General features: G+C 71.6%; 45 protein-coding genes and 1 pseudogene (1 of these 46 only partly in view). 14 read left to right on the top strand and 32 right to left on the bottom strand.

All coding sequences use genetic code 11. The annotated features are described in order from the left end of the window. Positions 1-587 (top strand): annotated as a pseudogene (locus tag ACZ3KP_RS20240) (hypothetical protein); the annotation flags it as partial. 903 nt (positions 588-1,490) lie between these two features. Beyond that, on the top strand, positions 1,491-2,693 hold the full coding sequence (locus ACZ3KP_RS20235; protein ID WP_467501118.1) for an amino acid deaminase/aldolase: 1,203 nt from the start codon (positions 1,491-1,493) through the stop codon (positions 2,691-2,693). A 47-nt stretch (positions 2,694-2,740) separates the two neighbouring features. Here the strand turns inward: ACZ3KP_RS20235 and ACZ3KP_RS20230 are convergent, their stop codons facing one another. From ACZ3KP_RS20230 to ACZ3KP_RS20220, 3 genes are read right to left on the bottom strand one after another with little or no spacing between them, the layout of a single operon-like run. After that, positions 2,741-3,532 carry a 3-oxoacyl-ACP reductase gene (locus ACZ3KP_RS20230; RefSeq protein ID WP_358977638.1) on the bottom strand — a complete coding sequence of 264 codons (792 nt, stop codon included), beginning with the start codon at positions 3,530-3,532 and terminating at the stop codon, positions 2,741-2,743. Next, on the bottom strand, positions 3,529-4,926 hold the full coding sequence (locus ACZ3KP_RS20225) for an aldehyde dehydrogenase family protein (RefSeq protein WP_467501117.1): 1,398 nt from the start codon (positions 4,924-4,926) through the stop codon (positions 3,529-3,531). The genes ACZ3KP_RS20230 and ACZ3KP_RS20225 overlap by 4 nt, the downstream gene beginning before the upstream one ends. 8 nt (positions 4,927-4,934) lie before the next feature. Continuing rightward, on the bottom strand, positions 4,935-6,293 hold the full coding sequence (locus tag ACZ3KP_RS20220; RefSeq protein ID WP_467501116.1) for a glutamine synthetase family protein: 1,359 nt from the start codon (positions 6,291-6,293) through the stop codon (positions 4,935-4,937). A 108-nt stretch (positions 6,294-6,401) separates the two neighbouring features. Between ACZ3KP_RS20220 and ACZ3KP_RS20215 the strand changes: the two genes are divergently transcribed. After that, on the top strand, positions 6,402-7,136 hold the full coding sequence (locus tag ACZ3KP_RS20215) for a FadR/GntR family transcriptional regulator (protein WP_467501115.1): 735 nt from the start codon (positions 6,402-6,404) through the stop codon (positions 7,134-7,136). Between the two features lie 73 nt (positions 7,137-7,209). Further along, positions 7,210-7,899: a gamma-glutamyl-gamma-aminobutyrate hydrolase family protein gene (locus ACZ3KP_RS20210; protein WP_467501114.1), complete on the top strand. Its 690-nt coding sequence runs from the start codon at positions 7,210-7,212 to the stop codon at positions 7,897-7,899. Positions 7,900-8,002: 103 nt separating this feature from the next. Here ACZ3KP_RS20210 and ACZ3KP_RS20205 read toward each other — a convergent pair whose 3' ends face one another. Next, entirely contained in the window at positions 8,003-8,923 is a 921-nt protein-coding gene (locus ACZ3KP_RS20205; RefSeq protein WP_467501113.1) for a LysR family transcriptional regulator, read from the bottom strand. 70 nt (positions 8,924-8,993) lie between these two features. Here ACZ3KP_RS20205 and ACZ3KP_RS20200 point away from each other — a divergent pair, with 70 nt between their 5' ends. Further along, entirely contained in the window at positions 8,994-10,112 is a 1,119-nt protein-coding gene (locus tag ACZ3KP_RS20200) for a TDT family transporter (protein WP_467501112.1), read from the top strand. On the opposite strand, the gene ACZ3KP_RS20195 is transcribed toward ACZ3KP_RS20200, so the two are convergent. After that, a complete protein-coding gene (locus ACZ3KP_RS20195) occupies positions 10,024-10,764 on the bottom strand; it encodes a helical backbone metal receptor (protein WP_467501282.1) in 741 nt (246 codons plus the stop codon). The two genes, ACZ3KP_RS20200 and ACZ3KP_RS20195, sit on opposite strands and share 89 nt — an antisense overlap. After that, positions 10,751-11,320, bottom strand: a complete 570-nt coding sequence (locus ACZ3KP_RS20190; RefSeq protein WP_358977625.1) for a helix-turn-helix domain-containing protein — start codon at positions 11,318-11,320, stop codon at positions 10,751-10,753. Before ACZ3KP_RS20190 ends, ACZ3KP_RS20195 begins: the two co-directional genes overlap by 14 nt. 732 nt (positions 11,321-12,052) lie before the next feature. Between ACZ3KP_RS20190 and ACZ3KP_RS20185 the strand changes: the two genes are divergently transcribed. Further along, on the top strand, positions 12,053-12,982 hold the full coding sequence (locus ACZ3KP_RS20185) for a 5'-3' exonuclease (protein ID WP_467501281.1): 930 nt from the start codon (positions 12,053-12,055) through the stop codon (positions 12,980-12,982). A gap of 123 nt (positions 12,983-13,105) precedes the next feature. Further along, a complete protein-coding gene (locus ACZ3KP_RS20180; RefSeq protein WP_467501111.1) occupies positions 13,106-13,951 on the top strand; it encodes a siderophore-interacting protein in 846 nt (281 codons plus the stop codon). An 89-nt stretch (positions 13,952-14,040) separates the two neighbouring features. On the opposite strand, the gene ACZ3KP_RS20175 is transcribed toward ACZ3KP_RS20180, so the two are convergent. From ACZ3KP_RS20175 to ACZ3KP_RS20165, 3 genes are all read right to left on the bottom strand, one after another. Beyond that, positions 14,041-14,817 carry an ABC transporter permease gene (locus tag ACZ3KP_RS20175; RefSeq protein WP_467501110.1) on the bottom strand — a complete coding sequence of 259 codons (777 nt, stop codon included), beginning with the start codon at positions 14,815-14,817 and terminating at the stop codon, positions 14,041-14,043. Then, positions 14,814-15,824 carry an ATP-binding cassette domain-containing protein gene (locus ACZ3KP_RS20170; RefSeq protein ID WP_467501109.1) on the bottom strand — a complete coding sequence of 337 codons (1,011 nt, stop codon included), beginning with the start codon at positions 15,822-15,824 and terminating at the stop codon, positions 14,814-14,816. The genes ACZ3KP_RS20175 and ACZ3KP_RS20170 overlap by 4 nt, the downstream gene beginning before the upstream one ends. A gap of 173 nt (positions 15,825-15,997) precedes the next feature. Beyond that, positions 15,998-16,651 carry a PadR family transcriptional regulator gene (locus ACZ3KP_RS20165; protein ID WP_467501108.1) on the bottom strand — a complete coding sequence of 218 codons (654 nt, stop codon included), beginning with the start codon at positions 16,649-16,651 and terminating at the stop codon, positions 15,998-16,000. A 262-nt stretch (positions 16,652-16,913) separates the two neighbouring features. Between ACZ3KP_RS20165 and ACZ3KP_RS20160 the strand changes: the two genes are divergently transcribed. Next, a complete protein-coding gene (locus tag ACZ3KP_RS20160) occupies positions 16,914-18,443 on the top strand; it encodes an amino acid permease (protein ID WP_467501107.1) in 1,530 nt (509 codons plus the stop codon). 81 nt (positions 18,444-18,524) lie between these two features. Further along, positions 18,525-19,481 carry an RluA family pseudouridine synthase gene (locus ACZ3KP_RS20155; protein WP_467501106.1) on the top strand — a complete coding sequence of 319 codons (957 nt, stop codon included), beginning with the start codon at positions 18,525-18,527 and terminating at the stop codon, positions 19,479-19,481. 18 nt (positions 19,482-19,499) lie between these two features. Here ACZ3KP_RS20155 and ACZ3KP_RS20150 read toward each other — a convergent pair whose 3' ends face one another. The 6 genes from ACZ3KP_RS20150 to ACZ3KP_RS20125 all read right to left on the bottom strand — a co-directional run bounded on the left by ACZ3KP_RS20150 (position 19,500) and on the right by ACZ3KP_RS20125 (position 25,003). Further along, complete coding sequence (locus tag ACZ3KP_RS20150; protein WP_467501105.1) at positions 19,500-21,005, bottom strand: cytochrome P450; 1,506 nt, start codon at positions 21,003-21,005, stop codon at positions 19,500-19,502. Positions 21,006-21,027: 22 nt separating this feature from the next. Next, on the bottom strand, positions 21,028-21,648 hold the full coding sequence (locus tag ACZ3KP_RS20145) for a GTP-binding protein (RefSeq protein ID WP_467501104.1): 621 nt from the start codon (positions 21,646-21,648) through the stop codon (positions 21,028-21,030). After that, positions 21,629-22,057: a DUF742 domain-containing protein gene (locus ACZ3KP_RS20140; protein ID WP_467501103.1), complete on the bottom strand. Its 429-nt coding sequence runs from the start codon at positions 22,055-22,057 to the stop codon at positions 21,629-21,631. The genes ACZ3KP_RS20145 and ACZ3KP_RS20140 overlap by 20 nt, the downstream gene beginning before the upstream one ends. After that, on the bottom strand, positions 22,054-22,461 hold the full coding sequence (locus ACZ3KP_RS20135; protein WP_089103096.1) for a roadblock/LC7 domain-containing protein: 408 nt from the start codon (positions 22,459-22,461) through the stop codon (positions 22,054-22,056). Before ACZ3KP_RS20135 ends, ACZ3KP_RS20140 begins: the two co-directional genes overlap by 4 nt. Next, positions 22,458-24,074 (bottom strand): sensor histidine kinase, encoded by a 1,617-nt coding sequence (locus tag ACZ3KP_RS20130; protein WP_467501102.1) that lies wholly within the window; start codon positions 24,072-24,074, stop codon positions 22,458-22,460. Before ACZ3KP_RS20130 ends, ACZ3KP_RS20135 begins: the two co-directional genes overlap by 4 nt. 299 nt (positions 24,075-24,373) lie before the next feature. Continuing rightward, positions 24,374-25,003, bottom strand: a complete 630-nt coding sequence (locus ACZ3KP_RS20125; RefSeq protein WP_358977603.1) for a TetR/AcrR family transcriptional regulator — start codon at positions 25,001-25,003, stop codon at positions 24,374-24,376. Between the two features lie 264 nt (positions 25,004-25,267). On the opposite strand from ACZ3KP_RS20125, the gene ACZ3KP_RS20120 reads away from it, so the two are divergent. The 4 genes from ACZ3KP_RS20120 to atzF are packed head-to-tail and all read left to right on the top strand — an operon-like array spanning position 25,268 to position 31,901. Then, entirely contained in the window at positions 25,268-26,092 is an 825-nt protein-coding gene (locus tag ACZ3KP_RS20120) for an urea amidolyase associated protein UAAP1 (RefSeq protein ID WP_467501101.1), read from the top strand. Further along, on the top strand, positions 26,089-26,703 hold the full coding sequence (locus ACZ3KP_RS20115; RefSeq protein WP_467501100.1) for an urea amidolyase associated protein UAAP2: 615 nt from the start codon (positions 26,089-26,091) through the stop codon (positions 26,701-26,703). Before ACZ3KP_RS20120 ends, ACZ3KP_RS20115 begins: the two co-directional genes overlap by 4 nt. After that, entirely contained in the window at positions 26,700-30,227 is a 3,528-nt protein-coding gene (locus ACZ3KP_RS20110) for a 5-oxoprolinase/urea amidolyase family protein (RefSeq protein WP_467501099.1), read from the top strand. Before ACZ3KP_RS20115 ends, ACZ3KP_RS20110 begins: the two co-directional genes overlap by 4 nt. Before the next feature lie 18 nt (positions 30,228-30,245). After that, positions 30,246-31,901 (top strand): allophanate hydrolase, encoded by a 1,656-nt coding sequence (gene atzF / locus ACZ3KP_RS20105; protein WP_467501098.1) that lies wholly within the window; start codon positions 30,246-30,248, stop codon positions 31,899-31,901. 58 nt (positions 31,902-31,959) lie between these two features. Here the strand turns inward: atzF and ACZ3KP_RS20100 are convergent, their stop codons facing one another. The 11 genes from ACZ3KP_RS20100 to ACZ3KP_RS20050 form a co-directional block, all read right to left on the bottom strand. Beyond that, positions 31,960-34,770, bottom strand: a complete 2,811-nt coding sequence (locus ACZ3KP_RS20100) for a DEAD/DEAH box helicase (protein WP_467501097.1) — start codon at positions 34,768-34,770, stop codon at positions 31,960-31,962. A gap of 155 nt (positions 34,771-34,925) precedes the next feature. Continuing rightward, complete coding sequence (gene tatC / locus ACZ3KP_RS20095) at positions 34,926-35,873, bottom strand: twin-arginine translocase subunit TatC (RefSeq protein WP_467501096.1); 948 nt, start codon at positions 35,871-35,873, stop codon at positions 34,926-34,928. A 47-nt stretch (positions 35,874-35,920) separates the two neighbouring features. Further along, positions 35,921-36,205 (bottom strand): Sec-independent protein translocase subunit TatA, encoded by a 285-nt coding sequence (gene tatA / locus ACZ3KP_RS20090; protein ID WP_132889138.1) that lies wholly within the window; start codon positions 36,203-36,205, stop codon positions 35,921-35,923. 251 nt (positions 36,206-36,456) lie between these two features. Beyond that, positions 36,457-36,651: a hypothetical protein gene (locus ACZ3KP_RS20085; RefSeq protein WP_132889137.1), complete on the bottom strand. Its 195-nt coding sequence runs from the start codon at positions 36,649-36,651 to the stop codon at positions 36,457-36,459. 10 nt (positions 36,652-36,661) lie between these two features. Continuing rightward, positions 36,662-36,967 carry a hypothetical protein gene (locus ACZ3KP_RS20080; protein WP_467501095.1) on the bottom strand — a complete coding sequence of 102 codons (306 nt, stop codon included), beginning with the start codon at positions 36,965-36,967 and terminating at the stop codon, positions 36,662-36,664. A gap of 55 nt (positions 36,968-37,022) precedes the next feature. Continuing rightward, on the bottom strand, positions 37,023-38,033 hold the full coding sequence (locus tag ACZ3KP_RS20075; RefSeq protein ID WP_132889136.1) for a helix-turn-helix transcriptional regulator: 1,011 nt from the start codon (positions 38,031-38,033) through the stop codon (positions 37,023-37,025). A gap of 19 nt (positions 38,034-38,052) precedes the next feature. Then, positions 38,053-39,006 (bottom strand): helix-turn-helix transcriptional regulator, encoded by a 954-nt coding sequence (locus ACZ3KP_RS20070; RefSeq protein ID WP_358977587.1) that lies wholly within the window; start codon positions 39,004-39,006, stop codon positions 38,053-38,055. A gap of 177 nt (positions 39,007-39,183) precedes the next feature. Beyond that, positions 39,184-39,555 carry an FKBP-type peptidyl-prolyl cis-trans isomerase gene (locus ACZ3KP_RS20065; RefSeq protein ID WP_467501094.1) on the bottom strand — a complete coding sequence of 124 codons (372 nt, stop codon included), beginning with the start codon at positions 39,553-39,555 and terminating at the stop codon, positions 39,184-39,186. 74 nt (positions 39,556-39,629) lie between these two features. Beyond that, entirely contained in the window at positions 39,630-40,631 is a 1,002-nt protein-coding gene (locus tag ACZ3KP_RS20060) for an FKBP-type peptidyl-prolyl cis-trans isomerase (RefSeq protein ID WP_467501093.1), read from the bottom strand. A 114-nt stretch (positions 40,632-40,745) separates the two neighbouring features. After that, positions 40,746-42,107, bottom strand: coding sequence for a Pup--protein ligase (pafA, locus tag ACZ3KP_RS20055; protein WP_028801611.1), 1,362 nt, complete (start codon positions 42,105-42,107; stop codon positions 40,746-40,748). Positions 42,108-42,116: 9 nt separating this feature from the next. Beyond that, a complete protein-coding gene (locus tag ACZ3KP_RS20050; RefSeq protein WP_467501092.1) occupies positions 42,117-43,376 on the bottom strand; it encodes an MFS transporter in 1,260 nt (419 codons plus the stop codon). A gap of 87 nt (positions 43,377-43,463) precedes the next feature. On the opposite strand from ACZ3KP_RS20050, the gene ACZ3KP_RS20045 reads away from it, so the two are divergent. Next, on the top strand, positions 43,464-44,480 hold the full coding sequence (locus ACZ3KP_RS20045; RefSeq protein WP_467501091.1) for a LacI family DNA-binding transcriptional regulator: 1,017 nt from the start codon (positions 43,464-43,466) through the stop codon (positions 44,478-44,480). A gap of 87 nt (positions 44,481-44,567) precedes the next feature. On the opposite strand, the gene prcA is transcribed toward ACZ3KP_RS20045, so the two are convergent. From prcA to arc, 6 genes are all read right to left on the bottom strand, one after another. Further along, a complete protein-coding gene (prcA, locus tag ACZ3KP_RS20040) occupies positions 44,568-45,326 on the bottom strand; it encodes a proteasome subunit alpha (RefSeq protein ID WP_467501090.1) in 759 nt (252 codons plus the stop codon). 71 nt (positions 45,327-45,397) lie between these two features. After that, positions 45,398-46,243 (bottom strand): proteasome subunit beta, encoded by an 846-nt coding sequence (gene prcB, locus ACZ3KP_RS20035; protein WP_366893547.1) that lies wholly within the window; start codon positions 46,241-46,243, stop codon positions 45,398-45,400. Further along, positions 46,195-46,428, bottom strand: coding sequence for an endonuclease domain-containing protein (locus tag ACZ3KP_RS20030; RefSeq protein ID WP_467501280.1), 234 nt, complete (start codon positions 46,426-46,428; stop codon positions 46,195-46,197). The genes prcB and ACZ3KP_RS20030 overlap by 49 nt, the downstream gene beginning before the upstream one ends. A gap of 403 nt (positions 46,429-46,831) precedes the next feature. Then, entirely contained in the window at positions 46,832-47,050 is a 219-nt protein-coding gene (locus ACZ3KP_RS20025; protein WP_132889128.1) for a ubiquitin-like protein Pup, read from the bottom strand. Between the two features lie 187 nt (positions 47,051-47,237). Beyond that, positions 47,238-48,749 (bottom strand): depupylase/deamidase Dop, encoded by a 1,512-nt coding sequence (gene dop, locus ACZ3KP_RS20020; RefSeq protein ID WP_467501089.1) that lies wholly within the window; start codon positions 48,747-48,749, stop codon positions 47,238-47,240. Between the two features lie 244 nt (positions 48,750-48,993). Beyond that, a protein-coding gene (arc, locus tag ACZ3KP_RS20015; RefSeq protein ID WP_358977569.1) for a proteasome ATPase crosses the window boundary here: on the bottom strand, positions 48,994-50,691 show its 3' portion. Its footprint extends 69 nt past the window's final position; 1,698 of the gene's 1,767 nt are visible here — the last part of the coding sequence; its start codon lies off the right edge, out of view; its stop codon occupies positions 48,994-48,996.

Here is a 50,691-nt window from a genome sequence, read left to right as displayed (position 1 = left end):
CCGGTGCCGGGGTCGAGCCGGAAACCGGAGGGGGCGTCGGCCGCGCCGGGGCGCCCGCGGAACGCGACGCACCACCGGTCGCCGGAGGCTCGGACGGCCGGGGCGGGGTCCCCGGTGCCGGGGTCGAGCCGGAAACCGGAGGGGGCGTCGGCCGCGCCGGGGCGCCCGCGGAACGCGACGCACCACCGGTCGCCGGAGGCTCGGACGGGCGGGGCGGGGTCCCCGGTGCCGGGGTCGAGCCGGAAACCGGAGGGGGCGTCGGCCGCGCCGGGGCGCCCGCGGAACGCGACGCACCACCGGTCGCCGGAGGCTCGGACGGGCGGGATGGGGTGGCGCTCGTCGGGGGCTGCGCCGTGCGGGGCGGCGGGGGTGTGGTCTTCGGGGGTGTGGTGGGGCGGGGCGGGGCCGTAGGCACCGGGAACGTCCGCATGTGGGGGCTCCAGGCGCTGCCCGACACCGGCGCACCCAAGGTGGTCGGGAGGTCACTGCGGGGCCGCTCGGCCCGCGCGGCCCCGGTCGCGCCTGTGGAGCCTCGGGCCGCCTCACCGGACGACGGTCGCGCGTCGCGGGACGGCGGCGCCCCGTAGGACAACCGGAACGGCGCACCCCGCCCACCGGACTCGGACCGCGCACCCCTCCCGGCGTCCCGCCCGGCGGGCCCGGACGGCACGTCACGTCCCGCCTCCCGGCCGCCCGGCGCCGGCGGTACGGCTCCGCGGGCATCGGTTGCGCGACCGGAGGGCGTCGAACGCACGCCACGGTCACCCTCGGTCCCGAAGGACGAGGACGGCACGTTTCGGCCGGCCTCCCGCCCCGAAGGCTCCCTCGGCGCCCCACGGTCATCAGGCACACCCCGGGCGTCGTCCGTGCGGGGCGTGGGGCGGGGTGGGCGGAGGTTGGGGTAGCGGGGGCGAGTGATGCGTTCGGCGGTGGCCGCGCCGTCGGCCGGCCGGTCCCCCGCGCCCTGCTCGCCCTGTCCCACCGCACCCCCCCGACTCGTCCGGTCGTCACGACTCTGCTGTCCGCCGGGCCGACCCGGCAGCTGGTCCTGCCCGGTCCGCTCGGCACCGCCGGTGAATACGTCGGACCGGCGCGACCCATTCACCTGGTCGGGGCGCTCGAAGAAACCCGGCCCGTCCCCCCGCCCTCCGTCGCCTTCGGCGGCGGGCGTGGGTTCCCCGGGCGAAGGGTGTCGTGGGATCGGGGCGTGCTGCGCTTCCCTGCTCATGCGCCCCCCGTTTCCTCGCACCCGGGCCACCTTCTCGTACGGGCCGTCCCGCTCCCCGGCGTGGAGAGTCCGCTCCGGGCACACCTACCCCTGCCCGCGGATCCGCATCCCGGCGCGGGTCGGGCGACCAGGCCGGTTCCGCCGTACGTGCGCGTCACTCTACGGGTTGGACGAGCGCGAACGGGAACCAGTCCACGCCCCCGCGGCATCTGCCCGGATCGTCCCCCTACCCTGCGGTAATCCTGTCTGGCAGGCTTCGTTCATGACTGCGCGCGCCGCCGACCGGGCCCGTTACGACCGGGCCACCGCCCACCTCGACGCCCCTCTCGCGATCGTCGACCTGGAAGCCTTCGACGCCAACGCGGACGACATCCTGCGCCGGGCCGGCGGCAAGCCGGTACGGGTGGCCAGCAAGTCCGTGCGCTGCCGGCACCTGCTGGAACGGGTGCTGGCCAAGGACGGGTTCGCCGGGATCATGTCCTTCACGCTCGCGGAGTCCCTGTGGCTCGCGCGGTCCGGCTTCGACGACGTCCTCCTCGCCTACCCGTCCGCCGACCGGACCGGGTTCGCCGAGCTGGCCGCCGACCCCAAGCTCGCCGCCGCCGTGACGGTGATGATCGACGACACCGCCCAGCTCGACCTGATCGACGCGGCCCGCGACGGCGGCACCGAAGTCGTGCGGGTCTGCCTCGAGTTGGACACCTCGCTGAAGCTGCTGGGCGGCCGGGTACGGATCGGGGCCCGCCGCTCGCCGCTGCACTCCCCCGCCCAACTGGCCGACCTCGCACGGGTCGTGGCCCGCAGGCCGGGCTTCAAGCTGGTGGGGATCATGGGGTACGAGGGGCACATCGCCGGGGTCGGCGACTCCGTCGCCGGCCGGCCGCTGCGCTCCCGCGCGGTGCGGCTGATGCAGGCCACCGCCCGCCGCGAGCTGGCGGAGCGGCGCGCCGCGGTGGTGCGGGCGGTCCGGGCCGTCGCTCCTGACCTGGAGTTCGTCAACGGCGGCGGCACGGGCAGCGTGCAGTCCACGGCGGCGGAGGAGGCGGTCACCGAGATCGCGGCGGGCTCCGGCCTGTACGTGCCGCGCCTCTTCGACAACTACACGTCGTTCACCGGCCGTCCGGCCGCACTGTTCGCCATGCCGGTGGTGCGGCGGCCCGGGGTCGGCGTGGTCACCGTGCTCGGCGGCGGCTACCCGGCCTCGGGCGTCGCCGGCCGCGACCGGCTCCCGGTGCCGTACCTGCCGGAGGGACTGTCGTACGACCCGCAGGAGGGCCCCGGCGAGGTGCAGACCCCGTTGCTGGGCGCCGCGGCGGACGATCTCCTGATCGGCGACAAGGTGTGGTTCCGGCATGCCAAGGCGGGCGAGCTGTGCGAGCGGTTCGCCGCGTTGCAGCTGGTCGAGGGCGACCGGGTGACGGCGACCGTACCGACGTACCGGGGCGAGGGCCACACCTTCCTCTGACCTTGGGGCCGGGCGGCCCGCACCCGGCCCGGCCCGGCCCCGGACGCCTAGAGGGGCGTGACGTACGCCCCGGAGATCCCGCCGTCCACCAGGAAGTCGCTGGCGTTGACGAACGAGGAGTCGTCGCTGGCCAGGAAGGCGACGGCGGCGGCGATCTCCTCGGCCTCGGCGAACCGGCCCACGGGGATGTGCACCAGCCGGCGGGCGGCCCGCTCGGGGTCCTTGGCGAACAGCTCCTGCAGCAGCGGGGTGTTGACCGGTCCGGGGCACAGGGCGTTGACGCGGATGCCCTCGCGGGCGAACTGCACGCCCAGTTCACGGGACATGGCCAGCACCCCGCCCTTGGAGGCGGTGTACGAGATCTGCGAGGTGGCCGCGCCCATCCGGGCCACGAAGGACGCCGTGTTGATGATGGAGCCCTTGCCCTGCCGCCGCATGTAGGGGATGGCGGCCTTGCAGCAGAGGTAGACGGAGGTGAGGTTGACCTCCTGGACGCGCTTCCAGGCCTCCAGCCCGGTCTCCAGGATGGAGTCGTCGTCGGGTGGTGAGATCCCGGCGTTGTTGAAGGCGATGTCGACGCTGCCGTACGTCTCGTAGGCCGTCCGGAACAGGGTCTCGACCTGTTCGGGGTCGGTGACGTCGACCTTCACGAAGGTTCCGCCGACCTCCTCGGCCGCGGCCTTGCCGCGGGTCTCGTCGACGTCGCCGCAGACGACGTGGGCGCCCTCGGAGGCCAGCCGCCGGGCGGTGGCGAGGCCGATGCCGCTGCCTGCGCCGGTGATGACGGCGGTACGGCCGACGAGCCGGCGGCAGACGATCTCTTCGGTGGATGCGGTCACTGTGCGGGGCCCTCCGTGCTGATGAAGACGTTCTTGGTCTCGGTGAAGGCGGTGAGCGCGTCCGGGCCGAGTTCGCGGCCGATCCCCGACTGCTTGAAGCCGCCGAAGGGGGTCCAGTAGCGGACGCTGGAGTGGGAGTTGACGGACAGGTTGCCGGCCTTGACGGCTGCCGAGACGCGCAGCGCGCGGCCCACGTCCCGGGTCCAGATCGATCCGGAGAGGCCGTACTCGGTGTCGTTGGCGAGCCGGATCGCGTCGGCCTCGTCGTCGAACGGGATGACGACGGCGACCGGTCCGAAGACCTCCTCGACGGCCACCCGCGCGTGCGGGTCGACGCCGGTGAGGACGGTCGGCGGGAACCAGAAGCCGGGGCCCTCGGGGGTCTTGCCCCGGATGCCCGGCGCGTCCGCGTCGACGTAGGAACGGACGCGTTCCAACTGGGCCTTGGAGATCAGCGGGCCCATGTCGGTCCCCTCGTCCGCCGGGTCGCCCACGGTGACGGACTCGATCGCGGGGGCGAGCAGGGCCAGGAAGCGGTCGTGGACGGACCGTTGGACGAGGATGCGGGTGCGGGCGCAGCAGTCCTGCCCGGAATTGTCCAGGAAGGACATCGGGGCGGCGGCCGCGGCGGCCTCGATGTCGGCGTCGGCGAAGACGATGTTGGGGCTCTTGCCGCCGAGTTCGAGGGTGACGCGCTTCACCTGGTCGGCGCAGAGCGCCATGATGCGCCTGCCGACCCGGGTGGAACCGGTGAACACGATCTTGGCGACGCCGGGGTGGCGGACCAGGGCCTCGCCCGCGATGTCGCCGCGGCCGGGGAGCACCTGGAAGAGGTCTTCCGGGAGCCCTGCCGCCAGGGCGAGTTCGGCGAGGCGGAGGGCGGTGAGCGGAGTGGTCTCGGCGGGCTTGAGGAGCACCGCGTTGCCGGCAGCGAGGGCCGGGGCGGTGCCCCAGGCCGCGATGGGCATGGGGAAGTTCCAGGGGGCGATGACGCCGACGACCCCCAGGGGTTCGAGCAGCGTGACGTCGAGGCCGCCCGCGACCGGGATCTGCCGTCCGGTCAGCCGTTCCACTCCCCCGGCCGCGTAGTCGAGCAGGTCACGGACGTTGCCGGCCTCCCAGCGGGCGTTGCCGAGGGTGTGGCCGGCCTCCCGGACCTCCAGCCGGGCCAGTTCCTCGCGGTGTTCGTCCACCACGGCGGCGAACCGGCGCAGCAGCCGGGCCCGTTCGCCGGGGGCGAGCGCGGCCCAGCGCTCCTGGGCCCGCGCGGCCCGCCGTACGGCGGTGTCGATGTCCTCCGCCCCGGCTCCCGGGACGGTGGCGATCACCTCCTCGGTGGCCGGGTTGAGGACGTCGAGTTCGTACTGTTGCGAGGATGCGTACGGTTGCGACAAGTGGTGCCTCACATGCGTTCGAAGGAGCGGCGCAGCTCCCAGTCGGTCACCGCGGCGTCGAAGGCCTCCAGTTCGACGCGGGCCATGTTGCGGTAGTGCGCGACGACCTCGTCGCCGAAGGCGGCCTTGGCGACGGGGCTGTTCTCCCAGAGTTCGGCGGCCTCGCGGAGGGTGGTGGGGACGTGGGCGAAGTCGGCGGCGTAGGCGTTGCCGGGGCAGGGCTCGGGGAGTTCGAGTTCCTGCTCGATGCCGTGGAGCCCGGCCGCGACCAGTCCCGCGACGGCGAGGTGCGGGTTTACGTCGCCGCCGGGCAGCCGGTTCTCGAAGCGCAGTGAGCGGCCGTGGCCGACCACCCTGAGGGCGCAGGTGCGGTTGTCGTGGCCCCAGGCGACCGCCGTCGGGGCGAAGGAGCCCGGCTGGAACCGCTTGTAGCTGTTGATGTTGGGGGCGTAGAGAAGTGAGAAGTCGCGGAGGGCGGCCAGCTGTCCGGCGAGGAAGTGCCGCATCACCTGGGACATGCCCTGCCCGTCGGCGAACACGTTGCGGCCGTCCGCGTCCGTCAGCGACAGGTGGATGTGGCAGGAGTTGCCCTCACGCTCGTTGTACTTGGCCATGAAGGTGAGGGAGACGCCCTCCTGGGCGGCGATCTCCTTGGCGCCGGTCTTGTAGATGGCGTGCTGGTCGCAGGTGACCAGGGCCTCGTCGTAGCGGAAGGCGATCTCGTGCTGGCCGGGGTTGCACTCGCCCTTGGCGGACTCGACGGTCAGCCCGGCCCCCGCCATCTCGTTGCGGATGCGGCGCAGCAGGGGCTCGATCCTGCCGGTCCCCAGCACCGAGTAGTCGATGTTGTACTGGTTGGCCGGGGTCAGCCCGCGGTAGTTCGCGTCCCAGGCGGCCTCGTAGGTGTCCTTGAACACGATGAACTCCAGCTCCGTACCGACCTGTGCGGTGTAGCCGAGTTCGGCGAGGCGTTCCAGCTGGCGGCGGAGGATCTGGCGGGGCGCGGCGGCGACCGGGGAGCCGTCGTTCCAGGCGAGGTCGGCGACGAGCATCGCGGTGCCCGCGTTCCAGGGCACGCGGCGGAGGGTGGCGAGATCCGGGTGCATGGCGAAGTCGCCGTAGCCGCGGTCCCAGGAGGACATGGCGTAGCCGTCGACGGTGTTCATCTCGGTGTCGACGGCGAGGAGGTAGTTGCAGCCCTCGGTGCCGTGGTGGAGGACCTCGTCGAGGAAGAACCGGGCGGCGAACCGCTTTCCCTGCAGTCGCCCTTGCATGTCGGGGAAGGCCAGGACGACAGTGTCGATCTCACCGCCCACGACGAGGGTGTGCAGTTCCTCGACGCTCAGCGGGGGTGTGCGGTCTGCCACGGGGGGTGCTCCTTCGGCGTCTGTCACGACGGTGCTGCACTGCTGCGGCCGGTCCGGGAGCTCTAAGGTATGGGTGCCAACCATTGCTTGGGAAGGGGGTACGGCCCTATGTCGCCGGACGCGGACGGCGCCTTCGACGACCCGTTGACTCCGGTGCTGCGGCCGGTACGGGCGGGCAACGGCTTCGAGGAGGCGCTGGAGCAGATCCTCCAGGTCGTCCGTCTCGGACTGGTCCCGGGCGGCGAACGGCTGCCCGCCGAGCGGGAGCTGGCGGAGCGCCTCGGCATCAGCCGGGTGACGCTGCGCGAGGTGCTGAAGGTGCTCCAGGACCAGGGCCTGGTGGAGTCCCGGCGGGGGCGGTACGGCGGCACGTTCGTGCTGCCGCGCGCGGACGCGGGCGGCGAGGACGAACTGCGGCGCCGGGTCGCCGAGGTCGACATCGAGGACGTGCTGCGGTTCCGCGAGGTGCTCGAGGTGGGCGCGGCCGGGCTGTGCGCGTCGCACGGCCTGCCCGCCGACCAGGCGCACCGCCTCCGGGAGGCCCTGGCCCGTACCCATGAGGCGCCCCTCGGGGACTACCGCCGCCTGGACACGCTGCTGCACCTGACGATCGCCGAGCTGTGCGGCTCGCCCTCCCTGACCGCCCAGTACGCGGCGGTCCGGGCGACCGTCAACGACCTGCTGGACTGCATCCCGCTGCTGGTCCGCAACCTGGAGCACTCGCAGCGCCAGCACATCGCCCTCGTGGAGGCGGTACTGGACGGGGACGCCGACGGCGCCCGGGAGATGATGCGGGAGCACTGCGCGGGGACGGCGGCGCTGCTGCGGGGCTTCCTGGCGTGAGGCCCGGCCGGCATGTCATAAAGGTGTGCACATAAAGGTGCACTCGTAAACCTTTACGACTGGGGAGGGGCCCATGTCCGGACGGCCGCTGATCGGCGTGAGCACATATCTGGAGGCCGGCGCGCGCTGGGGCGTCTGGGAGCTGGAGGCGGCCCTGCTGCCGGCCGGCTATCCGCGCCTGGTCCAGCGGGCGGGCGGGCTGGCGGCGATGCTGCCCCCGGACGCCCCCGAACACGCGGCGGCGGCGGTGGCCCGGCTGGACGGCCTGGTGATCGCGGGCGGCCCGGACGTCGAACCGGTCCGCTACGGTGCCGAGCCCGGCCCCCGCACCGGCCGCCCCGACCGCCCCCGGGACGCCTGGGAACTGGCCCTGATCGACGCGGCCCTGGCGGCGCGGATCCCGCTCCTCGGGATCTGCCGGGGCATGCAGCTCCTGAACGTCGCCCTGGGCGGCACCCTCGTCCAGCACATCGACGGCCACGCCCAGACACCCGGCGTCTTCGGCCGGCACCCGGTCAAGCCGGTTCCCGGCACGCTGTACGCCGCGGCCGTCCCGGAGGAGACCTCGGTCCCCACCTTCCACCACCAGGCGGTGGACCGCCTCGGGGCGGGCCTGGTGGCCTCGGCCCACGCGTCGGACGACGGCACGACCGAGGCGATCGAGCTGCCCGGCGGACGGGGCTGGGTCCTCGGGGTGCAGTGGCATCCGGAGATGGGCGAGGACCTGCGCGTGATGCGGGCCCTGGTCACCGCCGCGACCTGAGCCGGCCCAACACCGTCCCCCTGCGCACGCTGAAACGGGCGCAGGCTGGGCAGACCGGGCGGCGCGGGCCGGCACTTCCGCGGCGGGTGCCGGGCCGGCGTGGTCAGCTGCGGGTGAGGGAGAGCAGTTCTCGTGCGGGGCCCGTCGGGCGGTGGCCCGTCGGCCATACCGCCCGCAGGTCGCGGCGCAGCGCCACTCCCTCCACCGGGATGCCCAGCAGCCGCCGCATCGCCAGTTCCTCGCCCACCGCGAGTTCGCTCAGGACGGCCGGGCCCGCGCCGCTGACCGCCGACGCCTTCACCGCCGTCGTCGAGGACAGCTCGATCAGCGGGCGGGCCAGGCCGCCCAGGGCCGCGTCGAGGACCTGCCGGGTGCCGGAACCGCGTTCGCGGAGGATCAGCGGGGTCGCCGCCAGGTCCGCCGCGGCCAGCGGGCGCCGGCGGCGGGCCCAGGGATGGGCGGGGGCGACCACGACGATCAGACGGTCGTGGGCTATCACCGTCGAGTCCAGACCCTGCGGGACCGTCAGCCCCTCCACGAACCCGAGGTCCGCCTCGCCCGCGAGCAGCCGCTCCGCGACCGCCGCCGAGTTGCCCGCGAGCAGGGACACCGCCGTGTCGGGACGCTGGGCGCGCAGCGCGAGCAGCCAGCCCGGCAGCAGGTACTCGGCGATCGTCATGCTCGCCGCGACCCGCAGCCGTGAGTCCCGGCGGTCCCGCAGCGCCTGCGCCCCCGCGTCGAACGCCTCGGCCGCCTCCACCACCCGGCGCGCCCAGTCGGTCACCAGCGCTCCCGCGTCCGTGAGCCGGGAGCCGCGCGGTGAGCGGTCGACGAGGGCCACGCCCAGCTGCCGTTCCATGGAGCGGATCCGGCTGCTGGCAGCGGGCTGGCTGATGCCGACCTCCCGCGCCGCCGCCCCCAGGCTGCCCAGCCGCGCCACCGCCAGCAGCAGCTCCAGCGCGCCGAGGTCCGGCACCCGGTGCGCCAGCGTGCCGCCGCCCGTCCGCTCCTGCGTCTCGCTCATAAGACCAGCTTATGTCCTCATAGGGACGGGGTCCCTGGTGGTGGGCCCGGGTCGGCGGGAGCGTGGTCCCATGGTCACCGCAGTCCGCCATCTGGGCCCCCACTGGTACGCCTCCGTGATGGGCACCGCCGCCCTCGCCGTCGGCGGCGGCACGCTCACCACCGGCGGCTCGCGTGCGCTGTTCGTCGGCATCTGGGCGTTGTCCCTGCTGCAGCTGGCGGTCCTGCTGGCCGCCCGTGCCCTGCACTGGACCCGCCACCGCGACCAGGCACGCGCCCATCTCCAGGACCCCGCCACGGCCCCGTTCTACGGCTGCCTGTCCATGGCCCTGCTCGCCGTCGGCGGCGGTGCCCTCGCCCTGGGCCGGGACTGGATCGGGGAGCCGGCCGCCGTCGCACTGGACTGCGTGCTGTTCGTCGCCGGTACGGCGGTCGGGCTCGCGGCGGCCGTCGCCGTGCCGTACCTCATGGCCGTACGGCATCGGGTCGAACCGGCGCAGGCCTCGCCGGTCTGGCTGCTGCCGCTGGTGGCACCGATGGTGTCGGCGGCGGTGGGGCCCCGGCTGGTCCCGTACCTGCCGCCCGGACAGCCGCGCGCGACCCTGCTCTACGGCTGCTTCGCGCTGTTCGGGCTGAGTCTGCTGGCCACGCTGCTGATGCTGTCCCTCGTCTTCGCCCGGCTGGTGACCGGCGGTCCACTGCCCCTCCCACTCACCCCGGCGCTCTTCCTGGTGCTGGGCCCGCTCGGGCAGTCGACCACCGCGGTCGGCGCCTTCGCGGACCTCGCGCCCGGAGTCGTACCCGCCCCCGTCGCCACCGGCTTCGGCGTGCTCGCGGTGGTGTACGGCGTGCCCGTCATGGGGTTCGCGCTGCTGTGGCTGGCACTCGCCGTCACCCATCTGGTGCGGGCCCGGCGGCGGGGCATGCGGTTCGCCATGACGTGGTGGGCCTTCACCTTCCCGGTGGGCACGTGTGTCACCGGCGCCGCCGGCCTGGGCCGGCACACCGGGCTCGCCGTGTACGACTGGCTCGCGGCGGGTCTGTACGGCGTCCTCGTCGCCGGCTGGCTCGCGGCCGCCTGCGGCACCGTGCGCGGGCTGCTCAGCGGCGAGCTCCTCGCAGGGCCTCGTCCAGCACCCGTGGCGCCGTCGCCAGTGACGGGCCGTACCACGTCAGGTGCCGACCGCTGACCAGCGCGCAGGGCAGCCCGCCGAAGGCCTCCGGCCCGTCGCCGGCGGTGAAGCGGTAGGGCTCGTCGGGGAGGACGACCAGGTCCGGGGAGGTCGCGACCAGGTCGGGGACCGGCACGCGCGGGTATCGCTCGGGGTGGGCCGCGAAGAGGTTCCGTACGCCCAGCCGTGCCAGCACGTCACCGGCGAAGGTGTCCCGGCCGAGGACCATCCACGGGCGCCGCCAGATCGGCACGACCGCGGTCGTCGTGGCCGGTCCGGCGGGCGGCGGCCCGGCCCAGGCCGCCTCCGCCTCGTCCAGCCAGCGGGGACGGTCGCTCACGCCGCACGCGGCCAGGACCCGGGGCAGCTCCCGGAAGGCCTCCGGTACGTCGCGCACCCTGGTGACCAGTACCTCCACGCCGGCGGCGCGCAGGGCGTCCAGGTCGGGGGCGCGGTTCTCCTCCTCGTTGGCGATCACCAGGTCGGGGGCGAGGGCCAGGACGCGGTCGAGGGCGGGGTTCTTGGTGCCGCCGACCCGGCGGACGTCGAGGTCGGCCGGGTGGGTGCACCAGTCGGTGGCACCGACGAGCACCCGCCGGTCGGTCTCGGCGATCGCCTCGGTGAGGGAGGGGACCAGGCAGACCGTTCGGGGAACGTCAGCGCGAGCGATCCTGGACCGCCTCGATGTGCTCCGCCACCGCGACGACGATGACCCTGGTGTCGGGGACCGTGGCGCGCCACCGGTGGCGGACTCCGCCGGTGAGGTAGAGGGTGTCACCGCGGCCGAGGCGGTAGGCGCGGCCCTCTGCCTCGATCTCCACCGCGCCGTCGGCGACGTACATCAACTCGTCGTTGCGGTGCTGGAATTCACGGCCGGCGTCGTGGTCGCCGGTGAACTCGGAGGCGTGCAGCTGATGGTGGCCGCGGACCAGCGAACGCACCCTGGGGGCGAAGTCCGGCTCGGCGGCGTCGGCGCGCACGAGGTCCACGCTGCACGCCGGGTCGGCTGCGGCGAGGAGTTCGACGGCCGTGGTGCGCAGGGCGTCGGCGACCTTCTCCAGGGAGGTGCGGCTGGGCCGGGCCCTGTCGTTCTCGATCTGGCTCAGGAAGGGCACCGACAGGCCGCTGCGCTCGGCCACGACGGCGAGGGTGAGCTCCAGCGCACGGCGGCGCCGCCGGACTGCCGCGCCCACCCGCACGGGCTGCTGGTCCTTGTGGTCGCCCATCGCTCCGGCTCCCTCCTTCGCTCGTCGTCCGTCTTCCGGTTCCGGGTCACCCGGCTTCGGCCGGCCCCTCCTGAGGGGTTCTCTGCACCCTACGCATGTTCGGCAAACCGTTTCAGGCGGGCGCCACATCCCTGTCACGTCCGTTCGGTACCACCCTCACAGTTCGCGCCAGTGCCCGCGGTCCCCCGGGACGCGCCGGACGTGGCCCGCCCCGGCGGGGCGAACACGCTGACCAGGAGGGGCGGACGCCCGTCGGGACCGGCGGCCGGCCCGGCCGGACGAGCCGCGAGGGGTCCGCTGCGGCCGGTGGCGGGCGGGCCGGACGACCGGCACGGCCGCGGGGACACCCCTGAGGTTCAATGCGGGAGCGGTCGGCGATGTTCCCGGCGCCGGCCGCGCAGGCCGAGGCCTGGGCAGTGCTGTAGCGCTGCGTGGTTGGCCGGATCCTTTTCGCGGACTCGGGCGTGGACGCGGGCACTGACACGGGCGCGGAGGCGGGCGCGGGCGCGGAGGCGGAGGCGGACGCGGGCGCGGAGGCTGGCGCGGAGGCGGAGGCGGAGGCGGAGGCTGGCGCGGAGGCGGACGCGGACGCGGAGGCTGGCGCGGAGGCGGGCGCGGGCGCGGAGGCGGACGCGGGCGCGGGCGTGGAGGCGGACGCGGGCGCGGGCGTGGAGGCGGACGCGGGCGCGGGTCGGCCGACGCGTCCCGGTGGTGTCGGCGGGGTACGGCATGATGCGTGGCGTGACCGCACGACTGATGCTTCTCGACACCGCCTCGCTGTACTTCCGCGCCTACTTCGGCGTCCCGGACTCCGTGAGGGCGCCCGACGGCACCCCGGTGAACGCCGTGCGCGGGCTACTGGACTTCATCGACCGGCTGGTCAGGGACCACCGCCCGGACCTGCTGGTGGCCTGCATGGACGCCGACTGGCGGCCGCAGTGGCGGGTGGACCTGATCCCCTCCTACAAGGCGCACCGGGTCGCCGAGGAGCACGAGTCCGGCCCGGACGAGGAAGAGGTCCCGGACACGCTCTCCCCTCAGGTTCCGGTCATCGAGGAGGTGCTGGACGCGCTCGGCATCGCCCGGGTCGGCGTCGCCGGCTACGAGGCGGACGACGTGATCGGCACGTTCACGGCACGCGCCGACGGTCCGGTCGACATCGTCACCGGCGACCGCGACCTCTACCAGCTGGTGGACGACGAGCGGGAGGTGCGCGTGCTGTACCCGCTCAAGGGTGTCGGCACCCTGCAGACCACCGACGAGGCATGGCTGCGTGAGAAGTATGGGGTGGACGGACCGGGGTACGCGGATCTGGCGCTGCTGCGCGGCGACCCGAGCGACGGTCTGCCGGGCGTGCCGGGCATCGGCGAGAAGACCGCGGCCAAGCTGATCGCCGAGTTCGGCGACCTGGCCGGGATCATGGCGGCGGTCGACGATCCGAAGGCGAAGCTCACGCCGTCGCAGCGCAGGCGGCTGGACGAGGCGCGGCCCTATGTCGCGGTGGCACCGAAGGTGGTCCGGGTCGCCGGTGACGTCCCGTTGCCGGAGGTCGACATCACACTGCCGAAGGCCCCACGCGACCCGGGGCAGTTGACCACCCTGTCGACCCGCTGGGGACTGGGCGGTTCACTGAATCGCCTGCTGACGACACTGGAAGCGTGAGGTGGAGAATTTTCCCGGCAAAACACCGGTAAAACACGTGCCCCTCGTGTTCATGGAAGCGGTGTCCGTCAGGAAAGAGATGCTAACTTAGGTAAACCTAACCATTGGAGCAGGAGGCCGGTCATGGCAGAGCGCCCGGGACGTAAGCCGCGTAAGCCGCAATCCGCCCAGGTCGTGCGTACCGAGCGACTGACCCCGCACATGCAGCGCGTGGTTCTCGGCGGCGAGGGGCTGGCCGGCTTCGCCGCGGACACCTGCACCGACCACTACGTGAAACTCCTCTTCGGACCTGAGGGCGTCACCTACCCGGACCCCTTCGACCTGGAGCAGATCCGTGCACAGTACCCGCGGGAGCAGTGGCCGGTCACCCGTACCTACACGGTGCGCTCCTGGAATCCCGAACTCCGGGAACTGACCCTGGACTTCGTCGTGCACGGCGACGAGGGCCTGGCCGGGCCCTGGGCCTGCCGGGTACAGCCCGGCGAGACCGTGCGCTTCATGGGCCCCGGCGGCGCCTACGCCCCCGCCGCGGACGCCGACTGGCATCTGCTGGCCGGTGACGAGAGCGCGCTGCCGGCGATCGCCCGCTCCCTGGAGTCCCTGCCCGCCGGCGCCCGCGCCTTCGCCTTCGTCGAGGTGTCCGGTCCCGAGGAGGAGCAGAAGATCGACTCGGAGGTGGAGGTCGTCTGGCTGCACCGGGGCGAGCGGCCGGTCGGTGAGGCCCTGGTCGCGGCCGTACGCGCGCTGGAGTTCCCGGAGGGCCGGGTGCACGCCTTCGTCCACGGCGAGGCCGGCTTCGTGAAGGAACTGCGGGCCCTGCTGAGGGTCGAGCACCAGATCCCGCGCGACGACCTGTCGATCTCCGGCTACTGGCGCCTCGGCCACAACGAGGACGGCTGGCAGGCCTCCAAGCGTGACTGGAACGCCCGTATCGAGGCGGAGCAGGAGGGCGGCGCGGCCGCGGCCTGAGCAGGAACCCACGGTCCCCGGGTTCGGTGGGGCGCGCCACCCGGAAGCCGGGCGGCGCGCCCCACCGGACACCGTCACACGGAACACCGTCACACGGACCGCTGGTAGGACCTGAACGTCCTGACCGACAGCCACACCGCCGCGACCGCGAGCGCCAGCAGCGCCCCGCCCCGGCCGAGCACCGCACCCCAGTCCGGGTCCGCCGACATCGCCGAACGGCCGGCCACCATGGCCCAGTCGAGCGGGTTGAAGTCGGCTATGTGCCGTATCCAGCCGGGCATCTGGGACGGCGCCATGAAGGCGCTGGACAGGAAGGTCAGCGGGAGAAGCAAAAAGGTGTTGATCCCGATGATCGACTCCCGCTCCCGCACCAGCATGCCGAGCGCGTTGGACAGCGCGCCGAAAACGGTGCCGAGCAGGACGGCGGCCACCACCAGGACCACGATGCCCGCGACCCCGCCCGGGTAGTCGGCGCCGCCCAGCAGCCCGAGCAGCACGATGATCAATGACTGGCCGGCGGTGACCAGGCCGTTGTTCACCACGTTGCCGTTCATCAGCGCGGCCCTGCTGACCGGGGTGGTCAGGAAGCGGTTCAGGGTGCCGCGCTGGATCTCCTCCAACGTCCCCATCCCGGCCCACATGTTGGAGCTGAGGGCGCTCATCACCACCACGCCCGGCACCAGGTAGTCGAGGTAGGAGGTGGTGCCGAAGCCGCCCAGCTCGACGACCTTCTTGAAGAGGTTGCCGAACAGAAACAGCCAGATCACGGGCTGGATCAGGGTGATGACCGCGTACGCGGGCTGGCGGGCGAAGACCAGCAGCTGGCGCTGCGCCATGTACCAGGTCTGGGAGACGGCGTTGCTCATCGGGCACCTCCGGTCGTGGCGAGCGCGCCGAAGGCGCCGTCGGCCTCCGCGTACCGGCGGCCCGCGTAGCGCAGATAGACGTCGTCGAGAGACGGCCGGGCGACCGTCGCGGCCACCACGGTCACCCCGGCCCGCTCCAGCACGACGAGCAGCGCGGGCACGGCGGCGGCCCCGTCGTCGGCGCGCGCGCTGATCCGGCGTCCGTCGAACAGCGCCTCATGCACGCCCGGAAGACCGGTCAGCGCGGTCGCGAGCAGGGTACGGCCCGCCTCCCCGGGCGCCTCGCGCAGTTCCACGTGCACGGCGTCGCCCCGCAGTTCGCCCTTGAGGGAGTCGGGGGTGCCCTCGACCACGACCCGGCCGCGGTCGACGATCGCGATCCGCTCGGCGAGCCGGTCGGCCTCCTCCAGATAGTGCGTGGTGAGCAGGATCGTCAGGCCCTCCTCACCGGCCAGCCGGCCGATCTCGTCCCACATCGCGGTGCGGGCCTCCGGGTCGAGGCCGGTGGTGGGCTCGTCGAGGAAGAGCACCTCGGGGCGGTGGACCAGGCCGAGGGCCACGTCGAGGCGGCGCCGCATGCCTCCGGAGTAGCCCTTGACCGGGCGGCCGGCGGCCTCCGTGAGGCTGAAGCGGGCCAGCAGTTCGTCGACCCGGCGGTCGAGGGCAGCGCCGCGCAGGCCGTAGAGCCGGCCCTGGAGAGCCAGGTTCTCCCGGCCGGTGGCGACCGGGTCGGCACCGGAGTTCTGGGCGACCACACCGATCGCGCGGCGCACCCGGTCGGGGTGGCGCAGCACGTCGTGGCCGGCCACGGTGGCGGTGCCCGAGTCGGGGCGGGCCAGGGTGGTGAGGATCTTGACGGTGGTGGACTTGCCTGCGCCGTTGGGTCCGAGGAGCCCGAAGACGGTGCCGGGTTCGACGGTGACGTCCAGGCCGTTCAGGGCGGTGACGTCGCCGGGGTAGGTCTTGATCAACTGGCGCGCCTGCACTGCGGGCGCACGGGTGCTCATGTCGACTGCTCTCCTGAGGATTCGTGGGACTTCACGAGTGATCCGCACGATGAGCACCGGGCTATCCTGGGTGTGCCGCACCTCGATGGCCCGGAGCCGCCGCACGGCGGGTTCGGTTCGGGGTTCGAGACCCCGGCCGGGCTGCTGCAACAGCTCAGCCGGGGTCTGCCCCGTCAGTTCGGCTTCTGCTCGAATTCGGCCTCCAGCCTGAGGTATTCGTCGGGGATCTCCCCCGTCTCGTGGAAGTGCCGCCAGTCGACGACGCCCGGGAAGCTGCCCTCCGTCAGCTCCACCAGGAAGCCGCGCACCCACTCGGCCTCCGCCTCCACCATGTGCACCTGGTACTCGGCCTCGATCACGAAGAGCCGGGGCAGGGTCTCACGCAGTTTGTCGAGGCCCCCGCGCGCGCTCGCGGCCTGCACGTCGAGGACTTTCAGCCGCTCCTCGAGCAGCCGGGCCACCTCGTCGGGTGGAAGCGCCCCCAGCAGCGACAGCGCCGCCTCGAACACGGGGTACTCCTTGACCGGCACGGCGACCAGGTCCGAGAGCCACTCGACCGTCTCCGCGCGCCCCGCGTCGGTGATGCCGTAGAGCGTGCGCTCAGGGCGGTTGCCCTGCCGCTCCACGTCCGTCACCTCGACGAAGCCGTGTCTCTCCAGGTTCTGCACCACGGTGTAGAGCGAGCCGTAGTTGATCTTCAGGCTGGCGTCCTTGCCGCGACTGCGCAGGGTCTGGGCGATCTCGTACGGGTGCATGGGCCGCTCGACGAGCAGCACCATCACGGCGAGTGCCAGGGGATTGGACAGCTTGCGGCGCTTGGCGGCCATGGACCCTCGCCTCCCCTTTCTCGCCACCGGACCCGCGTACGGAATGTCCGTGCGCGAAATATCCGTGCTCCGAATATCCGTCACCGAACATATCGCGACTTCCACAGCCCGTCAACACACACGATGTATCGCGTTCGGGCGGCCCGCGCAAGGGCGTGAGGACTTGGGCCCGCCCCGGACACGCCGGTGTGACGCGGTCGAAACAGCTCGTCCCTAATTTCTGTCGCTCGACAGGAAGTCCGCCTGACAGGCAGGTACCGCCGTGACGACGACCGACGACCGCTCACTGAAAACGACCGCCGACCACTCCCTGGAGGAGTTCGGCTACCGCCAGGAACTGCACCGCAGCCTCGGCAGGTACGCCTCCTTCGCCGCCGGGTTCTCCTTCATCTCCGTACTGACGACCGTCTTCCAGTTCTTCGCCTTCGGGTACGCCTTCGGCGGCCCGGTCTTCTTCTGGGCCTGGCCCGCCGTCCTGGTCGGCCAGCTGCTGGTGGCCGCCTGCTTCGCCGAGCTCGCCGGGCGCTATCCCCTCTCCGGTGCGATCTACCAGTGGTCCTCACGCCTGTCGAACCCGTCCTTCGGCTGGTTCGCCGGCTGGATCATGGTGATCGGACAGATCGTGGTGGTCGCGGCGGCCGCGCTCGCCCTGCAGATGGTGCTGCCCGCGCTCTGGTCGGGCTTCCAGGTGATCGGCACCGACCCCACGCCGACCTCACCCGACGGCGCCGCCAACGCGGCCGTCCTGGGCGTCGTCCTGCTGGTGCTGACCACCCTGGTGAACATCCTGGACAACCGGGTGATGTCCGTGATCAACCGGGTCGGGGTGACCGCCGAGATCATCGGCGCGGTGCTGATCGTCGTCCTGCTGCTCACCCACTCCCGGCGCTCCCCCGGCATCACCTTCCACACCGGGACGGCCGCCGAGGGCGGTCTGCTCGGCGCGTTGCTGGTCGGTTCGTTCACGGCCGCCTACGTGATGATCGGGTTCGACAGCGCCGGCGAGATGAGCGAGGAGACGCACCAGCCGCGGCGGACGGCGCCGCGGACGATCCTCACCGCGCTGTCCGCCGCGGGCCTGCTCGGCGGCCTGGTCATCCTCGGCGGCCTGCTGGCCGCGCCCAGCCTGACCGACGGGCACCTGGGCGTCGACGGGCTGAGCTACGTCCTGACCAGCAGCCTCGGGGACGGTGTCGGGCGGGTGCTGCTGGCCGACGTGGTGGTGGCGATCGCGGTGGCGACGCTGGCGATCCAGACCGCGGCCTCCCGGATGCTGTTCTCCATGGCCCGGGACGGGCAGCTCCCGTTCGCCTCGCGGCTGGCCCGGGTGAATCCCCGTACCGGCATGCCGGGGGCACCGGCCGTCGTGGTGGGGGTGCTGGCCGCCGTACTGCTGCTGCTCAACTTCGCCTCGCCGGACGCGTTCCTCGCGATCGGGACGACGTGCATCGTGCTGCTGTACCTCGCGTACGCGATGGTCACCGGACCGCTGCTGGTACGGCGGCTGCGCGGGGAGTTCCGGGCCGAGGGGGCGGACGAGACCGGGGCGCCGTTGTTCTCGCTGGGACGGTGGGGGGTGCCGGTGAACGCGGTGGCGCTGGTGTGGGGGCTGGCGATGGCGGTGAACCTGGCGTGGCCCCGGGGCGCGGTGTACGACCCGGCCGGGGGGCACTGGTACTTCCGGTGGTTCACCGTGCTGTTCCTGACCGGGACCGTGGTGGTGGGCGGGGCCTGGCGGCTCGCGCGGGCGGAGTCGCGACCTGCGGTCGCCGTGCCGGAGGCGGTGGCGTAGTTCGCCCGGGTGCGGGGGCACGGGACCGGCCGCGCGGCCCCGTGCCCCCGACGGGGTGCCCCACCCGTACCCTTGGTGCAAATGAGACGTAAGACCGCTGCCCCGCCTTCCCCCCTCCCCCAGCGGCACGGGGTCGACGCCGTTCGGGTGCGGCTGCCGCGGTCCGAGGAGTGGGCCACGGTCGGTGACTACCTGATCGAGCGCCTCTCCGGCGCCGCCCCCGGCCTCGTCGCCGGCATGCTGGAGTCGGGGCTGGTCGTGGGCGTCGACGGACGCCCCGTCGGCGCCCGGACCCCCTACACGCCCGGTCTCCACCTCTGGTTCCACCGCGACCTGCCCCCCGAGGTCCCCGTCCCGTTCGCCCTCGACGTCGTCCACCGCGACGAGCACCTCGTCGTCGTCGACAAACCGCACTTCCTCGCCACCACGCCGCGTGGCCGTCACGTCACGGAGACCGCGCTCGCCCGGCTGCGGCGGGAGCTGGGGATTCCCGAGCTGGGAGCGGCCCATCGGCTGGACCGGCTCACCGCCGGGCTGGTGATGTTCGTCGTGCGGCCCGGGGACCGGGGCGCCTACCAGTCGTTGTTCAGGGAGCGGCGGGTACGCAAGGAGTACGAGGCCATCGCGCCGTACGATCCCTCGCTGGCCCTGCCCCGGACCGTACGGAGCCGGATCGTCAAGCACCGCGGGGTGCTCGCGGCCCAAGAGGTCGACGGGCCGGTCAATGCCGAGACCCTGGTGGAACTCGTCGAGCACAGGGGAGAGGTGGGCCGGTACCGGCTCACCCCGCACACCGGGCAGACCCATCAGCTGAGGGTCCACATGAACGGCTTGGGCGTGCCGATCCTCGGCGATCCGCTGTACCCGGTCGTCACCGGCCCAGTGCCGGACGGTGACTTCCGCCGTCCGCTGCAACTGCTGGCGCGGAGGCTGGAGTTCACCGACCCGGTCACGGGGGTGGCGCATCGGCTGTGCAGCGGACGGAGGCTGGCCGCCTGGGAGTCGTACCAGGACTGGACCGGCCGCCAGGTCGGCTGACTCCCGGTACCGGAGTCCCTAGCGGCCCAGCCACCAGCGGCGCAGCCGCGGCCAGATGCCGCGCGGCTCGGGCGCCGGCTCCGGCGCGCCCGCGGCCGGGGGTGCCACCGGGGGCGCGACCGGCTCCGGGGCGATCGGCGCCGGGGACGCGGCCGGCCGGGCGGTGCCGAGCTGCCAGTCGGTGCGCTGCGGCGGCACCAGGGCCGGGCTCGGCATGAGGGTCACGTCCTGCTTCGGCTTCGGGTCGAAGCGCACCGGCAGTTCCACCAGGTGCCGGGACGCGATCGACGCCCGCCAGCGCAGATCCTCCTCGTCGCAGTCGAGCTGGATGTCCGAGAGGCGGGTCAGCAGCTGGTCGACCCCGACGTCGGCGATGGCACGGCCGATGTCCTGGCCGGGGCATTCGTGGGGACCGCCGCCGAAGGCGAGGTGGGAGCGGTTGCCCTGCATGTTGGCGCTGAGGTCGGGGCGGACGCGTGGGTCGACGTTGCCCGGCGCGGGCGCGTAGAGGAGCCCGTCGCCCTTGCGGATGCGCTGGCCGCCGAGTTCCGTGTCCTGCTTGGCGAAGTAGGCGAAGACCGTGCTGAAGGGGGGCTCGTCCCACAGGGACTGCTCGATCGCCTCGGGCACCGTCATCTGGCCGCCGTTGAGCTGGGCCCGGAAGCCGGGCTCGGTGAGGACCATGCGCAGCGCGTTGGCGATGAGGTTGGCGGTGGTCTCGTAGGCGGCGATGAGGACGACCCGCAGGTGCTGGGCGACCTCGTCGTCGTTGAGCCGGGCCGGGTGGTTGATGAGGTGGCTGGTGAAGTCCTCCTCCGGGCGGGCCCGGCGGCGGGCGGTGAGCCGGGTCAGGCAGCCCATGACGTACTCGTTGCTGGCGATCGCGGTCTCGGTGCCCTTGAGCATGTCGCGGGCGGCCTCCACGATCCGGTCGTTGTACTCCTCGGGCATGCCGAGCAGTTCGCACATGACCGCCATCGGCAGGTGCTCGGAGTACTGGGAGACCAGCTCGGCGCGGCCCTTCTCGCAGAACTCGTTGACCAGCAGCTGGGTGTAGCGGCCGATGAGGCGGCGGATGCTGCGGTGGTCGATGGTGGTCATGGCGCCCTGGACCGCCGCACGCAGGCGCTGGTGTTCGTCGCCCTCGGCGTGTGAGCAGATGGGCTGCCAGGCGATGTGCGGCATCAGGGGGTGGTCGGGCTTGACCATGCCCTCCCGCAGCGGGGTCCAGATGCGGCTGTCCCGGGTGAAGACGGCGGGGGTGCGGACCATCTGGAGGTTCTCGGTGAGTCCGAGGACCACCCAGATCGGCACGTCGTCGTGGAGGAGCACGGGTGCCACCGCGCCGTGTTCCTGCCGCAGCTTCTCGTAGAGTTCGCCCAGGTGGTCCGCGTCGGCGCCGAAGAGCCGCTGCAGTCCGCCGGGGCCACGGTCGTGGGCCTGGCCGCGGTCGTGCGCCGGGCAGCCGGGCGGCGGCGCCGGGTCCGTGCCGGGGGCGGCGGGTCGGGGGGATTCTGGCGTCACAGTGATCGCTCCGGAAGAGGTGTCAGGTGAGCGCGCCGGACATGGCGAGCGAGTGCAGGAAGCGCATCAGCGTCATGAGGACGTCCCGGCTGGAGGCCCGGCGGCGGGCGTCGCAGTCGACGATGGGGATCTCGGGGGGCAGGTCCAGTGCCGTGCGCAGTTCGTCGATGGGGTAACGGGGCGCGTCCGGGAAGGAGTTGACGGCGACGACGAAGGGCACTCCGCGCTCCTCCAGGCGGCCCATGACGTCGAAGCTGACCTCCAGGCGCCGGGTGTCGATGAGGACGACCGCACCGAGGGCGCCCTCGAACAGCCCGTTCCACAGGAACCAGAAGCGTTCCTGGCCGGGGGTGCCGAAGAGGTAGAGCACCAGCTGGTCGGTGATGCTGATCCGGCCGAAGTCCATGGCCACGGTGGTGGCGGTCTTGGATTCGGAGCCGTAGTTGTCGTCGACCCCGATGCCGGCCTGGGTCATGGTCTCCTCGGTGGTCAGCGGTCTGATCTCGCTGACGGAACCGACCATGGTGGTCTTGCCGACTCCGAAGCCGCCCACGATCACGATCTTCACCGCGGCCTGGGCGGTGTGCGGCAGGTGGTCCTCGGTGCGGGGGCCGGGGATCAACTCAGAGCCTTTGAAGTCCATGCATCACCGCTTCGAGAAGTGAACGGTCGGGGAGCGCCTGGCGGACGATGGGCGCGCGCGCCTGCACCAGTTCGGCCGCGATCAGCTCCGTGATCAGTGCCGTCATGGCACTGAACGGCAGGTTGAGGTAGGCCGAGAGCTCGGCCACGGACAGGGGCGCGAGACAGAGCCTGAGCAGCACCGCCTGCTCGGGCGTGACGGAGGGCGGAGGGTCGGCGCGGGCCACGATCAAGGTGACCAGGTCGAGTTCGGCCCGTGCGCCGTCGGCGCCGCTGATGACGTAGAGCCGCTCGGGGTTCTTGTTGTCGCCGTCCTCGCCGCCGCTCTCGGGGGCCGGCGGCAGGGACGGGCTCGGTGGCGGGACGTGTTCCGGGTCGGGCAGGCGCCGTTTGCGTTGCGGAGGAGTCATACGGTCTGCCCGTTGCGCCGGGGCGGGCTGGTGAGGTGGGCGCCGATGCGGACGACGAGGTCGCGCATCATCTCGCTCATCCGGCCCGGTTCGCAGGTCACGTCGGCGAGCACCGCGAGGTAGGCGTTGGCGCCGGCGGACATGAGGTAGAAGTAACCTCTGTCGATCTCGATGAGGACGAGGTTCATGTCGCCGTTGCTGATGGGCAGTTCCTGGGCGACGGCACTGGCCAGGCTCTGCACGCCCGCGCAGGCCGCGGCGAGCCGGTCGGCCGCGTCGGGGTCGCCGCCGTGCCGGGCGATGCGCAGTCCGTCGGCGGAGAGCACGACGATCATCTCGACGCCCGGCACTCCGTCGGCGAGTTGCTTGAGCATCCAGTCGAAGTTGCCTCGCTGCTGGATCACTTGAGGTCCCCCTCGTCGTCGGCCTCGGGGCCGGCCGGGTCGTTGATCAGGTGCAGGTACTTGGTCGGGTTCCGGGTGAAGTCGGTGGGGTGGACACCGGGGTTGTTCTTCTTGAGCCCCTCCCAGAAGGCCTCGACCCACAGTCCGGGTTCGCGGCGTTCCGGCTTCGGGGGCTCGGGTTCCTTGTGCTGCGACCAGACGGTCGGGTTGCCCTCGCGTTCGGCGCGCTCGATGGCGGCCTGTTCGGCGAGCCGCTGGCTGAGCGGCGTCTTCATCCGGCTGCGCCGCTGCGGCAGGCCGCCCGCGGTCCATTCGGTGACCACGGGGACGTCGTCCTCCATGGAGATCCCGGCAGGGATGCGGGGGCTGGTGGGGCGGCGCCGCTTGGGCGGCCGCTTGGGGCCTTCGAGGGCGCCGAGCTCGGGCTTCGGGATGCCGGTGGCGCCGATGCCGTGGGCGATGCCGGGGGCGGGGTCGGTGGTCATCATGTCGCTGGGCACGATGAGGACGGCGCGGACCCCGCCGTACGCCGAGGCGCGCAGCGAGACGTCCATGTTGTACGTGGTGCACAGGCGGCCGACGACGGAGAGGCCGAGGCGCGGGTTCTCGCCGAGCACCTGGACGTCCTTGCCCTGCTTGGCCTTCTCCAGCAGGCTCTCCAGGCGGCCGCGGGCTTCCTCGTTGAGGACGACACCGGCGTCCTCGATCTCGATGCACACGCCGGACTGCACCTCGACGGCGGTGACGTGCACCTTGGTGGAGGGCGGCGAGTACCGGGTGGCGTTGTCGAGGAGTTCGGCGGCCGCGTGGATGATCGGCTCGACCGAGGTGCCCTTGATGTTGACCTGGCAGATGGAGTGCAGTTCGATGCGCCGGTACTCCAGGATCCGGGACATGGCGCCGCGCAGCACGCTGTAGAGGGCGACGGGGTTGGGCCACTGGCGCCCCGGCCGGCCGCCGCCGAGGACGGAGACCGAGTCGGCGAGGCGTCCGATCAGCGCGGTGCCGTGGTCGATGCGCAGCAGGTCGTCGAAGACCTCGGGGTTGCGGCCGTGGTCCTCCTCCATCTCCCGCAGTTCGTGTGCCTGCTGGTGGACGATGGCCTGGACACGGCGGGCGACGCTGACGAACGAGCGCTCCAGGGAGTCCCGCTGGAGGTCTTGCTCGTCGACGATGTCGAGCATGGTGCGGATCAGCAGGCGCTGCGGCTCGGGGGCGTGGCGCAGGTGGGGGTCGAGGTCGAAGACCTGGCGGATCACCTCTTTGGGCGACTCGCCGGCCTTCAGCCGGTAGAGCGCGGTCGGGAACACCTCCTTGGCGAGGCGTTCGATCTCCTGCTCATGGGCGAGGAGGCGCCGTTCCAGATACGCACTGTGACGGTGGTGCTCGCCCCGGGCGTCCTGGAGCATGCGGCCGCGCCGTGCCGCTTCCGCCGCCGTCGCGAGCACCAGCAGCGTGCCGACGGCACCGCATATGCCGACGGCGATCCGGGCGGACTCCGCCACCAGGACGACGGCGGCGGCGGTCGCCGCGGCCATCAGTGTGGCGGGCAGCAACAGCACACGCGCCAGGGAAAGTTCACGGCCATTGGGAGGCGGTTGCACACTCACCATGTATGCCTTCTGAGACGAATCGGCTGGGTGTCGGGGGACTTCGTGGGGGGAAGGTTCATGGAGCAGACTGGATCTTCCGTATGTTTGGGAACAGGCGCACGAATTCACCTCAACTCGGTGCGCCGCGGGCGAGCTTAGTCCGACCGGATCAACGCCGTGTCATATTCGGCGAGCACCTGAAAACGTCCGAACGGGTGGAGTACCCTCGGTCATTTTGCACGCACGGCATTCATTCGAACACGACGTGTCACGACGCATGGGCGTACGGAGTGACTCACCGTGACGAGTGAAAGAGCCCCTCAGACGCCGACGATCCGCAGCGCGGCGTCGGCGGTGGCGCGGGCGAACTCACGGGCGGGGCGCTCGGGTTCGGAGCGGTGGATCAGGATGACGCCCTCGATCAGCCCGAAGACGAGATCGGTCCGCAGCTCCAGCTCGCCCTTCGCCTGACCGCCGCCGGCCGCCGTGGCGGCGATCAACCTCCGGTAGGCGTCCTTGAGTTCCGCGCGTACGGCACGAAAGCCGGCGAACCGCTCTGCGTGCACCTCGGGCAGCAGGTAGAGCGCCCCGAGGTTGTGCGGCCCCGCGCAGAGCAGCTCCACGTCGGCCCGGCACAGGGCCCGCAACCGCTCCGCGGCCGGGGTCGCGTCGTCCGCGAGCAGTTCACGCGCGTAGGCCAGGGACGGCGTGACGGTGGACTCCAGCAGCTCGGCGAGGAGTTCCTCCTTGCCGGAGACGTAGTGGTACATGGACGCCTGCCGCATGCCCGCGCGTTCGGCGACGGCCCGGGTGGTGGTGGCCGCGTAGCCGCGGGTGGTGAACAACTCGGCTGCCGCCGCGAGCAGTTCGGCCCGCGGTTCCAGACCGCTGTCCGGCCGCTGCACGACCCGCGGCCGCCCGACCCGACGGCCACCGCTGCTCGTCCCCATGCGTTCGATCCTCGCACACACCCCCACCCGACGATCACGCCCCCACGCCCGGCACGAGACCGCGGCACCCCGCACGGAACATGACCCCGGCGGTCACGCCACGCGACCCCGGCCACGCACCCCCAGGCGGAACCGCCACCACACCGCCCCGTGAGCCCTCGGTAACCGCCCCGGAACGCCCGCGCAACGCCCCCGACGCGGTCCGCCCCTAATTTCTGTCGGGCGACAGAAACAACCCGAGCCCACGCGACCGGAGGTCGAGCGATGGCCACAGCGACCACATACGGAGCCCGGGCGCACGCCCGCGCGCAGGAGGGCACCCGGGCCGACGCGATGCCGGTCGTCCCGGCCGCCGACTGGCCCGACCCGCCCTGCGAGGCCGGACACCTGGTGTGGGCCGAGACGGTGGCCGGCGGCAACTACACCCACCGCGTACTGGCCCGCGGCACCGAGCTGCGCCTGACCGACCGGCACGGCGACGCCTGCGCCCACCTGCTGCTATACGTCGCCGACCGCCCGTGGGAGCGGCTGAACGTCGCCGACACGGTCAAGGTGCAGTGGAACGCCTACCTCGGCGAGGGCGTCCTGCTCCTGTCCGACCAGGGCCGGGTACTGGCCTCGGTCGTCGCCGACACCTCCGGCCGCCACGACGCCCTGTGCGGCACCTCCACCCTGGTCCGCAACACCGACCGCTACGGCGACGGCACCCCGCAGTCCCCCTCCCCCGCGGGCCGCGAGCTGTTCAAGCTGGCGGCGGCCAAGAACGGCCTGGAACCCCGCGACCTGCCGCCGTCCCTGTCGTTCTTCCAGGGCGTGGCGGTGCGCGACGACGGCACCCTGGACTTCACCGGCTCGGCCGGCCCCGGCGGCAGCGTCACCCTCCGCGCCGAGCAGGACCTGACCGTCCTGATCGCGAACGTCCCGCACCCCGCCGACCCCCGCCCCGACTACGTCAGCACCCCCCTGGAGGTGCTCGCCTGGCGGGCCGCCCCGACGTCGCCCGGCGACCCGCTGTGGGACGCCACCCCCGAGGGCCGTCGCGCCTTCCTCAACACCACCGGATTCCTCGCCGCGAGGGGGCTCGCATGACCACGAACACAGGGACCACCGTCGTCCCGGCCCGCGCCGCCTGGTCCTCGGTGATCCGCGAGGGCGAGACGCTGACCATCACCGACCTGCACGGCAACCAGGCCGTCGACTTCCTCGCCTACGACGCCCACGACACGGCCGTCCGCTACAGTGCCCCCGACACGATCCACGCCCAGGGGGGCATCTTCCTCACCACCGGCAGCGTCCTGCTCTCCAACGAGCACACCGCGCTGATGACGGTGACCGAGGACGAGGTCGGCCGCCACGACACGGTCGGCGGCGCCTGCTCCAAGGAGTCCAACACCCTGCGCTACGGGCACCACACCTGGTCCCAGCACGCCTGCGTGGACAACTTCCTCGCCGAGGGCGCCCGGCACGGCCTCGGCAAACGCGACCTGGTCTCCAACATCAACTGGTACATGAACGTGCCCGTCGAGCAGGACGGCACCCTCGGCATCGTCGACGGCATCTCGGCACCGGGCCTGAGGCTGACCCTGCGCGCCGACCGGGACGTCCTCGTCCTGGTCTCCAACTGCCCCCAGATCAACAACCCCTGCAACGGCTTCGACCCGACCGCCGTGCGGATGACGATCACCGGAGCCGCGGGATGACCTTCCACACCCTGCTGGTCGCCAACCGCGGCGAGATCGCCGTCCGCGTCATCCGCACCGCCCGCGAACTGGGCCTGCGTACGGTCGCCGTGTACTCCGACCCCGACCGCGCCGCACCCCACGTACGCCTGGCCGACGAGGCGGTCCGGCTCGGGCCGGCGCCCGCGAAGGAGTCGTACCTCGACGCCGATCTGGTCCTGAAGGCGGCCAAGGACACCGGTGCCGACGCCATCCACCCCGGCTACGGGTTCCTCTCCGAGGACGCCGCGTTCGCCCGGCGCTGCGAGGAGGCCGGCATCGTGTTCGTGGGCCCGACCCCGGAGCAGCTGGAGCTGTTCGGCGCGAAGCACACGGCCCGGGCGGCGGCCCAGGCGGCGGGCGTCCCGCTGGCCCCGGGAACAGGGCTGCTGGCGGACCGGGACGAGGCGCTGCGCGCGGCCTCGGCCATCGGCTATCCCGTCATGCTCAAGGCCACCGGCGGGGGCGGCGGTATCGGTATGTCGGCTTGTCGATCGGCCGACGAGCTGACCGAGGCCTGGGAGCGGGTGCAGCGGGTCGCCGCCGCCTCCTTCTCCTCCGCCGGGGTGTTCCTGGAACGCCTCGTCGAGCACGCGCGCCACGTCGAGGTGCAGGTCTTCGGGGACGGCGCGGGCCGGGTCGTCACCTTCGGCGACCGGGACTGCTCGCTGCAGCGCCGCAACCAGAAGGTCGTCGAGGAGGCCCCCGCGCCCGGTCTGCCGCCGAAGGTGCGTGAGCAGCTCGCCACGTCCGCCCGTGACCTGTGCGCCTCGGTCGGCTACCGCTCCGCGGGCACGGTCGAGTTCGTGTACGACGCGGCCCGCGAGGAGGCCTACTTCCTGGAGGTCAACACCCGTCTCCAGGTGGAGCACCCGGTCACCGAGGAGATCTACGGCGTCGACCTGGTCGCCTGGATGCTGCGTCTGGCCGGCGGCGAGACCGACGTCGTGCGGGACCCGGGCCCCCCGCGCGGGCACGCCGTCGAGGCCCGTGTCTACGCCGAGGACCCGTCCCGCGACCACCGGCCCAGCGCCGGTCTGCTGACCCGGGTGGAGTTCCCGCAGGACGTACGCGTCGACGGCTGGGTGGAGACCGGCACCGAGGTGACGACGTCGTACGACCCGATGCTCGCGAAGGTGATCGCGTACGGCCCCGACCGGGCCGGCGCGCTGCGCGGGCTGGACGAGGCGCTCGCCCGCACCCGCGTCGACGGCATCGAGACCAACCTGGGCCTGGTGCGCGCCGCGCTCACCGATCCGGACTTCCGCGCCGCCACCCATTCCACCGCGACCCTCGCCGCGGTCACCGACCCCACCCCCCGGATCGAGGTCGTCTCGGCCGGCACCCTCACCACGGTCCAGGACTGGCCGGGCCGCACCGGATACTGGCAGGTGGGCGTCCCGCCGAGCGGCCCGATGGACGACCGCTCCTTCCGCCTCGGCAACCGCGCGCTCGGCAACCCGGAGGGCGCCCCCGGCCTGGAATGCACCCTCGAGGGTCCGTCGCTGCGCTTCACCCACCCCACCACCGTCTGTGTCACCGGCGCCCCGGCCACGGTGACCGTCGACGGCTCCCCCGCCCCGCAGTGGGAACCGGTGACGGTCCCGGCGGGCGCGCTGCTGGAGATCGGCGCCCCCGCCGAGTACGGCCTGCGCACCTACGTCCTGTTCGCCGGCGGCGGTCTGGACGTCCCGGCCTTCCTGGGCAGTGCCAGCACCTTCACGCTGGGCCGGTTCGGCGGCCACGGCGGGCGGGCGCTGCGCACGGGTGACGTCCTGCACGGCGGCGCCGTGACGGTGGGCGAGCCGGTGGCCGAACGCCCGCGCTTCACCACCGTCTGGCACCTCGCGGCCGTCGAAGGCCCGCATGCCGCCCCGGAGTTCTTCACCGAGGACGACATCCGTGACTTCTACGCCGCCGAGTGGAAGGTGCACTTCAACTCGGCGCGCACCGGGGTCCGCCTGATGGGGCCCAAGCCGCGCTGGGCGCGTACCGACGGCGGCGAGGCGGGCCTGCACCCGTCCAACATCCACGACACCCCGTACTCGGTCGGCGCCGTCGACTACACCGGCGACATGCCGGTCCTGCTCGGCCCCGACGGTCCCTCACTGGGCGGTTTCGTGTGCCCGGCGACCGTCCTGAGCGGTGAGCGCTGGAAGCTCGGCCAGCTCCGCCCCGGCGACACGGTCCGCTTCACCCCGGTCGACGTGACGGGCGAGCCCCGCCCCGAGATCGCCGACGGCGGTGTCCTGGCCCGGGACGGGGACGTCACCTACCGCCGCAGCGGTGACGACAACCTGCTGGTCGAGTTCGGCCCGATGCAGCTGGACCTGGCGCTGCGCATGCGCGTCCACGCGCTGATGGAGGCGGTGACGGCGGCGGCCCCGCCCGGGGTCACGGACCTCACCCCGGGCATCCGCTCGCTCCAGATCCGCACCGACCCGGCCACCCTCCCGCAGGCCGAACTCCTGGCCGCGGTGCGGGAGATCGTCTCGGCGCTGCCGCCCACCGACGAACTCGTGGTCCCCTCCCGCACGGTCCACCTCCCCCTCTCCTGGGACGACCCGGCGACCCGGGAGGCGATCGCCCGCTACATGGCGGGCGTCCGCGACGACGCCCCCTGGTGCCCCTGGAACATCGAGTTCATCCGCCGGATCAACGGCCTGGACTCGGTCGAGGACGTCTACCGCACCGTCTTCGCCGCGGAGTACCTGGTCCTCGGCCTGGGCGATGTGTACCTGGGCGCCCCGGTCGCCACCCCGCTCGACCCGCGCCACCGCCTGGTCACCACCAAGTACAACCCGGCCCGCACCTGGACCGCCGAGAACTCCGTCGGCATCGGCGGCGCCTACCTGTGCGTGTACGGCATGGAGGGCCCGGGCGGCTACCAGTTCGTGGGCCGTACGACCCAGGTGTGGTCGGGATGGCAGCAGCGGGGCGCGTTCGAGCCTGGCTCGCCGTGGCTGCTGCGGTTCTTCGACCGGATCAGGTGGTATCCGGTGACCGCGGAGGAACTCCTCGACCTGCGGGCCGACATCGTCTCCGGCCGGTTCGTGCCCCGTATCGAGGAGGGCACCTTCTCGCTGGCGTCGTACCAGGACTTCCTCTCCGAGCACGCGGACGCCATCGCGGTGTTCAGGACGCGCCAGCAGAGGGCGTTCACCGCGGAGCGCGACGCCTGGGAGGCGGCCGGCGAGTTCGCGCGGGCCGAGGCGGCCACCGCCCCCGCCGCGTCACCGGCCGAGGTGTCGGTGCCGCCGGGCGGGAGACTGATAGAGGCCGAGTTCGCCGCCTCGGTATGGCAGGTGAACGTCCGGCCGGGCGACGAGGTGGCGTCCGGGCAGCCGCTGCTCGCCCTGGAGGCGATGAAGATGGAGTCCAGGGTGCACGCGCCGATGGCCGGTGTGGTGACGGAGATCCTGGCACGGCCCGGCGACCAGGTGGAGGCGGGCACGGCGCTGCTCGTCCTGGCCCCGGCCGCCCCGGCCACCCCGGCCGCGAACTGACCCCGAGGAGCGAAGAACATGTCCAGCACCCTCTCCCGTGTCCGCGCCGCCTACGCGCGCGTCGAGGCGGTCGGCCGTCCCGAGATCTGGATCGACCTGCGCCCGCGGGAGGAGGCCGAGGCGGAGGCCCGCGCGCTCGACGCACGGGTGGCGGCCGGTGAACGGCTCCCCCTCGCCGGGCGTCTGTTCGCCGTCAAGGGCAACATCGACGTCCGGGGGCTGCCCACGACGGCGGGGTGTCCGGCGTACGCGTACGAGCCGTCGGCCGACGCGCCCGTGGTGGCCCGGCTCCGTGCGGCGGGCGCGCTGGTGCTCGGCACCACCAACCTCGACCAGTTCGCGACGGGCCTGGTGGGCACCCGCTCCCCGTACGGCGCGGTGCGCAACGCGATCGACCCCGCCAGGATCAGCGGCGGCTCCAGTTCGGGTTCGGCGGTGGCGGTGGCCCTCGGGATCGTCGACTTCGCCCTGGGCACGGACACGGCGGGCTCGGGCCGGATCCCGGCGGCCTTCAACGGCATCGTCGGCCTCAAGCCCACCCGGGGCCTGGTGCCCACGGCCGGGGTGGTGCCGGCCTGCGCCTCGATCGACTGCGTGACGGTGTTCGCCCGCACCCTGGCGGAGGCCGAGCAGGCACTGGGCCACGCCGCCCGGCCGCCGGAGCGTCCGCTCCCGCCGCTCCTCCCGCGCGCGCCCGGCCCCTGGCGCATCGCGGTCCCACCCCTCGAACAGCTCGGTGAGCTGGACGAGGGCTGGGCGGCGGCCTACGAGGCGGCGGTGGACCGGCTGAGCGCCGCCGGCGCCTCGGTCCGGCCCCTCGATCTCGCCCCCTTCACGGAGGCGGCGGCGATGCTCTACGAAGGGGCGTTCGTCGCGGAGCGCTACACGGCGGTGGGTGCCTTCGTCGACAAGTCGATCTCATCGGGCGGGGAGGGTCTGGACCCGACCGTGGCCGGCATCATCACCCGCGCCCGTGACATCCCGGCGCACCGGCTCTTCACGGACCAGGAGCGGCTCGCGGACCTGCGCGCCCGCGCCCTGGCCGAGCTGGCCGACGCGGACGCCCTTCTGCTGCCCACGGCACCCGGCCACCCGACCCTGGTGGAGGTGGCGGCCGACCCGCTGGGCGCCAACGCCCGGCTGGGCCGCTTCACCAACTCCACGAACCTCTTCGACCTGGCGGCGGTGGCGGTTCCGGCCGGCGAGGTGAACGGACTTCCCTTCGGGGTGATGCTGATCGGCCCGGCGTTCACGGACGACCGCCTGGCCACGATCGCCCGCGCCCTGGAGCCGAGGGTGAGCCTGGCGGTCCTGGGCGCCCACCTGACGGGCCAGCCCCTCAACGCCCAGCTCCTCGCCCAGGGCGCGGTACTGGACCGCACCACGACCACGGCCCCCGCGTACCGCCTGCACGCCCTGCGGACCGACCCGCCCAAGCCCGGCCTGGTGTACGTGGGCGAGAGGGGCGCGGCGATCGAGACCGAGGTGTGGACGCTCCCGGCGGAGGGTCTGGGCCGCCTCCTGGCGACCCTCCCCCGCCCGATGACCCTGGGCACCGTGGAACTGGCGGACGGCACCACCGCCCCCGGCTTCCTGTGCGAACCGAGCGCGCTGACGGACGCCGAGGACATCACCCGGTACGGAGGCTGGCGGAACTATCTCAACCGAGGATGACTGTCCCTACCCAGGGGCGCGAGAAACTGCGCGAGCAGCCACAGCGCACCCGCACGACTCACCCCACCGACGAGTAGGCCACGACTCCCCGCAGCACCAGATCCACGGCCTTGCGCGCGGCCTTGCCCACCGTCGACCCCTCCCCCACCGGCGCCGCCGCGGAGAGCTGACCCAGCACGTCGATGACCTGCTTGCACCACCGGACGAAGTCCCCCGCGGGCATCTCGGCCTCCCGCAGCACCTCGTCGAGTCCCGTCCCGGAGGCCCACATGTACACGGCCCAGGCGAACCCGAGGTCGGGCTCGCGCTGCCCGACCCCCTCGGTCTGGTTGATACGGAACTCCTCCTCCAGGGCGTCGAGCCGCCCCCAGATCCGCACCATCTCGCCGAGGGCGGCCTTGGCCTTGCCGGAGGGCAGCTTCGGGGCCATCGCGTCGTCCCCGACCCGGGCCTCGTACACCAGCGCCGAGACGCACGCGGCGAGTTCGGCGGGGCCGAGCCCCTCCCAGACGCCGGCGCGCAGGCATTCGCTGGCGAGCAGGTCCAGTTCGCCGTAGAGCCGGGCCAGCCGCCTGCCGTGTGCGGTGACCTCGTCGCCGCGCAGGTAGTCCAGTTCGGTCAGCAGGGCGACGATCCGGTCGAAGGTGCGGGCGATGGTGTTGGTCCGGCCCTCGATGCGCCGCTCCAGCTGCGAGGTGTCCCGCAGCAGCCGGTGGTAGCGCTCGGCCCAACGGGCGTGGTCCTCGCGGTCGTTGCACCCGTGGCAGGGGTGCGCGCGGATCGCGGTGCGCAGCCGGGCGATCTCGCGGTCGTCGGCCGCCTGCGAGCGCTTCTTGCGGGCCCGCTCCGGCGGGATGTGCCCGGCCTTGGTGCGCAGCGCCGAGGCGAGGTCCCGACGGGACTGCGGGGAGCGGGGGTTGAAGGACTTGGGGATCCGCATCCGCTCCAGCGCCTCGACGGGCACCGGGAAGTCGATCGAGGCCAGCCGCTTGACCTGCCGTTCGGCGGTCAGCACCAGCGGGCGCGGTCCGTCGTGCTGCTCGAAGCCGCGGTGGCCGTTGGACCGCCCGGCGGGCAGCCCGGGGTCGAGGACCAGCGCGAGCCCGGCGTACTTGCCCGTCGGCACGTGGATGACGTCGCCCGGCTTGAGCTTCTCCAGGGCCACGGCGGCCTCGGCGCGGCGCTGGGCCACGCCCTGCCGGGACAGCTCGGTCTCGCGGTCCTTCAGTTCCCGGCGCAGCCGCGCGTACTCCTCGAAGTCGCCGAGGTGGCAGGTCATGGACTCCTTGTAGCCGCTGAGCCCTTCCTCGTTGCGCTGCACCTGACGGGAGATCCCGACGACCGACTTGTCCGCCTGGAACTGCGCGAACGAGGTCTCCAGCAGCTCCCGTGAGCGGTGCCGCCCGAACTGCTCGACCAGGTTGACCGCCATGTTGTACGACGGCTTGAAGCTGGAGCGCAGCGGATACGTGCGGGTACCGGCGAGTCCGGCAAGGTGCTCGGGGCTCATCCCGCGCTGCCACAGCACCACCGCGTGGCCCTCGACGTCGATGCCGCGGCGGCCCGCACGGCCCGTCAGCTGGGTGTACTCGCCGGGCGTGATGTCGGCGTGCTGCTCGCCGTTCCACTTGACGAGCTTCTCCAGCACCACCGAACGGGCGGGCATGTTGATGCCGAGCGCGAGGGTCTCGGTGGCGAACACGGCCTTGACCAGGCCGCGTACGAAGAGTTCCTCGACGACTTCCTTGAAGGTGGGGAGCATGCCCGCGTGGTGGGCGGCGATACCGCGCTCCAGGCCCTCCAGCCACTCGTAGTAGCCGAGGACGTGCAGGTCCTCCGGCGGGATGGACGAGGTGCGCTCCTCGACGAGGGCGCGCACCTGTTCCCGTGCCTCGTCGTCGTTGAGCCGCAGCCCCGCGTACAGGCACTGCTGGACGGCGGCCTCGCAGGCGGCGCGGCTGAAGATGAAGGTGATCGCGGGCAGCAGGCCCTCGTTGTCGAGCCGTTCGATGACCTCGGGGCGGCCCGGGGTCCACACCCGGGAGCGCTGCCGGCGCTCCCGCTCCCGGTCGGCCTCGCGCATGGCGCGGCCGCGCCTGCGGTCCTGGTACGACGGACGCTGTGCCTCCATGCGGGCCAGCCGGGCGAGGTCGGGGTTGACGGCCTTCTTGTGGCCCTCGCCCTCCTCGAACAGGTCGTACATCCGGCGTCCGGCGAGCACGTGCTGGAACAGCGGGACGGGGCGGTGCTCGGAGACGATGACCTCGGTGTCGCCGCGGACGGTGTCGAGCCAGTCGCCGAACTCCTCGGCGTTGGAGACGGTCGCCGACAGGGACACCAGGGTGACGGACTCCGGGAGGTGGATGATCACCTCTTCCCAGACGGCGCCGCGGAACCGGTCGGAGAGGTAGTGGACCTCGTCCATGACCACGTAGCCGAGGCCGATGAGCGTCTGGGAGCCCGCGTACAGCATGTTCCGCAGGACCTCGGTGGTCATGACGACCACGGCGGCGTCCGGGTTGATGCTGTTGTCACCGGTGAGCAGGCCCACCATGCCGTCGCCGTAGCGGCGGCACAGGTCGGCGTACTTCTGGTTCGACAGCGCCTTGATGGGTGTCGTGTAGAAGCACTTCTTGCCCTGCATCAGGGCGAGGTGGACGGCGAACTCGCCCACGATCGTCTTGCCGGAGCCGGTGGGGGCGGCCACCAGTACGCCCTTTCCGGCTTCGAGGGCCTGGCAGGCCTCGATCTGGAAGGGGTCGAGGCCGAAGTCGTACATCTCGCGGAACGACGCGAGCGCGGTGGCCTGCTCGGCGGCCCGCCTGCGGGCCGCCGCATACCGCTCGGCCGGTGAGAGATCCTCTGTCATCGTGCTTTCGAGCGTACCGGTCCCCGCTGACAACAGGACGATCAATATCCGGATCGGCGCAGCGCCCGCGCACCCCGGCCGCCCGAGCACACGCGCAGGGGGCCCCACCGGTCACCGGTGGGGCCCCCTGTCACGCGCGGAACGGGACGCGACGCTCAGGTCACGTCGTCGTAGCCGTTCACCCTGTCGCTGGGCACGTCGGTCCGGCCGGGCGAGCTGAGCGCCCGCACCGGCTCGACCTCCCCGATGTCCTCGGGCGTCAGGTCCAGCTCGGAGGCCTCGTCGTCGCCGGGGCCCTCGGCGGCCCGGCGGGCCCGGCGCCGGTCGTTGAGCAGTGAGACGGCCACGGCGATGAAGTACAGCCCCCAGATCGGTGCCGCCAGCGCCAGCATCGTCATCGGGTCGGGGCTGGGTGTGGCCACGGCCGCGAAGGCGGTGATGCCCACGACCATGCCGCGCCACCAGCCCAGCATGCGCCGCCCCGACAGCACCCCGGTGAGGTTGAGCATGACCAGCAGCAAGGGCATCTCGAAGGCGAGGCCGAACACGACGATCATGCGGGTGATGAGGTCCAGCAGGTCGTCGAGGGGCAGGAGGTTCTCGGCGTTCGCGGGCGTCAGGTCGATCATGACCTTGGCCGTGGTGGGCAGCACGTGGAACGCGAGGAAGCCGCCCCCGAGGAAGAGCGGGAAGCCGAAGCCGACGAAGGCGTAGGCGTACTTCTTCTCGTTGCGGTGCAGTCCCGGAGCGACGAACGCCCACAGCTGGTAGAGCCACACCGGCGACGCGAGCACGACGCCGGTCATCAGGGAGACCTTCAGGGCCAGCGTGAACGGCGCGAGCAGACCGCTGACCGTGATGTGGGCACAGTGAACGTTCTTGCTCTTGGCCAGCTCCCCGAAGGTCTGGTTGCAACCGATCTCGTCGAACATCGGCTTGGTGACGACATCGATGATGTCCCGGTAGAAGAAGGCCGCGACGATCGTGACGACGAGGATCGCCAGGACACCCTTCGCAAGCCGGTTGCGCAGCTCACGCAAGTGATCCGCGAGCGGCATCCGCCCCTCGGGATCCTTCTCCTTATCGCGGGCAGACTTGAGCAACCCACATCCTCATCTCGTGCAGCGGACCGATGGCCCCGGTCCTCGCGTCAGCGCTGGTTCGTGTTCGTCGGCTCGTTGACCGGGCGGGAGCTGGTCACGTCGCCGGGCGAAGCCTGGATCGTGCGCTGTGCGGGTGCGGGCTCCTCGGCGGCGGACTCGGCGGTGGCGGGCTGCTTGCCGTCGTCCTTCATCGCCTTCGCCTCGCTCTTCAGGATCCGAGCGGACTTGCCCAGCGAGCGCGCCATGTCCGGCAGCTTCTTGGAACCAAACACGAGGAGGAGCACCACAACGAGGATCAACAGGTGCCACGGCTCGAGTCCGTTGCGGAACATAGATCTTCACCTTCTCACCGAGGCGACGGGGCCTGTCCGACCGGTCGGACAGGTGTCCGACCATCGTGCTGACAGCGATCGTAACGCCCGGGGGTGAACGTGGAGCAATCCCCGTGCGTACTCCTGCGTCGCGGACCGTGCCTCGTTGGCGGCCGCGATCAGCAGCGTACCTGCCGACAGCGGCAGCGTGACAGGGCGAAGTGACGCAAACCGCTGACGGCCCACCGCTCACATCGCTTTCACAGCGGGCGTCACAGCGCGTCGACCGTGCGGGCCGCGCTCCCGGCCGCCCGCTCCAGGTCCTCCGCGGCGCGGTTGATGCGCCGCGCCGACTCCGTGACCTGCGCCCCCAGCCGCCGTGCCTCCAGGAAGACCCGCACGGCGAGGACACCGAGCACGGCGAGACCCACGAAACCCACAGCTACCGCGACCATCGCCCAGAACATGGCAGCGAGCCTAGACGGTGGGGTGCAGCCGCAGGGTCCTGACCCCGCCGCCGGTGAGCAGTTCGACGATGCGCTCGCCGGCCGGCTTGCGGACGGCGGCACCGCAGTCGGGGCAGGTGAAGGAGTAGAACGTCGTCTTGCTGGTGGCCCCGATGGCCAGGCGCAGGGCGCCGGCGGCGAGCTCGAAGCTGCCCCGGCAGTCCGGGCAGCCGGCCCTGAACATCACGGGGACCACTCTTCTCATCCCGGCGAATGCGGTCGCGACCGTGATCTCCCCCGCGATCTCCCCCGCGCCGGAACCCGCAGACTCGCTCAAATCCCTCGCCCCTCCTTCTTGGTCGTTCGCCGTCAAGGCGCCTTCGCCCCGGAGCTCACGCACGCCCGTGCTGATCGGTGGGTACGACGCGGTCGTACGCCGCCAGCGCCTCGCGGGCCGCCCGGCGGGCGCTGTCGGCCAGCTCGGGCGGTGACACGATCCGGCCGTCGCCGCCCAGCCTGAGCGCCAGCCGGCGCAGGGAGGCCGGATCGGGGGTGCGCAGGGTGATACGCAGCCCGCCGTCGGGAAGCTCATCCGCGCTGTCGTGCGGGTAGTACTCGGCGACCCAGCGGCCGGCCGGGCCCACCTCGACGACCACCTCGGGATCCTCGGCGGCCGGCTGCACCAGCGCCTCGGACAGGTCGCGCAGCTCGATCTCCGGGGGCGCGGCCGGCTCGTCCAGGATCCTGATCTCCGCCACCCGGTCGAGCCGGAAGGTGCGTCGGGCCTCGGAGCGCCTGCACCAGGCCTCGACATAGGTATGGCCGACGCTGACCAGGCGGATGGGGTCGATCTCGCGTTCGGTGAGCTCGTCGCGGGCCGGTGAGTAGTAGCGGATCCACAGCCGGCGGCGCTCGGAGATCGCCCGGTCGACGTCGGCGAACACCCCGCCCTCGGACTCGAAGGTCACCGACAGCCGGGCGCTGGCGTCGCCCGCCTCGCCGGCCGCGGTCTCCACCTTGGCGGTGGCCCGCAGCAGGGCCTGCCGGTCGCCCTCGCGGAGCCCCGGCAGGGTGGCCACCGCGCGGGCGGCGACCAGGAGCGCGGTCGCCTCGTCGGCGGCGAGCCGGAGGGGTTCGGCGGCGTCCTCGCCGAGCGCGGCGACGTTGTGCCACCAGATCCGCTCGCCGTCGGTGTCGATGTCCAGCAGGTCGCCGCCCCGGAAGCTGGTGCCGCACATGGGCAGCACGTCCAGGTCGGAGACCAGCTCGTCCTCGGTGATGCCGAAGGCCCGGGCGACGTCCGCGATCCGGGCGCCGGGGCGCTCGCGCAGATAGGTCACCAGGGAGAGCATCCGCCGGGTCTGGTCGATGGCGTTGACGGGCCTGACCGGTTTGCCTGCCACTGTCTTGCTCCGCTCCCCCTCAGCCCTTGGCCACGGCACGCAGCCGGTCCACCACGTCCGCACGCAGCTCGGCCGGCTCCAGCACGATCACGTCCGCCGCGAACTCGACCAGCCAGGCGTCCAGGCCGTGCCCGTACGGAATCTCCAACTCGTCCCACCCGTCGCCGAGTTCCCGGACGACCGTGGCCTTCGCCCGCAGGGGGTACCCGGCGCCGGAGCGCAGTCGGATCAGCGCCGAGCGGTCGGCGATCTCCCCGGCCCAGCTCGCGACGGTCTCGCGCACGGTGACCACGTCCGGGACCGGCACGGTGAAACCGGTGCCCCGGGAGCGCACCTTCCCGGTGATCCTGGACAGCCTGAACACCCGCTCGGCACCCCGGTCGCGGTCCCAGCCCGCCAGGTACCAGTGGCCGCGCCAGCACTCCAGGGCCCAGGGCTCCACATGACGGGGCTCTGGGTGGGCGGCGGTGGCCTTGCGGTACTCGAAGACGACCGGGCGGCGGTCGCGGCAGGCCAGCATGAGCGGTTCGAAGGCGGCCTCGTGCACGGGGATCCGCGGCTCCAGGGCACCGTGCGCCTCGTACGGGTCGACGTCCTCGGGAAGCCCCGCAGCGCGCAGCTTCTGCAGTGCGCCACTGGCCGCCCCGGCGAGCCGGGCCTGCTGCCAGACCTTGGCGGCGAGACCGAGGGCGGCGGCCTCCTCGGCGTCCAGGGTGATGGGAGGCAGCCGGTTGCTGTCGCGGCGCGCGAGGTAGCCGACCTCGCCATCCAGGTTCTCGACGGTCTCGATCACCAGACCCAGTTCACGGAGATCGTCCTTGTCCCGCTCGAACATCCGGTTGAAGGAGTCGTCCGATCCGGCTTCCAGGTAGGCCTCAATGGATTCCCGCAGCTCACGCTTGCTGAGCGGCCGGCGAGTCCCCAGCAGGCACAGCGCCAGGTTCATCAGCCGCTCGGCCTTGGCAATGGCCATCGACGCCCTTCGCCTTCCCTATGGTGCTCCTGACCGTTGACCGTACCGCTCCGCAGCGTCACGGCAAAAGCCGGTCCGAACCGTGCGGGCCGAAACGGACAGGAACCGACAAACGGCGAGGACCCGCGCGCATGGCACGGGCCCTCGTCCGGCCGGCTTCCGACCGGGGCAGCGGGATCAGACCGCGAGCAGGTCCACGACGAAGATCAGCGTCTCACCGGGCTGGATCGCCGGCGTCGGGCTCTGGTTGCCGTAGGCGAGGTGGGCCGGAATGGTCAGCTGGCGACGGCCGCCGACCTTCATGCCCTGCACACCCTGGTCCCAGCCCTTGATGACCCGGCCGCCACCCAGCGGGAAGCGGAACGGCGTGCCCCGGTTCCAGCTGGCGTCGAACTCCTCGCCGGTGCTGAACGCGACACCCACGTAGTGCACGGTGACGGTCTGGCCCGCCTGGGCCACCTCGCCGTCGCCCTCCCAGATGTCCTTGATCTCCAGGTCGGCCGGGGGCTCGCCGCCCGGGAAGTCGATCTCGGGCTTGTCGATGCTCACGTCTCTAGCTCCTGCTTGTGTACGACACGGAACCCGCACAGTCTTTCATCCCCGCCGCGCTCGCGCCCGCGCGGCTACATCGCCGCCAGGATGTCCACCGAGAACACCAGCGTGGATCCCTTCTTCACCACGCCACCGCTCGGCGGGTTGTTCCCGTAGGCCAGGTTCGGCGGCACGACGACGAGCACCCGGCTGCCGACCTTCTTGCCGGTGAGCCCCTGCGCCAGCCCCTTGACGACCTCCTGCATCTGCTCGACCGCGAACTGGGCCAGCCGCCCGCTGTCATAGGTCTGCTCGAAGGTCTTGCCGCCGTCCCAGACCACACCCTTGAACTGGCACAGGACCGTCTGCGACGCCTTCACCTGCGGCCCGTCCCCCTCCAGGACGTAGGTCGAGACCAGCTTCTTCGGCGGATCGGCCTTGGGAACGTCGATCGAGGGAGCCTTGCCGTCCGTGTTCGTGCCCACCTTCGGCAGCGCGGCGTCGCTCTGCGCGACCGCCTTGCCCGTGCTGGAGCTCTTCGAGTTGAACGAGTTCAGCACGTCCACCACGAACACCAGCGTGTCGGTGCCCTTGATCCCCGCCTGCGCGTTGCCCGAGCTGCCGTATCCCCAGGTCGGCGGCACCGCCATCAGCACCCGGCTGCCCGCCTTCTTCCCGGCCAGCGCGTACCGCCAGCCGTCGATGATGCTGCCCTGGGCCAGCTGCATCAGCAGGGGCGTCCGGTCGTAGGACTGGTCGAACACCTTCCCCGTGGACCAGATCTGCCCCAGGTAATTGGCCTGGATGTAGTCGTTCTCCGCGACCGTCTTCCCGCTGCCCGCGATCACCGTCTTGACCGCGAGGTCCTTCGACGGGTCCCCGCTGCCCTTGGCCACCGTCGGCTTCTCACCGAACTTCGTGCCCGCCGTGATCGCCGGCAGCGGCCCGTCCACGATCTTCGGCGGCGGCACCGACGACGCCGAGGCCGACGGCGACGCACTGGCCTTGCTGGAGGAGGACGACTTGTCACCACACCCGGCGAGTGTGACCAGCCCTGCGGGAACGGCGGCAAGGAGAAGAGAGCGTCGGCGCACGGAAGAGCCTCGTAATCGGTCGATCTTGCGGATGGCGTGCGCGCAACTCTACGACGCCACACGGGCGCCGTACGGGAAACGTACGGCGCCCGTGTGGCGTTCCACGGCATTCGCTCACATACCGGCGATGAGCTTCTCCACCCGGTCGTCCACCGAACGGAACGGGTCCTTGCACAGCACCGTGCGCTGCGCCTGGTCGTTGAGCTTGAGATGCACCCAGTCGACCGTGAAGTCCCGTCGCTGCTCCTGCGCCCGCCGGATGAAGTCACCCCGCAACCGCGCCCGAGTCGTCTGCGGCGGCACCGACTTGCCCTCGAAGATCTTCAAGTCATTGCAGATCCGCGCGGCTTGGCCCTTCTTCTCCAGCAGGTAGTACAGACCACGACGACGGTGGATGTCGTGATAGGCGAGGTCTATCTGCGCCACCCGCGGATGAGACATGGTCATGTTGTGCTTGGCCCGGTACCGCTCGATGAGCTTGTACTTCATCACCCAGTCGATCTCGGTACCGATCCGGTCCAGGTCCTCCGCCTCGATCGCGTCCAGGGTGCGGCCCCACAGCTCCAGCACCTGCTCGACCGTGCCGGTGCGGATACCGCGCCGCTCGCAGAAGTCCACGGCCTTCTCGTAGTACTCCCGCTGCACCTCGAGCGCCGACGCCTCCCGGCCGCTGGCGAGGCGCACCTTGCGCCGGCCCGTGATGTCGTGGCTGACCTCACGGATCGCCCGGATCGGGTTCTCCAGGGTCAGGTCCCGCATCACGGTGCCCGCCTCGATCATGCGCAGCACCAGGTCGGTGGCGCCGACCTTCAGCAGCATCGTCGTCTCCGACATGTTCGAGTCGCCCACGATGACGTGCAGCCGGCGGTACCGCTCGGCGTCCGCGTGCGGTTCGTCCCGCGTGTTGATGATCGGCCGGGAACGTGTCGTCGCCGACGACACGCCCTCCCAGATGTGCTCCGCCCGCTGGCTCACGCAGTACACGGCACCGCGCGGTGTCTGGAGCACCTTGCCCGCGCCGCACAGCAGCTGCCGGGTGACCAGGAACGGAATGAGGATGTCCGCGAGCCGGGAGAACTCCCCGTGCCGCGCCACCAGATAGTTCTCGTGGCAACCGTAGGAGTTGCCCGCCGAGTCGGTGTTGTTCTTGAAAAGGTAGACGTCGCCCGCGATTCCTTCCTCGTGCAGGCGTCGTTCGGCGTCCACCAACAGCCCTTCGAGAATGCGCTCGCCGGCCTTGTCGTGCGTGACCAGTTCGGTCACATTGTCACATTCGGGTGTCGCGTATTCCGGATGTGAGCCCACGTCGAGATACAGCCGGGCGCCGTTCCGCAGAAAGACATTGCTACTACGGCCCCATGACACGACACGGCGGAAGAGGTACCGCGCCACCTCGTCAGGCGACAGGCGGCGCTGTCCCCTGAACGTGCACGTGACGCCGTACTCGTTCTCCAGCCCGAAAATGCGGCGGTCCATGACTGAACATTACGCCCGATCCCCCGACCTGAAACGAGGTTCGACAGCACGATTTGGATCATTTTCCGAAGCGGCCACAACCATCGCACCCCCACCGGGAACTGCGAGGACCCGCCGCGTGACCACCAGGACCAGCAACGACACACCCCCCGCCACCGCCGGCACCGTGAACCCCCACAGCGCCCCGCCCGCCTCGACGACCGGACCCGCGAGGCCCGTTCCCACCGACGAACCCACCGTGAACGTCGTCACGAGCCAGGAGAACGCCTCGGTGACCGTCCCGCTCGGCGCATGCCCGTCCACCAGCACGAACGCACACGCGATCGCGGGCGCCAGGAACACCCCCGCGAGCACCGTGAGCAGCACCATGGCCACCACGCCGGGCATCAGCGTCAGCGGCAGATAACACACCGCCAGAAGCGCCACCAGGACCCGCAGTCGCCGCGCCGGCTCCCCCCGCCACCGCCGCGCCCCGTACACCGTGCCCCCGAGCAGCGCGCCGAGCCCCAGGGCGGCCATCAGCCAGCCGTACACCGCGGCACCGCCGTGGTCGTCCGCGTACGGCACCGACGCCACCGTGATGGACCCCAGCGCGATACCCACGAAGAGGAACGCGGCCAGCAACGCCAGCAGTCCGGACGAACGCAGCGCACCCAGCCAGTGCGCCGCGCGCGGCGCCGAACGCCACGCGCGCGACGGCGGCGAGACCACCACCGAGAGCGCCCCCAGCACCCCCACCGCGTTCACCACCAGCAGCGCCGCCTGCGCCGACCACAGCGACACACACGACGTCACCAGCAACGGTCCCACGGTGAACATGACTTCCTGCGCCACCGCGTCCATCGCGTAGGCCGTGTGCACCCGCTCCTCGCCACCCAGCACACTCGGCCACAGGGCCCGCAGGCCGCCCTCCAACGGCGGGGTGAACAGCCCGGCCGCCGCGACGGCCGCGTACGCGAGCGGCAGCACCCCGGTCCCCGCGAAGGCGAAACCGGCCATCGCGAGCGCCGACGCCAAGACCGCGGGCAACTGGACACGCGGCTGCCCGTACAGGTCCACCAGCCGTCCGAGCACGGGCTGCCCCACGGCGTTCGCCACGCCGTACACCGCCGCCAGCGCCCCCGCCAGGCTGTAGGTACCGCCCTCGGCGCGCACGAACAGCACGATCGCGAGGGCCGCGGTCGCGTTCGGCAGCCGGCCCACCAGCGTCCCCGTCAGCAGCCGGCCCGCGTGTCTCGCCCTGAGGATCTCCAGGTACCCCGCGGCCATGCCCGCCTCCAAGTTTTACGTATAACCCCGGCTTCCATACGTACCATGTGCGCTGTTCACACGTCCAGACGAAGGAGCCCGCCCCCGGTGGCACGCAGCAGCACGCGCCCCACGAGCCGCGACGTCGCCCGGGCCGCCGGCGTCTCCCAGGCCGCCGTGTCCCTCGTACTCGGCGACAAATGGCGCGGCCGCGTCTCCGAGACCACCGCCGCACGCGTCCGTGAGGCCGCCCGCGACCTCGGCTACCGCCCCAACCTCGCCGCGCGCAACCTCCGCCTCGGCCGCACCCGCACCGTGCTCCTCGTCGTACCCGCCCTCACCACCGAGTTCTTCGCGGGCGTCTACACCGGCGCCGCCCGGGTGGCCGCCGAACACGGCTTCGGAGTCGTCCTCTACCCCTCCCCCGAAGGCATCGGCCCGGCCCGCGACCCCTTCGCCTCCGCCCAGGCCGCCCTCGACGGCGTCATCGCCTCCTCCATGGCCGCCGACGCCCTCACCGCCATTCGCGGCGACCAGCTCCCCCTCGTCATGCTCGACAGCGACCCCGCGGGCAGCCTCGGCGCCGCCACCGTCAACCTCGACATCGCCGACGGCGTACGCCAGGTCGCCGAACACCTCCTGGGCCTCGGCCACCGGCACTTCCTGCACCTCGCCGCGGACGTCGCCTCCTGGACCTTCGACGTACGCGCCCGGGAACTGGCCGCGCGCACGGCCCGCACCCCCGGCGCGACCGTCCGAACCGTCCGCGCCCCCATCTCCATCGAAGGCGCCCTCGCCGCCACCGAGGCCGCCCTCGCCACCCACGGCCGCCACCCCACCGCCCTCGTCTGCGACGACGACAAACTCGCCGCCGGTGCCTACAAGGCCCTGCGCCGCCTCGGCCTGCGTGTCCCCGACGACATCTCCGTCACCGGCCTCGACGACCTCGCCCTCGCCACCGCCATCGACCCCGAACTCACCACCGTCCGACTCGACGCGGAACGCTTCGGCGAACACGGCATGCGAGCCCTCCTCGCCGTCCTGGACGGCCGCGAACCCGAAGCCGGGGACATCCCCGTCCAACTCGTCGTACGCGGCTCCACAGCGCCCCCCAGAGCCTCCTGAGCGCGCCCGGGAGCACCCGGGACACAGCGGCGCCCCGCCCGGGGACTTCCGGACGGGGCGCACAGCGCGAAAGAACGCGACGGACCGCTACTCGACGTCCCCGCCGGACTCCTCCGCCTCGCCGGACTCCTCGACCGCCGACGAACCGCCGGCCTCCAGCAACCGGGCCAGCTGCGGACCGACGATCCGCTTGAACTTGCGCTTCTGCGGACGTGTACGGTCCAGGACCGCCACCTCCAGACGCTCCGCGGGAATCTCCCGCTGCGTCCCGTTCGGCTCGCGCGACAGAGCCGTCACCGCCAGCTTCAGAGCCTCCGCCAGGGTCATGCCGTCCCGGTGCTCACGATCCAGATAGCTGCTGATCTGCTCCGCGTTGCCGCCGACCGCGACCGAACCGTGCTCGTCCACGATCGACCCGTCATGCGGCAGCCGGTAGATCTGGTCACCCTCCGGGCTCTCCCCGACCTCCGCCACCACCAGCTCCACCTCGTACGGCTTCTCCGCCGCCGACGAGAAGATCGTGCCCAGCGTCTGCGCGTACACGTTGGCCAGACCACGTGCCGTCACGTCGTCACGGTCGTAGGTGTATCCACGCAGGTCCGCGTACCGCACACCGCCGATCCGCAGATTCTCGTACTCGTTGTACTTACCGGCGGCCGCGAAGCCGATCCGGTCGTAGATCTCGCTGAACTTGTGCAGCGCACGGGACGGGTTCTCACCGACGAACACGATGCCGTCGGCGAACTGGAGCACCACCAGACTGCGACCACGCGCGATGCCCTTGCGGGCGTACTCGGCGCGGTCCGCCATGGCCTGCTGAGGTGAGACATAGAACGGCGTCGACACCGGTATCCGTCCCCTTCCTTAGGGTTCCGTCGAAGTCACTGGGATCACCTTCACAACAGACGCCGAGCGCCTCAGAGCAGCGCCGCGCGCGGGCCGTCCGGCTCCTCCAGACGGCGCGCCAGCACCGCACGGGCCAGCTCGGAGGCCTCGTCCTCGGTGAGCCGGCGGAAACCGTCCTCGGTGATCACGGTGATGATCGGGTAGATCCGGCGGGCGACATCCGGACCACCGGTCGCGGAGTCGTCGTCGGCCGCGTCGTACAGAGCCTGCACCACCAGTGTGGCCGCCTGCTCCTCGGACAGGTCGTCACGGAACAGCTTCTTCATGGCACCCCGCGCGAAGATCGAGCCGGAACCCGTCGCCGCGAAGTTGTGCTCCTCGGAACGGCCGCCCGTCACGTCGTACGAGAAGATCCGACCCTTGCCCCGGTCCACGTCGAACCCGGCGAACAGCGGGACCACCGCCAGCCCCTGCATGGCCATGCCCAGGTTGGAGCGGATCATCGTGGAGAGCCGGTTCGCCTTGCCCTCCAGCGACAGCTGGGCGCCCTCGACCTTCTCGAAGTGCTCCAGCTCCAGCTGGAAGAGCTTCACCATCTCCACGGCGAGACCGGCGGTGCCGGCGATGCCGACGGCCGAGTACTCGTCCGCCGGGAACACCTTCTCGATGTCGCGCTGGGCGATCACGTTGCCCATGGTGGCCCGGCGGTCGCCGGCCAGCACGACCCCGCCGGGGAAGGTCACCGCGACGATCGTCGTCCCGTGCGGTGCCTCGATCACCCCCTGCGTGGGCGGCAACTGCCGCCTGCCGGGCAGCAACTCCGGCTGGTGCTCACCGAGGAAGTCCATGAACGAGGACGACCCAGGCGTCAGGAAGGCAGCTGGTAGACGCCCGGTGCTACGAGTGTTGGCTTCCACAAGTTTCCTTCCAGGTAAGCAGCGGCTCGGCGAGCGGCGTCCGGATCATCCCTCAATTTGCCGATGGCCGAATTGCAGTTGAAGCACAGTACGCCTCGGACCCTACCCGTCTTGTGGCGGTGATCCACATGCACGGGCGGGGCAGATAGACAGATCGCGCAGATCCCGTACTGGGAGGCGACCATCGCGTCACGCTCGGCTTCGGTCGGGCCGTAGTTGCGCTTCAGGTGGTCTGCGCGGCTCTTGACCGCACGGCAGGCCTTACAGCTCGTGGACAGGCCGTCGGAAGCCGTGGCGTTGCGGTGCCACTCGCTGTGCGGCTTCGTCTCCCCACAAGTGCGGCAGTACTTGTGCCCTTCGGGCGCCGCCACGCGCGGCCGGACGTTCTTGCCCTTCGCGATCTGCCGGGCCTGGTGATACGAAGCCCAACACTCCCCGCAGTAGGCCTGCAACCCGTCACAGGCCGCTTCATTACCGGCGAACGCTGCTCGCGGCCTGTGCTCCTTGCACCGCGAGCAACGCTTCGTCTCTTCACTCTCGGACAATCCCACCCCCGCACGTCACCTTCGATTCGAAGGGAAATGGCGCCTATTGCCCACCCTTTTGAACGAAGGAGCGCACGAAGTCCTCCGCATTTTCCTCGAGGACATCGTCAATTTCGTCAAGAACCGAGTCGACGTCGTCGCTCAGCTTCTCGTGCCGCTCCTTGAGGTCCTCGGAGCCCTGCGACTCTGCCGCCTGCTCCTCGACCTCCTCGGTGGAGTGCGTCGCCTTCTGCTGTCCGCCGCCGGTGTCCTTGGTTGCCATGACACTCACCCCGCTCAGTTCGCCCGACATGGTCGACAGGTCGGCTTCCTGCCGATCGGTGATGATCAGACCCTACAAGCCGGGTCCGACATCGGCCCCGCAGTTTCTCCAACCTACGGGGGCCATCTCGATGATTCCCGGACGGTGGGATTCTGACCCGTCCGCCCGGGGCGGCCCAGGGGCCTGCTCAGCCGCCGGAGAGGACCCTGACCAGGTCTTCTGCGGTGCGACAGCGGTCCAGGAGCTCCTTGACGTGATTTCGCGTTCCGCGTAGCGGTTCCAGGGTTGGGACGCGCTGGAGGGAGTCGCGGCCGGGGAGGTCGAAGATGACCGAGTCCCAGCTGGCCGCGGCGACGTCGTCGGCGTACTGCTCCAGGCAGCGGCCCCGGAAGTAGGCCCGGGTGTCCTCGGGCGGGTTCGTACGGGCCCGCTCGACCTCGGCCTCGGTCAGCAGCCGCTTGATGCGGCCGCGGGCCGCCAGGCGGTTGTAGAGGCCCTTCTCGGCCCGTACGTCGGCGTACTGGAGGTCGAGGAGGTGCAGCTTGGCGGCGTCCCAGTCGAGGCCGTCGCGGCGCCGGTAGCCCTCCATGAGTTCCAGTTTGGCGACCCAGTCGAGCTCTCCGGCGAGGCTCATGGGGTCGTGTTCCAGGCGGTTGAGGGTGTCCTCCCAACGGGTGAGGACGTCCTTGGTCTGCTCGTCGGCGTCGGCGCCGTAGCGTTCCTCGACGTACTTGCGCGAGAGTTCGTAGTACTCCATCTGGAGCTGGACGGCGGTGAGTGTGCGTCCGCTGCGGAGGGTGACGAGCCGCTTGAGCGTCGGGTCGTGGGAGACCTGGTGCAGGGTCCGCACGGGCTGGTCGACGGCCAGGTCGACGGCGATGAAGCCGTCCTCGATCATGGACAGGACCAGGGCGGTGGTGCCGAGCTTCAGGTACGTGGAGATCTCGGAGAGGTTCGCGTCTCCGATGATCACGTGGAGGCGGCGGTACTTCTCGGCGTCCGCGTGCGGTTCGTCGCGGGTGTTGATGATGGGGCGCTTGAGCGTGGTCTCCAGGCCCACCTCGACCTCGAAGTAGTCCGCGCGCTGGCTGAGCTGGAAGCCGTGTTCGTGGCCGTCCTGGCCGATGCCGACGCGGCCGGCGCCGGTGACGACCTGGCGGGAGACGAAGAACGGGGTCAGGTGGCGCACGATGTCCGAGAAGGGGGTCTCCCGCTTCATCAGGTAGTTCTCGTGCGTGCCGTAGCTGGCGCCCTTGTTGTCGGTGTTGTTCTTGTAGAGGTGGATGGGCTGGGCACCGGGGAGCGCGGCGGCTCGTTCGGCGGCCTCGGCCATGATGCGTTCGCCGGCCTTGTCCCAGAGAACGGCGTCGCGGGGGTTGGTGACCTCGGGAGCGCTGTACTCGGGGTGGGCGTGGTCGACGTAGAGGCGGGCGCCGTTGGTGAGGATGACGTTGGCGAGGCCGATGTCCTCGTCGGTGAGCTGGCTGGCGTCGGCGGCTTCGCGGGCGAGGTCGAAGCCTCGGGCGTCCCGCAGGGGGTTCTCCTCCTCGAAGTCCCAGCGGGCGCGTCGGGCCCGGTGCATCGCCGCCGCGTAGGCGTTGACGATCTGGGACGAGGTGAGCATGGCATTGGCGTTGGGGTGGCCGGGGACGGAGATCCCGTACTCCGTCTCGATGCCCATTACTCGCCGTACGGTCATGCGGCCCTCCTTGCCCGGCGAAGCCCTCGGTCGTGGGCTCCGCTCGCGTACCGCTGGCGCTCCGGTGCGTGTGCGGTGCCCGTCCCCGCACTGCGCGTTTCGGCGGTAGGAACGAGCCTAGAACGCCGCCGCGCCGGTGGGGAGATCATTTGCGTCATTGCCTTGCTCGCCTCGGTTCCGGTGGTGGCCGGAAAAACAGTGGGCTGCGGGTACCCGGTGAGGGCACCCGCAGCCGCCCTGTGTTTTACAGGTACTGTCCGGTGTTCGCCACCGTGTCGATGGAGCGTCCGGTATCGGCGCCCTGCTTTCCGGTGATGAGGGTACGGATGTAGACGATCCGTTCGCCCTTCTTTCCGGAGATCCGGGCCCAGTCGTCGGGGTTGGTGGTGTTGGGCAGGTCCTCGTTCTCCTTGAACTCGTCCACGCAGGCCTGGAGGAGATGGGAGACGCGGAGGCCCTTCTGGTTGTGGTCGAGGAAGTCCTTGATCGCCATTTTCTTGGCGCGGCCGACGATGTTCTCGATCATCGCGCCGGAGTTGAAGTCCTTGAAGTAGAGGACTTCCTTGTCGCCGTTGGCGTAGGTGACTTCCAGGAAGCGGTTTTCCTCGGATTCGGCGTACATGTGTTCCACTGCCGTCTGGATCATGCTTTCGACGGTGGTGGCCTTGCTGCCGCCGTGCTCCCCGAGGTCGTCGGCGTGCAGCGGGAGGCGCTCGGTGAGGTACTTGCCGAAGATGTCCTTGGCGGCCTCGGCGTCGGGACGCTCGATCTTGATCTTCACGTCGAGTCGGCCGGGGCGGAGGATGGCGGGGTCGATCATGTCCTCGCGGTTGGAGGCGCCGATGACGACCACGTTCTGCAGGCCCTCGACACCGTCGATCTCGGCGAGCAGCTGGGGGACGATGGTGTTCTCCACGTCCGAGCTGACGCCCGAGCCGCGGGTCCGGAAGAGTGATTCCATCTCGTCGAAGAAGACGATGACGGGGGTGCCCTCGCTGGCCTTCTCCCGGGCACGCTGGAAGACGAGGCGGATCTGCCGCTCGGTCTCGCCGACGTACTTGTTCAGGAGCTCGGGGCCCTTGATGTTGAGGAAGAAGCTCTTGCCTGCGGCCTGGCCGGTGACCTCGGCGACCTTCTTGGCCAGCGAGTTGGCGACGGCCTTGGCGATGAGCGTCTTGCCGCATCCAGGGGGTCCGTAGAGCAGGACACCCTTGGGCGGGCGCAGTTCGTGCTCCTTGAACAGGTCCGGGTAGAGGTAGGGCAGCTCGACGGCGTCGCGGATGGCCTCGATCTGGCCGCCGAGGCCACCGATCTGCTCGTAGCCGATGTCGGGGACTTCTTCGAGGACGAGTTCCTCGACCTCGCTCTTGGGCACGATCTCGTAGACGTAGCCGGAGCGGGGTTCGAGGAGCAGGGCGTCGCCGGGGCGGATGTTCACGTCGAGCAGGGGCTCGGCGAGCCTGACCACCCGTTCCTCGTCGGTGTGCCCCAGGACGAGGGCGCGTTCGCCGTCCTCGAGGATCTCCTTGAGGGTGACGATGTCGCCGACGCGCTCGAATGCCATGGCGTCGACCACGTTGAGCGCTTCGTTGAGCATGACTTCCTGGCCGCGCCTGAGGTCGTCCAGGTCCACGCTCGGGCTGACGTTCACCCGCAGCTTGCGGCCGCCGGTGAAGATGTCGGCGGTGCCGTCCTCGTTGGCCTGCAGGAAGACACCGAAGCCGGCGGGCGGCTGTGCGAGTCGGTCGACTTCCTCCTTGAGGGCCACGATCTGGTCGCGGGCCTCGCGGAGGGTGTTCGCGAGTCGTTCGTTCTGGGCGGACACGCCGGCCAGGTTCGTCTGCAGCTCGACGATCCGCTCTTCGAGAATCCTCGTGTGTCGCGGAGAGTCGGCGAGCTTACGTCGCAGGACGGCGATCTCCTGCTCAAGGTAGGCGATCTG

Source organism: Streptomyces sp. NPDC020958, from assembly GCF_055562175.1.
The sequence above is the reverse complement of the archived record's forward strand: the minus strand, read 5'-3'. Positions and strand labels throughout refer to the sequence as shown.

What these genes read in the sequence shown, in the direction of transcription:
- ACZ3KP_RS20110 (WP_467501099.1), top strand. Translation starts at nt 26,700, where the DNA reads ATGACCTTCCACACCCTGCTGGTCGCCAACCGCGGCGAGATCGCCGTC.
- atzF (WP_467501098.1), top strand. Translation starts at nt 30,246, where the DNA reads ATGTCCAGCACCCTCTCCCGTGTCCGCGCCGCCTACGCGCGCGTCGAG.
- pafA (WP_028801611.1), bottom strand. Translation starts at nt 42,107, where the DNA reads ATGGACCGCCGCATTTTCGGGCTGGAGAACGAGTACGGCGTCACGTGC.
- ACZ3KP_RS20140 (WP_467501103.1), bottom strand. Translation starts at nt 22,057, where the DNA reads ATGACTCCTCCGCAACGCAAACGGCGCCTGCCCGACCCGGAACACGTC.
- ACZ3KP_RS20050 (WP_467501092.1), bottom strand. Translation starts at nt 43,376, where the DNA reads ATGGCCGCGGGGTACCTGGAGATCCTCAGGGCGAGACACGCGGGCCGG.
- ACZ3KP_RS20175 (WP_467501110.1), bottom strand. Translation starts at nt 14,817, where the DNA reads ATGAGCAACGCCGTCTCCCAGACCTGGTACATGGCGCAGCGCCAGCTG.
- ACZ3KP_RS20205 (WP_467501113.1), bottom strand. Translation starts at nt 8,923, where the DNA reads ATGAGCGAGACGCAGGAGCGGACGGGCGGCGGCACGCTGGCGCACCGG.
- ACZ3KP_RS20145 (WP_467501104.1), bottom strand. Translation starts at nt 21,648, where the DNA reads ATGGACTTCAAAGGCTCTGAGTTGATCCCCGGCCCCCGCACCGAGGAC.
- ACZ3KP_RS20115 (WP_467501100.1), top strand. Translation starts at nt 26,089, where the DNA reads ATGACCACGAACACAGGGACCACCGTCGTCCCGGCCCGCGCCGCCTGG.
- dop (WP_467501089.1), bottom strand. Translation starts at nt 48,749, where the DNA reads ATGACCGTACGGCGAGTAATGGGCATCGAGACGGAGTACGGGATCTCC.
- ACZ3KP_RS20085 (WP_132889137.1), bottom strand. Translation starts at nt 36,651, where the DNA reads ATGTTCTGGGCGATGGTCGCGGTAGCTGTGGGTTTCGTGGGTCTCGCC.
- ACZ3KP_RS20030 (WP_467501280.1), bottom strand. Translation starts at nt 46,428, where the DNA reads ATGGTCGCCTCCCAGTACGGGATCTGCGCGATCTGTCTATCTGCCCCG.
- ACZ3KP_RS20130 (WP_467501102.1), bottom strand. Translation starts at nt 24,074, where the DNA reads ATGGTGAGTGTGCAACCGCCTCCCAATGGCCGTGAACTTTCCCTGGCG.
- ACZ3KP_RS20200 (WP_467501112.1), top strand. Translation starts at nt 8,994, where the DNA reads ATGGTCACCGCAGTCCGCCATCTGGGCCCCCACTGGTACGCCTCCGTG.
- ACZ3KP_RS20070 (WP_358977587.1), bottom strand. Translation starts at nt 39,006, where the DNA reads ATGGCCATTGCCAAGGCCGAGCGGCTGATGAACCTGGCGCTGTGCCTG.
- ACZ3KP_RS20125 (WP_358977603.1), bottom strand. Translation starts at nt 25,003, where the DNA reads ATGGGGACGAGCAGCGGTGGCCGTCGGGTCGGGCGGCCGCGGGTCGTG.
- ACZ3KP_RS20155 (WP_467501106.1), top strand. Translation starts at nt 18,525, where the DNA reads ATGAGACGTAAGACCGCTGCCCCGCCTTCCCCCCTCCCCCAGCGGCAC.
- ACZ3KP_RS20180 (WP_467501111.1), top strand. Translation starts at nt 13,106, where the DNA reads ATGGCAGAGCGCCCGGGACGTAAGCCGCGTAAGCCGCAATCCGCCCAG.
- ACZ3KP_RS20215 (WP_467501115.1), top strand. Translation starts at nt 6,402, where the DNA reads ATGTCGCCGGACGCGGACGGCGCCTTCGACGACCCGTTGACTCCGGTG.
- ACZ3KP_RS20100 (WP_467501097.1), bottom strand. Translation starts at nt 34,770, where the DNA reads ATGACAGAGGATCTCTCACCGGCCGAGCGGTATGCGGCGGCCCGCAGG.
- ACZ3KP_RS20235 (WP_467501118.1), top strand. Translation starts at nt 1,491, where the DNA reads ATGACTGCGCGCGCCGCCGACCGGGCCCGTTACGACCGGGCCACCGCC.
- ACZ3KP_RS20210 (WP_467501114.1), top strand. Translation starts at nt 7,210, where the DNA reads ATGTCCGGACGGCCGCTGATCGGCGTGAGCACATATCTGGAGGCCGGC.
- ACZ3KP_RS20185 (WP_467501281.1), top strand. Translation starts at nt 12,053, where the DNA reads ATGCGTGGCGTGACCGCACGACTGATGCTTCTCGACACCGCCTCGCTG.
- ACZ3KP_RS20190 (WP_358977625.1), bottom strand. Translation starts at nt 11,320, where the DNA reads ATGGGCGACCACAAGGACCAGCAGCCCGTGCGGGTGGGCGCGGCAGTC.
- ACZ3KP_RS20170 (WP_467501109.1), bottom strand. Translation starts at nt 15,824, where the DNA reads ATGAGCACCCGTGCGCCCGCAGTGCAGGCGCGCCAGTTGATCAAGACC.
- ACZ3KP_RS20165 (WP_467501108.1), bottom strand. Translation starts at nt 16,651, where the DNA reads ATGGCCGCCAAGCGCCGCAAGCTGTCCAATCCCCTGGCACTCGCCGTG.
- ACZ3KP_RS20025 (WP_132889128.1), bottom strand. Translation starts at nt 47,050, where the DNA reads ATGGCAACCAAGGACACCGGCGGCGGACAGCAGAAGGCGACGCACTCC.
- tatA (WP_132889138.1), bottom strand. Translation starts at nt 36,205, where the DNA reads ATGTTCCGCAACGGACTCGAGCCGTGGCACCTGTTGATCCTCGTTGTG.
- ACZ3KP_RS20120 (WP_467501101.1), top strand. Translation starts at nt 25,268, where the DNA reads ATGGCCACAGCGACCACATACGGAGCCCGGGCGCACGCCCGCGCGCAG.